Below are 57,671 nucleotides of genomic sequence, written 5' to 3'. Positions count from 1 at the left end.
GGCTGGCTTCCATAACACTAAATCAGCAAGTTTCCCGACTTCAATCGAACCGATTTCATGGCTTAGACCATGGGTAATTGCTGGGTTAATCGTATATTTAGCAATGTAGCGTTTAACGCGATTGTTATCATGAAATTCATTGTCACCCTCTAAAGGACCACGTTGAATTTTCATTTTATGGGCAGTTTGCCAAGTACGTAAAATCACTTCACCTACGCGCCCCATCGCCTGAGAGTCAGAAGACATCATGGCAATTGCACCTAAATCTTGCAGAATATCTTCAGCGGCAATGGTTTCACGGCGAATACGGCTTTCTGCAAAAGCAATATCTTCAGCAATTGCAGGGTCTAAATGATGGCAAACCATGAGCATATCTAAATGCTCATCAATGGTATTAATCGTATAAGGTCGCGTTGGATTAGTTGAAGATGGCAATACGTTACTTTGCCCAATCGCTTTTAAAATGTCAGGTGCATGCCCCCCACCCGCACCTTCGGTATGGTAGGTATGAATCGTACGATTTTTAAATGCAGCTAGAGTTTCTTCTAAAAAACCGCTTTCATTTAAAGTATCTGTATGAATCGCTACCTGCACATCAAACTCGTCCGCAACACTCAAGCAGTTATCAATAGCTGCCGGTGTTGAACCCCAATCTTCATGCAGCTTTAAGCCAATTACTCCAGCTTTAATTTGCTCACGAATTGGGTCAGGTAAACTCAAATTCCCTTTGCCTAATAGACCAATATTCATAGGCAAATCATCAATCGTCTGTAACATGGTCGCAATATGCCAAGGACCGGGAGTCACTGTCGTTGCAGAAGTTCCGGCTGCAGGCCCTGTACCACCACCGACCATGGTTGTTGTACCAGACATTAGCGCAGTTTCAACTTGTTGAGGACAAATCCAGTGAATGTGGGTATCAATACCGCCTGCTGTTAAAATTTGTCCTTCACCCGCAATCACTTCTGTTGCAGCCCCTAAAGGAATCGTAATGTCTGGTTGAATATCTGGATTTCCAGCTTTTCCTATTTTCCAGATTCGGCCATTTTTTAAGCCCACGTCAGCTTTAACAATTCCCCACCAATCCACGATTAAAGCATTGGTAATGACTGTATCAGCAACTTCATCAGCTAAAAGCTGTGATTGCCCCATTCCGTCACGAATAACTTTTCCGCCACCAAATTTAACTTCTTCACCATAAGTCGTTAAGTCTTGCTCAACTTCAATAAAGAGCTCTGTATCTGCCAAACGAATACGATCACCAACCGTTGGACCAAACATCTCAGCATATGCACGACGTGACATTTTCATAACTTATTACTCATCTCTTTCATTATCGTTGTTATGTTTAATCCAACTTGCCCATGACGCGACCTGCGAAACCATAAACCTCTCGTTTACCGACCAAAGCAACAAGCTCCACTTCTCGAGTTTGTCCCGGTTCAAAACGAATTGCTGTACCAGCTGCAATATTCAGTCGAAAACCCTTCGCCATTTCGCGATCAAACTGTAATGCATCATTTGCTTCATAAAAATGAAAATGGGAACCCACCTGAATAGGTCGATCACCAATGTTGACAACTACAACTTTTAAAGTTTGTCGCCCAACATTCAGTTCAATATCAGCATCTGGAGTAATGATTTCACCGGGGATCATAAGCGTTCCTTTTATACGATTGGCTGGTGGACTGTGACTAATTTCGAACCATCTGGAAAAGTTGCCTCAACCTGAACCTCAGCAATCATTTCTGGCACCCCATCCATCACATCTTCGCGCTTTAATAAGGTAGTACCGTAATGCATCAAGTCACTGACCGTCATACCGTCTCGTGCACCTTCAAGTAAAGCTGCTGAAATAAAAGCAATAGCTTCTGGATAATTCAGTTTCAATCCACGCGCTTTACGACGCTCAGCCACTAAACCTGCAGTAAAAATGAGTAACTTATCTTTTTCTGTTGGATTGAGTTCCATTTCTCTTTCCTAAATTGCATTTATATTGTTTAAGCAAAATACGTGCTCAAAAGTAGCATACTTGTTTTGACTGTTTTTTAAATACGCAATTTAACGTAACTTAAGTTTTCCAAATTCTTGGAAATTCTTCATCTAAATCAAACCAATAATGTCTTAATCTTGCTCGTATAGCCGCAAAAGCATCATGACAATGTCGAACATCATTTCCCAGAAAACGAGCCGAAACTACATCATCCAATAATGTTAATGTGACAGGTGCTTGCATACGCATCATCAATTCTCGAATGAGTTCTAACTGCTGTTCTAAATAAAAAGCTGAGCGATACTTCTCGGGAGCGACTGCCCAAAAACTTCCCATTACAGCTTGATTATTCATACCTAAACATGAACTCAGCCAACGATCTTCTCCTTCAAAATACAATGTATCTGCAACCAATAATTTATGTTCTCGCCATAATTTAAACTGGTTGTGATAACCACCTTGAATAAAGCGCTCTGCACGTGCCTGTCGCCCAAGCACTAACATATCCCACCCAATAAAACTCGCAGCATTATCAAGGTGAATATGAGTTTCTGAATGTGCTAAAGCTCCATCAAACAGCATCGTTTCTTGTGGAACCCACTCTAAAATGGACTGATCTTTCACATGCAAGTGAATATGTTGAAAAGCTTGCTTACCATTGGTTTTGTACCATTTCCCTGCGCCCGGAGTAGTTACTACCGCATGAGCTTGATCTTTGGTTTCAATTTCAAACGTCAGATGATCTCCTCCTGCAATTCCTGCTGGAGGATGAACAATAATGGCATGACATACACCCGTTCTTTCAGGCCAGAGCATTTTTTGCACCCTAACAGGGCCATGGTGCTTCCTGTGACTCATTATGGTGCGTGAATTTTCAAAACAAAATCCGAGCTCTAATTGCGCATACCAAAATGGTGCTAAAGAGTTTTTTGAAAACGTTTGTACCTGATTCATTCTGGTTCATATGTTCAAAATAAGTGCTTAAAGTTATAAGCAAAATACGCACCAAATATGAAAATAAGCCCACTGATAAAATTAGATACAATTTTTCGATTTTAATGAGTTAAAAAATCATCAATGTCTAACATAAAACCACAGTAACTTATGGAATTGTTTATACAATAGCGCCCACCGTTGCTTCCATACTTGCTCTCCATGAAACTTTTTTTCGTGTTAACCCCACTTGTCTTTTTAACTGGGTGTATTTTTGGCCAATCTAGTGAGGTCAAACGTGCAGAAAAGATCCTGCACAATTTCGAATGTAAAAATGTAGAGACAAGCCAGCTTGCAACAAGCTCGATTAATTCTTATTACCAGCAATCTTTAGCGGTAAGCAAAGAAAAAGCAACTTCATACGTAGAGAGCTACAAAAATGGTGAAGAATTATTCGACATGCCGCTAGATGAAGTTTTAAAGCAACAATACCAACTCTATAAATCAGCATGTGACTCTCTAGGTGGAGTTTCAGCGCAACCGTAATTTATAAGGTATTCATTAAATTGTTTTAGTGGATACCTGCTTTTTATTTTTGTTTTAATAATTATTCCAAAATTTACTCACTTTACCTTTTGTTAAAATTAAATTACATACTTAAACTTTTATTAAGCTCTCATATTTCATAGCCTGTTATTTGTTTTTTTATTTATTTTCCGAGGTTTAGATCATCATGAAAAAAACATTATTATCAGTTGCACTTGTAAGCGCCCTTCTTGTTGCTTGTAGCAAAAACGAAAATAAAGCCGATACAACAACACAAGCCTCTGCTCCAGCACAAACTACCGAAGCGAATAACAATGCAGTAGATACTGCTCATACAGCTGAAAACTCACTAGATTGGGATGGCACATATAAAGGCACTCTTCCATGTGCGGACTGCGAAGGCATCAAAACTGATTTAGAGTTAAAAGATGATAAAACTTATGAATTGACTGAAACTTATCTTGGCAAAGGTGATAAGAAACCATTTGAAACCCATGGTACATTTACTTTTGACAAAGATAATACTTCAGTCATTACATTAGATGATAAAGGACAAAACCGTAAATTCTTTATTGGTGAAAATACGGCAACTGCTTTAGATATGGAAGGTAAGAAAATTGAAGGCTCTTTAGCTGAGCATTATGTTTTGAAAAAATAATTATTTTTAATATAAAAAACCCGCTCATGTGAGCGGGTTTTCTTTTGAAATCAATTCTTAGTGAGCTGCGAATTGGTTCATTGTGTTTTTAGCATCATCATGTGCTTTAAGAGCGTTGTCACCAGAGAAGATTTCTTTGTGATCATCACCGATGTCAGAACCCGCCATTGCTTGGTGTTTAACACAAGCGATACCACCACGGATTTCTTTACGTTGTACGCCAGCAACATAAGCCAACATACCTTCAGAACCGAAGTAACCTTGTGCAAGCTCATGTGTAGAAAGAGCAGCAGTATGGTAAGTCGGAAGTGTGATCAAGTGATGGAACACACCCGCTTCACGAGAAGCATCTGCTTGGAATGTACGGATCTTAGCGTCTGCATCAGCAGCTAATTCAGTATTATCATATTCAGCGCTCATTAATTTAGCACGGTCATATGCAGAAACGTCTTTACCTTCAGCAACCCAACGGTCGTAAGCTTGTTGACGGAAGTTTAAAGTCCAGTTGAATGATGGGCTGTTGTTATAAACAAGCTTAGCATTTGGAACAACTTCTTTAACACGGTTAACCATGTGTGCAATTTCTTCTACGTTTGGAGTCGCAGTTTCGATCCAAAGAAGGTCAGCACCGTTTTGAAGGCTAGATACACAGTCAAGTACAACACGGTCAATTTGCGTGTCAGCACGGAACTGATATAAACCAGAAGCTAAACGCTTAGGACGATGTAGTTTACCATCACGCTTGATCAAGATTTCGTCTTCTTGAGCATCAGCAATATCAATTTCTTGAGTATCTAAATAGCTGATGTATTGAGAAGCGATGTCACCTGGCTCTTTAACCACTGGGATTTTTTGAGTCAAGTCAGCGCCTTCAGAGTCAGTACGCGCAACAATGATACCTTCTTCAAGACCCATTTCTAAGAATGCATATCGTAATGCATGGATTTTAGCGATGAAGTCTTCGTGTGGAACAGTTACTTTACCAGCTTGGTGACCACATTGTTTAGCATCAGATACTTGGTTTTCGATTTGAAGCGCACAAGCACCAGCTTCGATCATTTTCTTAGCAAGTAAGTAAGTCGCTTCTTCGTTACCGAAACCAGCATCGATGTCCGCAATAATTGGCACAACGTGAGTTTCAAAGTTGTCGATTTGAGCTGTGATTTCAGCTGCTTTAGCAGTATCACCAGCTTCGTTTGCTTTTTTAAGCGCACGGAATAAATCATTTAATTCTTTTGCGTCAGCTTGACGTAAGAAAGTATAGATTTCTTCGATCAATGCAGGAACAGAAGTTTTTTCGTGCATAGATTGGTCAGGAAGTGGACCAAATTCTGAACGAAGAGCAGCAACCATCCAACCAGAAAGGTAGATATAACGTTTGCTTGTAGTACCGAAATATTTTTTGTTCGCAATCATTTTTTGTTGTGCGATGAAACCATGCCAGCAACCTAATGATTGAGTATATTTGCTTGAGTCAGCATCGTATTCAGCCATATCACGACGCATAATCGCAGCTGTATACTTAGCAATATCCAAACCAGTTTTGAAACGGTTTTGAAGTTGCATACGAGCAGCATCTTCTGGGCTAATGTCTGCCCAAGTATTGCCGAATTTTGCTTTTAATTGACGTACTGCATCAATCGCTGTTTGATATGTAGTCATGATATTGTCCTGTATTCATTTTAGGATTTCATCGATTGAAGCCTAGAGTCACGTTACTTAAATTTCTTATGACACCAGCTGCTTCCTCATGAACACAGCTTAGACTTAGCCAATCAATTAATCCAATATCCTTTATTAATCTTCAGTATTTATTTAAAAAATATACCAATAAATCGATATTATAGATAAAACCCAAAAAACTAACACTTTGTTTATAAAAATAAAATTATTCTAAAGGAGTATAGAATTTTATTCTAAAAACCTAGTAAGTCTTATTTTTATACAATTTTTTAAGTTTTTCCATCCATTTTTAAGTTAAAAAGTCAATTGTAAATTAGGCTATTTTTGCCAATGTAAAAAGTCAATTTACATGCTAAAAAGTAGCTAGTTATATATAAATATATTCTATTTATCTCCTTCATACTTAAAAACGTAGCAAAGACAATAAAATCGAGCCTTTGAAGTACCTCTCACCCCTACTTAATTCCTACAAAAAATGTCGTTTTTCTCATCATTTTTTCACACAATAGTTATTAGATATGGCATAATTTGAAACAATTTCAGGGTTTTATTTTCGGTATTTTTTTTATGAATCTGGAGCGAGTAGATCTTAATCTATTAATATATCTTGATGTACTTCTTCGTGAAAAAAATGTTACACGCGCAGCCGAACAGCTTGGGGTAACTCAGCCTGCAATGAGTAATATTTTACGTCGTTTGCGTAATTTATTTAATGACCCTCTTCTTATCCGCTCGTCCGAAGGCATGACTCCAACAGAACGTGCACTTGAATTACAGCCTCGTATTCGTGATGCCCTTTCTGATCTTTCCATGATTTTGGAACCCCGTACCGAATTCCGCCCTTATACAAGTAATCGCGTTTTCCGCATTATGACGTCTGACTATGCTGAGGCAACTTTAGTTCCTCGTCTTGTCAAAGCGCTCCGCTCTGAAGCTCCAAATGTTGTTCTTGATTTTCTTACACCGAGTGATGTGTCTTATAGAGATATGGAACAAGGTAAAGTTGATCTTGCAATTAATAGATTTAATGAAATACCGCAAAGTTTCCATCAGGTTTTAGTTTGGCGCGATAGTTTCAGTTGTATTCTGAACGACAAACACCCTGCTGTGACTCATTTAAATTTAAAAAGCTATTTAGATGCACAACATATCTGGGTTTCTAAAACAGGTATGGGTGTAGGTTTTGGTGTAAACCCCGACAAACAAGGTGGTTTAGGCTGGATTGATCAGGCATTAGAACGTATTGGTCAACGTCGTAAAATTTCTGTATTTACTCGCCACTACCAAATGCCTGCGTTACTTGCTCAAAATGTAGATCTTATTGCTACATTACCAACACGTATGGCACGTCTACAAACACAGAACCCTAAACTGGTTATAAAGGATCCTCCTTTTTATATTCCAGAGTTCGAACTTAAAATGGCTTGGTGTCCGTTGTTACATCATCACCCTGCTCATCGCTGGCTGCGCCAACTTATCTTATTTGTTGCTCGTCAAATGATTGAAGAAGAAAACCGTGAATTTCTAACTAATAATTCACAATTTTCTCACTATTAAATAAATTTTAATTTAATTGTCCTATCTTCAAGCGCTGAGCAATCAATCTGATTACCTCAGCGCTTTTTTATGTTAAAACATAGTCATAATAATGATGAACCTCAGGTGATTTGTGAGTCTCTTTCAAAATATCATTATCATCGTACTGCTTATCATCGGAGCAGGCTTTTTATCTTTAACTGAAATTGCACTAGCAGGTGCCCGAAAAGTTAAGCTAAAAATTCTAGCCGAAGCGGGTGAAGAACGCGCCCAACAAGTACTAGATTTACAAGAACAATCTGCTGACTTTTTTGCAGCCTCTCAAATTGGTCTAAATGCAGTTGCAATTTTAGGCGGTATTTTGGGTGAAGCTGCTTTTCGTCCTTATTTTGTCACTTTAGTGGACCGCTTTTACACAGGCCCTTGGACACAAACGATCGGTTTTGCCCTTTCCTTTACCCTAGTGACCTCACTCTTTATTTTATTTGCCGATCTAATGCCAAAACGTTTGGCTATGATTGCACCTGAAAAAATTGCAATTAGTGTTATTAACCCAATTCAGGTTTTTATTAAGATTTGCAAACCCTTAGCTTGGGGAATTAACGCAATTGCCAACCTGCTATTCCGTTTGTTTAAAGTGAATACAACGCGAGAAGACAACATTACTTTTGATGATATTTCAGCAGTAATGGATGCAGGTGCTCAAGCAGGCGTACTTCAAAAACAAGAACATCACTTTATCGAGAATGTTTTTGAATTAGAAGAACGTAACGTACCTTCGAGCATGACTACACGTGAAAATGTTGTTTATTTCACTTTAAATGAACATGAAGATAGCATTCGTCAAAAATTAGCAGAGTATCCGTATTCAAAATTTTTGGTATGTAATGAAAATATTGATCAAGTCATTGGTTACGTCGATGCAAAAGACTTTCTTGTTCGCATTTTAAACAACCAATCCCCAACTCAATTGAATGAATCAACCATTCGTACTGTCTTGATGATTCCTGACACCCTAACCCTCTCGGAATTACTGGATCGCTTCCGCTCTACAAAAGAAAAGTTTGCGGTTGTGATAAACGAATATGCGCTTGTCGTAGGTGTTATTACTTTAAGCGATATTATGATTACGGTTATGGGCGACTGGGTAACACCAATTGATGAAGAGCAACAAATCATTAAGCGTGATAATAACTCATGGTTAATTGATGGCAGCACACCAATTGATGACTTAAGACACGCACTTGAAATTGATGAAATGCCTGATGAAGAAAATTATGAAACTTTAGCAGGCTTCATGATGTACCGCCTACGCAAAATTCCACGTCCGGCAGATTTTGTAGAATTTGGTGGATACAAGTTTGAAGTAGTCGACGTCGATCATTTTAAAATTGACCAACTTCTTGTAACTCGAATTTTAGAACAAACTGAAGTACATTCATCAATTGATGACAACTAATTTATATTAATTTAAATACCTCACCATTTTATGTGGGGTATTTTTTAATCTAAATAAATTTTTCAAATATGTGTAATAATTATTTTAGATTCATAAATTCAAGTTGCTCTTTTAATCTAAAAGCAATATTATTTAAATCAGCACTTATATTAAATCTTAAATACTGAAAAACAATAGAATAATCCATATATCTCAATTACCACTAAGCAGTTAAGTCCCAATTTATCTTACCTCAGAACTTATGGAACTTAGCTCAGAGCAAGTCTTTAAATGGTTCTTCTTCTCATTTCCCCCATCAAACTATATATAATTTAAAAAAATATCATATAATTTCTATTTTTATAAAACCTTTATAATCTATTATAATGAATTACATTTATTATAAGCTTACTATAATCTTAATATATATGTTCAGTATTTCGCCTAAATATACCCCTCCAACTGAATATATATTAACCAAATAAACTAAATATATTATTTGTCTTTTTAATAAAAATTAATAAGAATAACCAAGGTCAGAGTTTTGAATAAACTTGTTCAGTAAAACTATAGGCAAAGGATTGATTGTATGCTGACATTACTTGGTGTTGGCATGATTTTGTGCTTCATGTACTTAATCATGTCCAAACGTTTAAGCCCTATTATTGCTTTAATTCTCATCCCATTTATTTTTTCTCTTGTTGCCTGGGGCCTAGGTCACTACTTTGAAAGTTTAAGTCACATTGAACTCAAAGGTCTCAGTGAGATGATGCTGGATGGCATCAAAAAATTAGCGCCAACTGGCGTAATGCTTTTATTCGCAATTTTGTATTTTGCCTTAATGATCGATGCAGGTCTTTTCGATCCACCGGTTAAATGGATTTTAAAAAAGGTTAAAGGTGATCCTCTAAAAATCACACTAGGAACTGTGTTCTTAACCACAATGGTTTCTTTAGATGGTGATGGTTCAACAACCTATATGATTTGTGTAGCTGCAATGCTGCCACTTTATCAACGCTTAGGAATGAATACACTCATCATGACTGCACTTATGCTGTTATGTAGTGGTGTAATGAACCTAACACCATGGGGCGGCCCTACAGCTCGTGCTGCAAGTGCCCTGCAAATTGACCCAAGCCACATTTTCGTACCAATGATTATACCTATGGTCATTAGTATTGGTTGGTTATTCTTCTTGGCATACTTATATGGTCGTTACGAGCAAAAACGTTTAGGCGTTATTGAACTTGAAACTCACCATGGTGATAACATTACCGTATCGAAAGATCCTGAAGCGACTCGTCCACATTTACGTAAAGTAAATATGGTGCTCACAATCCTTCTTATGATTGCTTTGATCAAAGGCATTCTGCCTATGTCTGTGTTGTTCATGATAGCATTCTGTATTGCAATGCTCATTAACTACCCAGATGTTGATATGCAGAAAAAACGCATTGCAATGCATGCGGACAGTGTCTTAGCTGTTGTGGGCTTAATTTTTGCAGCGGGTATTTTCACAGGTATTTTATCTGGCACAGGTATGGTTGAGGCGATGTCTAAAGAATTCGTCGCAATGATTCCTCCAAGCATGGGTCCATACCTTGCACCGATCACAGCTTTAGTAAGTATGCCTTTGACATTCTTTATGTCAAATGATGCTTTCTTCTATGGCGTTTTACCTATTCTTGCTGAAGCTGCTTCACATTATGGTATTAGTGCAGAAGCGATTGCTCGCGCTTCGATTGTAGGTCAACCTGTACACTTACTATCACCTCTTGTCCCATCAACCTATTTGTTATGTGGTCTTGCTAAAGTCGATTTTGCTGACCATCAAAAGTTCACTTTAAAGTGGGCGTTCATAACTTGTATGGTATTAATGGGTACTGCTTTAGTGATTGGTGTTTTCCCACTATTTAGCACGCTTTAATTATTCATATGCAATAAAAAAGCCCCAATCGGGGCTTTTTTTATTTCTGTACATATTCAATTAAGTGATCTAACACAATTTGAAAATGCAATGTAATGTCTTCTTCTAAAATTTTATAAGCATTATCAAACTGAACCATTGGCCAACCTTCTTTCCAAAATGGAAAAATATTGTGTAGACCTTCAGTCACGATCGCGTCTTCACGACTAATCGCTTGAGCAACTTGAGCTAAAACCTGAGCGGTTTCTGCACCATCAATAGCTAAATAATCAATACCACGTGCTTTAAAAATACGGATACGGTCTTTTTTATAACGAATCTTTTTCGCCTGACCTGAATTCAAGCCTAATGCCAGCGTAGCAGCTTCTACAAACTTTTCTTCAAAGTTTGCATTCAACGCAACTAAAGCCTGTTTATGTGCTTCTTGACGCCCAGCTTTCCCCCCATTACGGATAATCTCATTTGCTTCCGTATCCAGCTTATCTTTTTTCATAGACTGTAAAATGTCTAAAATTTCGATATCGCTTAAAGATTCAGGAGATTGCTCAATCATGGGAGTCCTAATACACAAAAATAAAAAAACATTGTCTCATAAAAGCACTATTAAAGCCGAATAAAATTTTAAATAGCCTATTATCTTGACTATTTTTATAGTCCTAACTTCATAAACTACCCTCATAAAATCAAATAATTCTTTGGTTATCATTTTAATTATTTGCCAAATTAATTTTACCCTGATAATATTATTTTACCCAGATAAAAATATACGGCTAAAATGAATACTAAAATCACCTATACTGCTTTCACTGGAAGCACGCGTATTGCGAGCGACTCCCTCGTTGAAATTGCAAAAAAACTTAAAGATCTTCCGAAAACAACGGAAAATATTCTGATTTTTAATGATCAAACAGGTCAACAAATTGATCTTGATCTTTCTGGTTCGGAACAAGAATTTCAACAACGTTATGCTGAACCAGAAGAAATTAAAAAAGTTGGACGACCTAAACTCGGAGTAATTTCTCGTGAAATCACTTTACAGAAAAAACATTGGGATTGGTTAGATCAACAAAGTGCGAGTGCATCAGCAATAATTCGTAAGTTAATTGATAAAGAGTTAAATAACCCAAATTCTGAAGGTAATATTATGCTCGCTAAACAAGCCATCGACCGTTTTATGTCTGCGATGTTGGGTAATATGCCAAATTATGAAGAAGCAACACGCGCCTTATATCAAGGCGATCGAGATCTATTTTTAAAGATGATTCAGAGCTATCCTAAAGATTTAAGGGAATATTTAACTTTAAAAACTCAAAATATTTTCTAAACCCAATAAAAAAAACCCGCTTACGCGGGTTTTTTCAAAATTAATTCAGTCTATTAAAGACGAACTAATTCCACAACTTTTTCAACTGCTTCTTCAACGGTTTCAGCAGTAACTTCTGTATCTGCGCCATCCACAGCTGTAGTGATAACCACAACACCTGTCTCACGCAATAAAGTAATTTGCTCAGCAGTTAAGTTGGCTTTTGCAATCGCAACTACACCTTGTTGGATCAATAAACTTTCTAAAACTTGAGCTTTCTCGATTAACTGTGCAGAAACCCCAATCACCGCAGGTTTTTGACCTAAACGTGCAGCACGATCTTCAGCAGTAACAGGATTGCTATGTGCAGTCCACTCTACCGCAGACTCAACCATACCCGCACCAACCGTTACATTACTTAAACGATCAATGAAAATAAATGAACCTGTGTATCGTGAATCTTGATATTGGTCAAATACGACTGGTGCATCAAACTCAACAACAACATCTGCAATTGCATTTAATTCAAGCTCTTCAACCTGAGTATGCTCAAGCGTATTCACATTCACACGATAGTGAATATTAGTTACTTTGGCAGGGACAGTTTGTGTACCAATCTTAACGTTGTACAGCTTGCCTTTCACCAATGGATGTTCATTCATCCATACTACTGAAGCACGAACACTGCGAGAAATTAATGGTTGTTCGCCTGCACGTACTAAAACGTTACCACGGCTAATATCAATTTCATCATTCAACGTTAATGTAACCGCTTGACCTGCAACAGCTTGCTCAAGGTTACCGTCAAAAGTAACAATTTCTTTAACTGTAGAACGCTTACCAGAAGGTAACGCTACAATTTCATCACCAACATTAATTTCACCTAAAGCGACAGTACCAGCGAAACCACGGAAATCGAGGTTTGGACGGTTCACATATTGAACAGGGAAACGGAATTCGTGCTTGTTTGATTCACGACTAATTTCCACAGATTCAAGAATGCTCATCAAGGTTTGACCCTTGTACCAAGCTGTATGCTCAGAAGCATTTACTACGTTATCGCCATTTAAAGCAGAAATCGGTACAAACTGAATATTGGCTGGACGACGGTCACCCAATTGGCTTACGAAAGCATCATATTCAATCTGAATTTCAGTGAAGCGTTCAGAAGAGTACTCAACCAAGTCCATTTTATTGATAGCAACAACGATATTTTTAATACCAAGTAAACTAGCAATAAACGTATGACGACGAGTTTGAGTTTGCACACCATAACGCGCATCGATCAAGATAATTGCAAGGTCAGCTGTTGATGCACCTGTTGCCATGTTACGTGTGTATTGCTCATGTCCTGGGGTATCAGCAATAATAAACTTACGTTTTTCAGTTGAGAAATAGCGGTAAGCCACATCAATGGTAATACCTTGCTCACGCTCAGCTTGTAAACCATCTACAAGTAATGCCAAGTCTGGTGCATCACCTGTGGTTCCTACTTTTTTACTGTCACGCGTTACTGCTTGCAATTGATCTTCATAAATCAATTTTGAATCGTAGAGTAAACGTCCAATAAGTGTACTTTTACCATCATCTACGTTACCGCAAGTCAAAAAACGCAGAAGGTCTTTTTGTTCATGTTGCTTTAAATAGGCCAAGATATCTTGACTGATTAATTCTGATTGATGAGACATTGCTCAAACTCCACAAATTTAGAAATTGTCTTAGAAATAGCCTTCTTGCTTTTTCTTTTCCATTGAGCCCGCTTCATCATGGTCAATCATACGACCTTGACGCTCAGAACTAGTGGCTAAAAGCATCTCTTGGATAATTTCAGGTAACGTATCTGCTTCAGACTCAACTGCACCAGTTAATGGATAACAGCCAAGCGTACGGAAACGTACAGACTTCATCTGTGGAACTTCACCTTCTTTTAAACGCATACGTTCATCATCAACCATGATTAATGTACCGCTACGCTCTACTACTGGACGAACAGCAGAGAAATAAAGAGGAACGATTTGAATATTTTCTAAATAGATATATTGCCAGATATCCAACTCAGTCCAGTTAGATAAAGGGAATACACGAATACTTTCACCTTTGTTCACTTTACCATTGTAAAGATTCCAAAGTTCAGGACGCTGGTTTTTAGGGTCCCAACGGTGTTTACTATCACGGAATGAGTAAACACGTTCTTTCGCGCGTGATTTTTCTTCATCACGACGTGCACCACCAAAAGCAGCATCAAATTGATATTTATCCAAAGCCTGTTTTAAAGCTTGGGTTTTCATAATATCTGTATATTTTGAACTACCATGATCGAATGGATTAATTCCAGCTTCACGACCTTCTTTGTTCTGATGAACGATTAAATCAAAACCATGCGTTTTTGCCATGTTATCGCGAAACGCGATCATGTCTTTAAACTTCCAACCTGTATCTACATGCAATAAAGGAAATGGAAGTTTCGCTGGATAAAATGCTTTTAATGCAAGGTGAAGCATTACCGCAGAGTCTTTACCAATTGAGTAAAGCATGACTGGATTTTCAAATTCAGCAGCAACTTCACGGATAATATGAATGCTTTCAGCTTCAAGCTGCTTGAGATGTGTGAGTCTTGATTCAGTCATGAACACGTCCTTCTCTATCCATTTTGCCCATAAAATCTAGAAGTAGTATTAAACCACCACCTAGAAGACCATGTGGAGGAACGAGTGCCATAACAACTCCAATTTTTCGTGATAGATAATCCAACCACAAGCCTTTATATGGCTTATAGCATTAGTTATGCATTATAGTGATTTAAAACCGATTCCTTTTGCTTGTTTTTTCATATTGATATTCGATTTCATCATATACATGTAATATGCTGATTCACTTGCGCAACTTTGCAATCGTAGCTTGTGTAGCCAACTTAAGCAAATCATGTTCTAGTCTTTAGATTTCTCTAAAAACCATAAAAAAAGAGAAGCTTTGATCGCTTCTCTTTTCTAAAACATGATCTATTCTTAGAAACCGAACATTTTACGTTCTAATGGAATTTCAATTCCAATAGACGCACCTGCGTCATTACCTTCTAGATCAGAATCACTTACCCAGCCATTAATTTTTAATGGAAGATCAGGTTTGATGTAATGCGTCCAAGTTAAATCAAGGGCTTTGATTTCATCGTCTTTAGGGAATGCCTTATTGATTGCCAAATTAGATTGATTAACTTTAACCACCATTGCACGACCACTTAAACGGTTCATGACATCAAAGCGGATATCACCACCCACTGAGTACATTTGTCCATCACCACCCATCGCGTGGCCTAATGGGTAACCATGTTGGTAATAGCCATCTTTATATGTTGCATTATGAGCATAAGAGATACCTCTTACATCACCATTAGTTCGTGTATCCGCCCATTCTGCATAAAGTTGATAAGGCAAGTTATTGTAGCTAGATGAATAGTCCACACCCGCTAAGTACATTTTCTTAGAAGGTAAGCCACCAGCCTCATCCTCACCTACATATTGTCCATATATGCTAACTGGAACTTGGAATAGCGGTTGTAATAATAAGCGACCATCAAAGCCAGCAATTTGGTTAGATGGATCTGGTTCCCCCGTTCCACCGTTATCTTTATTGCCGACAAATGCATCCCATAAAGAACTAAAACTTTCAGGACGTCCATCACCGCCCCATTGAATAGCACGCGATGCACCCAACTCAATATAGGGTAATGGTTGTGCAGTTACACGCAATCCAATTAACTTTGCGTCTGGGACTGCTTTGTAGTCATCTAATTGACCAGCAAAAGCTTGGTATTGCCAAGGTCCAATCCAAGATAACCATTTTGTATCAAAAGCATTTTGCACAGCACGTTGTGCTGTTACACCATAAACTGGGCGGCTAGCATCACCACGAATTAAGCTACCATCATGGCCAGGACCCCACCATGTTGGAATTTGACCCGCAACTATCCACTGATTCCAAAGTTTACCAGCAACATATGAGCCTTCAACATTCACATCTTGCCCATTATCAATTTGTGGATCTTTTTCTGCATTTACTCGGATTTTTGCATCCCAGTTTTCACCACCAGCATTAAACTCTAAAGAACCTTGATATTGAGCTTTTTGGTTATCACCGAATGCTTGCGGAATATTTTTGCTATCGGTCTCAGCAAAAGCGCCCACTTTAACCGTATCGTTATCTGCTTTTAATGCATCAAGAACTGAATTAATAACTTTTTGTTGAGCTGGATGCGTCACTTGCGCTTGAGAGAGGGCTCTCTGGATTTCATCACCACTTAACGGCCAAGTTGAGGTGCTAATCTTGATAACACCTTGTTGATTCAACCAATTTAAGTCTGTACGTAAGTCCTCATTATTTAGCACTAAACCTTGTGCAAAAATAGCGGATGAAGCAGTTGCCAATATTGCAATCGAAAGTGTTTTTCTTAGAAACATGCCAGCCAATTCTCAAAGTTATTTATGAGCAACACCTTAAATTTTTTATCACAACTTTGCAATTGTTAAACTGTGCAATTACATTTTTTAACGCTATTTTAAGATTAGTGTAGATAGGTAAGTTTTTGAGATATAAAAGTAATAAAAAAAGGCAGTATAAATACTGCCTTTTTTGCCTTTAGAAGATTAACCTTCTTTACGGCGCATATGAGGGAATAAAATTACATCACGAATACTTGGAGCATCGGCAAATAACATCACCAAACGGTCAATACCGATACCTTCACCTGCTGTAGGTGGTAAACCATACTCAAGCGCTTCAACGAATTCTGCATCGTAATGCATTGCTTCATCATCACCAGCATCTTTTTCAGCAACCTGAGCTTGGAAACGTTCAGCTTGATCAATTGGATCATTTAACTCGCTGAAACCATTTGCCAATTCACGGCCACCAATGAAAAACTCAAAACGATCAGTAATATGTGCATTGTCATCATTACGACGAGCGAGCGGAGAAGTTTCAGCTGGATATTCAGTAATAAATGTAGGCTGACGAAGTTTAGTCTCAACAGTTTCTTCAAATACAATCGTTTGAAGCTTACCTAAACCAAAACCAGGCTTAACTTGTTCTTTTAATTCTTCACGAATAAATTGAGCAAGGAACTCACGGTCACCAACATTTTCAGGCGTAAATTGTGGATTATTCTCTAAAATCGCATCAAACATAGAGATTTTCTTGAATGGCCCTTTGAAGCTAAACACTTCACCTTGGTACGGCACATCAGTTGTACCCAAAATATCCAAAGCCAACTTTTCAAGCATGTTTTCAGTTAATTGCATCAAGTCTTTATAATCAGCATAAGCTTGATAAAATTCGATCATCGTAAATTCAGGATTGTGACGCGTTGATACCCCTTCATTACGGAAGTTACGGTTAATTTCAAACACACGTTCGAAACCACCAACAACCAAACGTTTTAAATAAAGCTCAGGTGCAATACGTAAGAATAAAGGCATATCCAAAGCATTGTGATGTGTTTCAAACGGACGCGCAGACGCACCACCCGGAATCACATGCATCATTGGCGTTTCAACTTCCATGAAACGTTCATTGTTTAAGAATGCTCGAATACCTGCAACAACTTTGGCACGGATTTCAAAAGTTTTACGTGTTTCTTCATTCACAATTAAGTCAAGGTAACGTTTACGGTACTTAACTTCTGTGTCATTTAAGCCATGGAATTTATCTGGTAACGGACGAAGAGATTTTGTAAGAAGTTCAAAACCTTCAAGATGAACATATAAGTCACCTTTTCCTGAACGTCCGATATAACCTTCAGCAGCAATAATGTCACCAAGGTCTAAACCTTTAATGGTCTCAAGAATATCTTTTGGTAAACCTTTACGGTCAACATATAGCTGAATACGACCAGTCATATCTTGAATAACCATGAAAGAACCACGGTTTAACATGACACGGCCAGCCACTTTTACATAGACATGCTCAGCGCTTTCAATTTGTTCTTTCGACTGATCTTTAAATTGTTCTTGTAGATCAGCTGCGTAGTGTTCACGCTTAAACGTATTCGGCCAAGGACTTTTTCCAGTTTCCTTCGCAACATCTTGGATTTGCTTTAATTTGGCATGACGCTGTGCAATTAAATCGTTTTCGGAAATAGTTGGTTCAGAAGTCGATTGAGCGTTTTGTTGCGTCATCTCTGCCTCGATTAAGTAAAAATTAAGTGCTATATCCTAACAGATTGCGGGAGTTTTTCGAATGATTTCAATCAAACAAAAATGAAAAAAGACAATTTTATAGAACAAAACACCACTTTTTAAAGGCAAAGTGACTTAGACCAATCGCTAAGATCATTTTTTAAAGCATTTAGTAAAATATAAAAAAATCCAAATAACCTCGATATTCAAAAGGCCCGATTTGCCTTTTATTTTATCAATGAGATTGTGTCGTAAATAATGAAAATTCTATTTTTACATGGCTTGGATTCTTCCCGGGAATCGACAAAGTTCCATGCCATTTTACATCCTGAAAAATTTTGTATTGACGTCGATTATCGTAACTTAAGTTATGCATCTGTTGAGTACTTTTACCATCAGGCTATTCAGACGATCAAACCAGATTTATTGGTGGGTCATAGCATTGGAGGCTATTGGGCTCTAAAAACTGCTGCTCAACATAAACTAGCAGTGATTGTGGCGAATCCAAGTCTTACCCCTAATTTTCGGGCAGACTACCCTCAACTTTCTGAAGATGAACTCATGCTCTCTAATCCTAAAATGGCCTATTTAGAATTAGGAGATGAGCAACTTGATATGTATCAGGTTCAAGAAAAACTTGCACCCTACATGAATATTGAAACATTTGAAGGTGGACATCATCGCTTAGCCTATCCTTCTCGAATTAATGATCTGATTATAAAAATTTATAAAAAATATTTGGCCTAGATTTATATCTTTTGATTATAAAAAACTGGTTTATATGTGATTTAAAGAAGCTTTATTTCGCTTCCGCCATTTTTTTAACCACATCAAAACCTTGAACGAAGCCACTTTTCAACATGCCCATATATTCGGGTAAAGTGGCCAATTCAACCTTTAAAGTGGTTATATTATCTTTTTGGTTTAGAAAATATTTTTCTAGAGAACCACTCCAACTTTTAACTTCTTCACTTTCTAAATCTTCTTTACCCTCCTTAATCATTCCTAAATGTTTAAAAATCAATATTTCCGGTTTTTGCATTTGTTCAATTGTAGAAACCATCCCATTTCCTTCGCCATCAAGAAAATAAGTTTTTCCACCTACTTGCCAGTCAGTACGCATTGAGGAATCTGGTGCAAAAAATTTCGTCCAAGCGTTATATGTTTCGCTATTCCAAAGTATGTCCCACACTTTTTCTATAGAAGCATCAATTTCCACTTCATATACTAAATTTTCCATATTTCACTTCCTTGATTTATACCGTCTTAATTACAGCAAATTTTAATTTTCGGTTTTAATAATGACATTCTGTAGCATCCTAGTTTGTTGTTATTTAGCTTTCATATGAGATGAATTTTTTAAATGATTCGGCACTCTTTATTTCATGATATTTTCACAAATAAAATTAACTGTAAGAATGCATTAATTATTATTAGTTTATGGCGAAGTTTTGCCTAAATAACCACTTATTTGTCCTAACCTGCCATTCATCTTTGCTTACGAATGATTAAACTCGGTTATTTACTTTACTTTGAATGTAGAACTGCGTAAAAATTTGATATCCGATCAAAGGCACATTGGTTATTATTGACCGGATCGTAGTTACATTATTAATAGATGGAATAGTTTTACTGAAAGGCAGCTTTGAGCAAACTTATCAGTGCGGAGAGTCTCATGAAAAAATATCAATGTATCGTTTGTGGATGGATTTATGACGAAGCGGAAGGTTGGCCACAAGACGGCATTGCAGCTGGAACAAAATGGGAAGATATTCCTGATGACTGGACTTGCCCTGATTGCGGCGTTTCAAAAGCTGACTTCGAAATGATCGAAATCTAAGAGCGTAAAGTAAAAGGCCATGATTGACATGGTCTTTTTTACGAATATTACCAATCACCGTATTAAATAAATAATTCTAACTCTGGAGAAAAAAATGCATCCTATCGTCATTATCGGATCAGGCATGGCGGGTTATACCTTGGCACGTGAGTTCCGTAAGCTTAGCCCAGAGCAAGAACTTGTGATGATTTGTGCGGATGATGCAGTGAACTATGCAAAGCCAACATTATCAAATGCATTTGCAGGTAAAAAAGCACCAGAACAAATTCCTTTAGGTGATGCGGCTAAAATGGGTACTCAACTCAATATGCGTATTGAGCCTTTTACTTTTGTAAAAGAGATTTTAGCTGAAGAGCATGAACTTGTTCTAGAAAGGGATGGTGTAACGTCAAAGCAACCCTATTCAAAACTGATTTTAGCCGTAGGTGCTAACCCAATTCGCCTTGCAATTGCAGGTGATGGTAGCGATGACATTCATGTCGTGAACTCATTGATTGATTACCGCGCTTTCCGTGAAAATCTGGCTCAGCGTAAAGATAAACGTGTTGTTATTTTAGGTGCTGGTTTAATTGGTTGTGAATTTGCCAACGACTTACTGCATAGTGAATATGACATCACTGTGATTGATTTGGCTCCTCAACCATTAGGCCGTTTACTTCCAGGACATATTGCTTCTGCTTTCCAGCAAAATCTTGAGGAAGCTGGAGTAAAATTTGCACTTGGAACCACGGTTGAAAAAGTAAGTAAAATTAATAATGGCGAAGACTATGCGATAACACTCGCAAACGGACAAACATTGGTTGCGGACCTTGTTCTTTCTGCGATTGGTTTACAGCCAAATATTTCACTTGCTAAAAGTGCAGATATTCAAACGAGCCGTGGAATTATTACCAATGGCTTACTGGAAACAAATCAAGCAGACATCTACGCAATTGGGGATTGCGCAGAGGTAAACGGTACTTTACTTCCATATGTAATGCCGATTATGCAACAGGCTCGTGCTCTCGCTAAAACACTCAGCGGACAACAAACTGCTGTGCACTACCCTGCTATGCCAGTGGCAGTAAAAACACCAGCCGCTCCACTTACAGTTTTGCCAGCTCCGGTTGATGTAGAAGTGAACTGGGAAACAGAAGAGTTCGACGATGGTATGCTTGCCAAAGCAATTGACAATGAAGGAACATTGCGTGGTTTTGTATTGTTAGGTGCAACCGCAGGTAAACAACGCTTAACTTTAACAAAGCTTGTTCCAGATCTTATTCCAGCCCAAGCATAAGGTTTGTATCAGGAATACTCGTTAGAGAGTATTCCTTTAAGGAATGAATAACATGAATAGCGCCTTACAGTTTAACATTTCACCGTATACATCTTTCATGCAAGAAACCAAAGTCAACTTAGGCAATGGAATTGAGTTGCATGTAGAAGTCGGTGGAAAGCCAGAGCATCCAACCATTTTGCTGATTATGGGTCTTGGCGCCCAAATGCTTTTTTGGCCAGATTTTTTCTGTAAATCGCTGATTGATCAAGGATTTCGTGTTATTCGTTTTGATAACCGTGATATTGGCCTTTCTTCAAAAGTACGTCACGAAGGTAAACGCTTAAATACTGTCAAATTGATGGGCCGCTTTGCACTTGGACTCGCTAATCAGGGTGCACCTTATACGCTGCATGATATGGCAGATGATGTATCGATGCTGATTGATCGTTTAGGCGTGAACAAAGCGCATGTAATTGGTGCATCAATGGGTGGGATGATTGCTCAAATTCTTGCAGCAAAATATCCAGAAAAGGTTGAGAAGTTAGGGCTTATGTTTACAAGCAATAACCAGCCTTTTCTACCACCTCCTTTTCCGAAACAACTTTTGAGTTTAATTGGTAAACCCGAGACACGTGACGAAGAAGGTATTGTTAATCATAGTTTAAAACTATTTCAATTGATTGGTTCACCTGGTTATATCAACCAGATTGAAGCAATACAAACAGCGCGTAAGCTTTATCAACGTAGCTACTATCCTGCTGGTGTACTTCAACAGTTTTTAGCAATATTATGTACAGGCTCTTTACTACAACTCGACCGTGAAATTAAGCAACCCGCTTTAGTCCTACATGGCTCTCGCGATCGCTTACTTCCGCCTAGCCACGGTAAGGCTGTAGCAAAAGCAATTTCCGGTGCTAAGTTTGAATTAATTGATGGAATGGGGCATGATATCCCTGCACATTTTATTCCACAGCTTAGCGGTTTATTTGCGCATCATTTTAAATCATCAGACTAGGACACTATGGCTGCATTACCCTCATTAAGACAGCTATCATATTTAGTTACGTTGTCGGAAACTTTGCATTTTACTGAAGCAGCACGCCGCTCTTTTGTCACTCAATCGACTTTATCAGGCGGCATCATGGAGCTTGAACGGTTATTAGGTGGCGTTTTGGTAGAACGTGATCGCCAGAATGTGCGTTTAACACCTTTAGGTGAACAAGTCGTTGCTCGCGCCCGTGTACTACTAGCAGATGCTCAAGATTTAATGCGTTTGAGCCGTGAAATGAGTGAGCCGTTAACGGGTGATTTGCATTTGGGTGTTATTCCAACAATTGCACCTTTTATCCTGACACGGTTACTTGATGAAGTGCATCAGCAGTTGCCTAAAATTCAGCTGCATTTGCATGAAGCACAAAGTGAAAAAATTGTAGAGCGTTTAGAACACGGTAATCTAGACATGATCGTTCTTGCTCTACCGTTTGACACTAGAGGCCTAAAAGTCGCTGAAATTTCGAAAGAAAATTTGTACCTTGTATGTAGTAAACAAGATACAAATGCTCTTCAAGCAAACTCTCTAGATGATCTTGATTTATCAAGATTAATTTTGCTTGAAGAAGGTCACTGTTTACGTGACCACGTTTTAAGTGCATGCCCTATCGGTGAGCGTAAAAACGACAACCGTTTAAAAGCAAGTTCTTTACCAACGTTAGTTGAAATGGTTTCTTCTGATTTAGGCTTTACGCTTTTACCAGAAATTGCAATTGAAAATAGTATGATCAAGTTTAATGATCAGATTACTGCAAAACCAATTGAAGATGCTCCGAGCCGTACTTTAGCTTTAGTGACTCGTAAAAGTACACCATTGCAAAGTGAGTTCGATGTATTACTGCAAATTATGCAGAAAATCACGACAAGAATACATGAATAAAAAAAAGGAGTCTTCGGACTCCTTTTTATTTTATTGCGGCGTTAAGGATGCCCACTTAAACACCCAAGCAGATGGCATATTCAAACTATTATCAGCAATAATTTTTTCTCTAATAATTTGTGCAATGGCATAGTCATTTGCAGGGTCTACCATGACCCGTATGCCTTTAGTCGTTGCACTGGTTACAACCTTGTACCCTTTTGCTTCTAATTGAGACTGAACCGTATTTGCCTTATTTTGATTAGATGCTAGCGCAACTTGTACCATCCATTTCTTTTCACCATTTTCCAAGATTTCTTTAGCGACAGCTGCATCAAGTTGCTTTTTACTGTCATAATTTTTCTTTTCTTCTACTTTCTTGGTGTGGACATCTTCAACTTTCTTTTGGGTTAAAAACTCATCTTGTTTTGGTTTTCTCTTTTGGATGATTATTTTTTTATTTTTCTCTCCACTTTTGTTAGCTTTATCATTAGAAGGATTTACAAAATAAGGATATATCGCTTGATCATCAAATCTTTGAAAGACGATGATATCTCCATAACACTTCTGATCTGCGTAAGCGGTCACTGGTATTATCCCCAAAAGTATTTTAATAAGTAAACTTCTAATAAAGCATTGCATCTTATTCATTTACCAAAGTTAAGTATATTTAATGCGGCGTATTAAAGTAGATTTCTCGTGATTTGTATATTTTTAAAATTCAATGTTTTATGTAAAAAATCACATATTTTCAAAACATATTGCAGTGCTTCAAATTATTATCGTTTATCCAGCAACCATTTAGAAAAACTAACTAAATTACTTTGAATTTCAGTCAATTAAAAAAGCCGACAAAATGTCGGCTTTTATTTAGTCTTGAAAGTTCATTATTTAATGATTTCCAATAATGCCCTTTGAGCATTATGCAATTTTTCACCCTCTGCTGGCTCAGCACGAATCCAAGTACCATCCCCTTGTAGCAGCCAAGCCTGTTGATTATCTTGTAAGTAATTTACCAAACCTTGTTGATAGATACGTTTTTTCAATGCAGGGTCTTCAACAGGGAAACACGCTTCAACACGATTAAATAAATTACGGTCCATCCAGTCTGCACTTGAACAGTAAATACGTGCATCGCCATTATTACTGAAGTAATAAACACGAGTATGTTCAAGGAAACGTCCTACAATTGAACGCACTCGAATATTCTCTGACAGGTTCGGCAAACCAGGCCGTAAGCAGCAAATCGAACGGATAATCAGGTCAATTTGAACACCCGCCTGAGAAGCTTCATACAATTTATTGATTAACTGGACTTCGGTTAATGCATTTACTTTAACAATGATCTGAGCTTTACGGCCTGCTTTAGCATTGGCAATTTCTTCATCAATAAAGTTAATGAGCTGAGCATGTAGGGTAAACGGTGCATGTAATAGCTTTTTCAATTTCGCCATTTTGCCCATGCCAGTCAACTCTTGGAATATACGGTGTACGTCTTCACACAGATCCTTATCTGTGGTCATGAGACCATAATCGGTATAAATTCGGGCATTCATCGCATGGTAGTTACCCGTTCCTAAATGAACGTAACGCACCAATTTATTATTTTCACGGCGCACGACCATAATCATTTTGGCGTGAGTTTTATAACCTACAATACCGTAAACAACGACTGCTCCAGCTTCTTGTAAAACGTTTGCTACTTCAATATTTGATTCTTCATCAAAGCGAGCACGTAATTCAATAACGGCAATGACTTCTTTTCCATTACGCGCCGCTTCTGCCAAAATTTGCACAATCTCAGAATCAGCACCACTACGATATAACGTCTGCTTAATTGCTAATACTTGCGGATCGCGAGCAGCTTCGCGAAGTAGCTGAATTACAGGAGCAAAAGATTCAAACGGATGATGCAGTAAAATATCTTGCTTCTGCATTGCCGAGAAAATACTCTCGGTCTTTTTAAACACTTTAGGCACAACTGGCGTATGCGAATCATAACGCAAATGAGGACGTTTAAAGTTTGAAACCAGACGAGCTAAATTTACCGGACCATCAACTTTATATAATTGCTCATCGGTTAAATCGAACTCTTCAAGTAAGTACTCATAAATATGCTGTGGGCAGTTATGGGTTACTTCCAAGCGAACTGCACGACCAAAACGTCGAGAACTTAATTCACCTTTTAATGCTTTAGCTAAGTCTTCAACATCTTCATTCAGTGCCAAATCTGCATTACGTGTAACACGGAATTGGTAACAACCAGTTGCTGTCATTCCAGGGAATAAATCAGACACATGTTCATGGATAATTGCAGATAACATCACATGATGTTCTTTACCACCTGTTAATTCGTCTGGTAGGCGTACAACGCGTGGTAATGAACGTGGTGCAGGCACAACAGCCAAATCAATTTGACGACCAAAAGCATCTTTACCTTCAAGCGTAATAATGAAGTTCAAGCTTTTATTAACAAGTCGAGGAAACGGATGTGCTGGATCTAGACTAATTGGGGTTAATACAGGTGCAACTTGTTCCTGAAAATATTTTTTCACCCAAGCAGATTGAGCTGGAGTTAACTCACCACGACGTAGGAAGCAAATGTCTTCTTCACGTAGTTTAGGTAAGATTTCCTCATTTAAAATTCGATATTGACGCTCAATCGCAGCATGAGCAGTTTCAGAGATTTTTTGTAAAACCTGCCTTGGGGTAAGACCATCAGGGCTACGACTTTCATTGCCTAGAGAAAATTGTTCCATCACTCCCGCAACTCGAATTTCAAAGAACTCATCGAGATTACGCGAAAAAATGAGCAAGAAATTCATTCGCTCAAGTAATGGATGTAAAGGGTCTACCGCTTGCTCCAATACACGCAAATGGAAGTCAAGAATAGACAATTCACGATTTATATAACGGTCATTATAACTGTATTCTATGGGGTTCGTTGTTGCTGTAATCGCTGTATTCATGTCTAACTCTATTCTCTATCCAGCCAAAATCTCTATAAACCAGTATGCTGCAAAAATATGACAATTTGGTAAAAACTAAAAAATTTACACATCTTTAAAACAGCTTTATTCAGGAATCTGGGTGCTATTCATATAACGTAAAATAACGCGTTTTCTATATTGTAGTTTATGATCGTTACGGTGATCTTGATAATATTTCGGATCAGGCAATAATGCGGCTAAGAAAGCGGCTTGTTCACGCGTTAAGCTTTTAGCACTTTTACCATAATAATGATGAGCGGCTGCTTCAACACCGTACAAATTTTTTCCAAATTCAACTGAGTTCATATACACCTCAAGAATTCGGCGTTTTGACCACATCCGCTCCATCATCCAAGTCGCGACCGTTTCTTGTCCCTTACGAATAAATGAACGTTTGTTGTATAAAAACAAGTTCTTTGCAAGCTGTTGAGACACGGTAGAACCACCCGCAACTACTTCACCCTCTTCATTATTTCGCTCAAGGGCAAAACGGATACCTTGCCAGTCAAAACCATGATGATGGATAAATTTTGCGTCTTCGCCCGCTAAAATTGCATGTTTAAAATTATCGCTAATATCATCATAGTCAAGCCACTGATGGACAATTGGCTCTGATGTATCAGACCAATAATCAATTCGCATGAACATGGTCGTATCCACTTCATGTGTCCGCCACCAGACTAAACTCGAAAAAATCCAAAGTTGAATAAGGAGAATCGCCCCAATAAAAATTAACAACACGCGAACAATAAAAGCTTTCATGTTCGTCCTGATCTCCTGTATTCAACTTTTTTCATGTTAAGCTGTAAAGCATGTTCATATATAACAAAAGCATAGCATGACTCAATATCAGCCTCCGCACATTAATCGTAAACTCAATGTACAAACTTGGTGGCTGACCGCCCTGCTCATCGCAATCAATGTAGGTTTGTTTGTCTGGCAAATTCTATCTGGTGTCGATATTAGTGACCCAGCCATGAAAGATGCCATTCATTGGGGAGCTGATTTTACACCACTTACTTTTTCTGGGCAGCCTGAACGTCTATTTACCAGCATGTTTTTTCATTTTGGTTTAGTCCATCTCATGCTCAATATGTGGGCCTTATATATTTTCGGTAATGTTGCCGAGTCACTATTTGGTCGCTTCTATTTTATAGGCATGTATTTACTTGCTGGTTTATTCGGTAGTCTTTTAAGTAGTTATATGACCATTCAAAATGGACATGAATTACTGCAACATTTTGACCAGAGCTTACTTCCTCATGTCAGTGCAGGTGCTTCAGGCGCCGTAATGGGATTAGGTGCTGCGTTAACAGTACTTTCCTTATTTCCACCACTTCCGCATCAAGCCTACATACTCGATAAAAAAGCATTATTAATGATTATGGCAATCAACCTTATTTTTGGTTTTGTCGCAACTGGTATTAATAATGCCGCACATATTGGCGGCATGGTTATTGGGGCATTTCTTGCACTGATGTGGTACTTAAGCTACGTCAGTAAGTTTAAAAGTGTGCTCAAGATTTTAGGCTTGTTAGGCGCAGTAATCATTACGGGTGGTTTTTATATGTACTGTGTACAACTCAACTCACCTTTACTTCCGCTATGGCATGAAATCATCATCCAAAATCCTGGAATTATCCCTTAAGTTAAAGCTGATTTAATTCTCTTAAGCTTTGTAAAGGTGGTAAGTTGCAAAGATAACCGAGTCGATAACGACCAATCAATGCACAAAGCAGCATCATGCCAAGAGGTAAAATCAGCCATATTTCAAAATGCCACTGTATTGCCATATTCATTTTATAACTAGCAATCGCACTAATCACCTCCGCAAAACAGCAGGCAACTATGCCTGCTAACAGACCAAGGAATCCAATCTCAAAACTGAGCATTTGCTTCATTTTATTTTTAGATAAACCAAATGAGCGTAGTAAAGCAACCTCACGGCGTCGCTCGTCCATTAATAGGTTTAAACATGCAATCAGTACCAATACGCCTGAAAAACCGACCAACGCTGCCAGTACAGTCACTATTTTGACCAAGACATTCATTAAGCGTTTTACTTCATCTAAAATTCGATCAACATCAATAAATACTGTATTTGAGAACTGCTGAATAATATTGATCATTTTAGGTTGATCTTGCTTAGGTACATAGAAACTACCTAAATAACTTCCAGCATTTTCATCTAAGGTTTTAGGGGAAAAAATAAAGAAAAAGTTAGGGCTAAAGCTTTCCCACTCTACACTCCGGAAATTCACAACTTTGGCTTGTAATGTACCTTCAGGCAAGCTAAAGGTCAGCTTGTCTCTAATTTGGATTCCTAAACTTTCGGCAGTTTTACTTTCAACTGAAACTTGCCCAATGCCATTAAACTGAGCTTGTCCTTTTGTAATTGCGTTGTCATTCGGTAATTGATTTGATTGCGTTAAATTCAATTCACGGCGCAAAGAGTTATTTTGTTTTATGGCTTCTTCTGAAAAAGGTACATCATTTTTTGCTACTAGTCGGCCTCGGATATTTGGATAGAGCGGCGTGCTTTGCCAACCATGTAGCTTTAATTGCTGCTCAAAAGGTTTTAAATCGAATGGAGGTAAACCATATACAAATTGATTCGGGGTTCCTTCAGGAAGCTGTTGCTGCCAACGCTGTAATAAATCTGTTCTTAATACGCTTAATACAGTAATGAGGCTTAAGCCTAACGCTAATGCGGTAATTTGTAAGGCACTTTGCGAGGGCGAACGAATATAAAAAGACAAACGATTTTTCATCTTTTTTAAACTACGAAGTAAAAGCCAAACAACGGTATACAGCAAAATACAAAGAACAATAATCGCAGCCAAAACCACAATGCTGAGCATCAAGTTTTCACTCAACACCAAACTAAAAACAATCAGACTGCTAATGCCAGCAAAAAACATAAAGAATAAAGATTTACGAGATTTGGCTTCTTCGCGAATCACCCGAATTGGAGGTGTATTTAAAAGCTCCCAAATGCTTGGCAAAATAAAACCGAGCAGCACAATCACACTCGTAAAAATAGCGATTGGTAAAGGCCCAAGTAAAAGTGGTATTAGCGAAAAATTTAACTCTAATTGAGGAATCAATTGCAGCATAAGTTGCAGCAGGCCATACCCCATGACTAAACCTAATAGGCTTCCCATCACAATTGAAATCGCACTGACAATACAAAGCAATCCAATATAGGCCCATAAAATTTGGAACTTACTGGCTCCTAAGCATCTGAGAAGTGCAATATGATCTTGGTTTTGCTGAACATATCTTTGACTCGTTAAAGCGATGGCAATCCCACACAACAAAATCGTTAAAATATTGGCTAATTGCAAAAAGGTATCTAGGTTTTCAAGCGGGCGTAATAACCGACTATTTGATTCACTCGCATCACGTAAACGTAGACCCGCCGCTTCATCTGCTTCTTTAGAAGGTTGATGCTGTTGCTTAAATTGCTTACTAAACCTCTGAATTTGTTCAGGTTGACCAGACATTAACAGTCGATAATCGATTCTACTGCCAGTTTGAATTGCATGAGTTTTAGCAATATCGGCTTGATGAATAATCACGGTAGGTGAAAAGCCTGAAAAACCGAGCTCTTGATTTGAATCACGCACAATCACGCCGCTAAAACGGAAGGTACCGTCAGCAATAGAAACAATATCTCCTCTTTTTACTTTTAATAAATCCGCTGCTCTTTGGCTTAGCCAGACTTCACCAGATTGAATCGCTTGAGTTTTTGGCGCAATTTCAAGCTGTCCTCTGAGTGGAAATGCAGGTTCTATCGCTTTTACATTGACCATGACAAACTGATCTTGTGTATGAGCCATAGAACTAAATAGAGTGACATTGGTTTGCTTTAAACCAAGCTGCTCTGCTCTTTGTTTCCACGGCTGTTCGATAGGCTCGTTATTCGACAGAACTAAATCTGCACCCAGCATTTGCGAAGCTTGCAGACTGACTGCATTTTTAACTTGGTCATTACTAAATTTCAGGGCTGTGGTTGCACTAATCGCAAGCGATAGAGCAATAATGAGTAGATATAATCCACCCGTACGAAAACTTTGTAGCAAAAGTGGTTTTAGAAGATTACGCATAATTTAACCACCCTGTACTATCTTTAGTCGGCCATCATCTAACTCAACATGACGCTGACAAAGAGCGGCCAAATTACGATCATGAGTCACTAAGATCAGAGTCGTACCTAACTCTCGGTTTAAATCAAAGAGCAAACTTTCAATTTCTTGTGCTGTCTGGCCATCTAAGTTTCCTGTCGGTTCATCTGCAAAAATAATTTGTGGTTCTGCAATAAGAGCTCGTGCAATCGCTACACGTTGTTGCTCCCCTCCAGATAAGACTTTAGGTGTTTGTTCAACTTGACGACTAAGACCTACTCGATGCAACCAATCTAAAGCTTTTTTCTCTGCGGTTTTATAATCAAAATCTTTACGTAACCGTAAAGGTAACATCACATTTTCAAGCGCACTCAACTGAGGTAAAAGTTGAAAAGACTGAAATACGAAACCAATATGCTGCATTCTGATTTGGGCGCGTTGCTCCTCTGTTAGCTGATGAACAGCTTGACCGCACAACCAGACTTCACCTTCAGATGGTTGATCTAAAGTTGCCAAAATTCCCAATAATGTTGATTTACCTGAGCCAGAACGCCCAGTAATTGCCACCTGCTCCCCTTCAAAAATCTCTAAATCGATATCTTTTAAAATCGTAAACTGATTTTGGTTAATCTGAATAGTTTGTGTAACTTGATGGGCAGCAATGATGGGTTGTGGCATGATGTAAAAAGTCCTATGTATTCAGAATCAGGGTCGAAGTACAAATGTATAAATCTTTTTTGATTGGTTCTAAAAGCATCATGCTCATCTCATTAAGTATGCTGCCTATGCTTGTATCGGCGAAAACTATTTTAATTTTAGGAGATAGTATTAGTGCCGGTTACGGAATTGATCCCAAACAAGGTTGGGTACAATTACTGCAAAAACGCTTAGACCAACAGTATCCCAAACAACACAAAGTGGTCAATGCAAGTGTTAGTGGAGAAACAACCAGCGGCGCTTTAGCCCGACTACCTAAGCTATTACAAACTTATAAGCCAAATGTGGTCGTGATTGAATTAGGTGGAAATGATGGCTTACGTGGTCAATCACCTCAAATGATTCAAAAAAATCTGGATCAGCTCATTCAATTAAGTCAGAAACAAAAAGCCCAAGTTATTCTTTTTGGCATGAAAATTCCGCCAAATTATGGGACTGCATATAGCAAAGCTTTTGAAAATAACTATAAAGTTGTCAGCCAAAAATATCAGGTGAAATTACTACCGTTTTTTCTTGATGGAGTCGCAGGTCAAAAACAGCTTATGCAAAATGACTTGATTCATCCCAATGCTCAAGCACAGTCAAAATTACTTAATTTAGCTTATCCATATATAAAAGGTGCCCTGTAGGCACCTTTTATCTTTAAGCATTATTTTTAATATAATCAGAAATCAAAAAAGGTTACTTCACCAGTTTCTAGCGAATATTCTGCACCAACAACAATCAACTCACCTTTCGCAATCAGGCTCTCCAATACAGCCGAACCATGACGTAATTGATTTACCGAAGCAAAAACGTTTGAACGTACCGCATGACATGAAAGTTTTTTCAAATCATTTTTTAAATCAGTCTGCATTAAAATTTCAACTGACGGACGAACACGGTTCACAATCGACATTAAGTTAGATGATGGCGGGTGATCAGGATTCATTAACGTATCAATTGTCGCCTGAATAGCGCCACAATGACTATGTCCTAATACAACAACAACTGGACAGTCATAGCGTTCTGCCGCGAACTCAACACTACCGACTTGTGAAGGAGCAACCACATTACCAGCAACACGGATTACGAATAAGTCACCAAGACCTTGATCAAATACCATTTCTGCTGGAACACGTGAATCTGAACAACCTAATACAATCGCAAACGGATTTTGATCCTTTGCCATTTCAGCGCGTTCATGATGCGATAAGGTTTTTGCAAGGGAACTATTTCCATTTACAAATCGTTGATTACCAGCTTTCAGACGATCTAAAACTTCTTGCGCGGTAGGCATTTTATATTTCCATTGTTTTTTCAAGGTTGGAAATCATTTTAATGTGTCAAAATTTGAATGTCACTGACAAAAAATTAAATCATTTCCCATGAAAAAATTTAAAAATACGATCTCTATTTGAATGTAATTTTTATCGCAAATTCCTTACTGTTTAGCGAAAAAATAGACATACTTTGGTTCTCGGATTGACTATAATTTTTCTCCTTTTGATCATTTGGCAAATGACTCATTGGCAAAGTTTTTCAATAATTTTCAAACTCGCTTATGCCTCAAGGATGAAATCTTATGACGACGCTGTTTGTATCAACCAAAACAACCATAAAGAAAACAGCTATGGCACTTGCCTTGGCTTGTAGTCTTACAACAATAACAGGTGTTTTTCAGACGCAAGCAGCTGATACCATAGATATAAACTTTCAGAATATTTTACAGCAAGAGCGCAGTTGGGCAGGTTTACAAAGTAAAAGTTTAAAAGTTGGCGAGGTGACATGGTCATATAGTGAAGGTGGTTCTACGGCTAAACCGACATTGCTTCTTATTCATGGATTAGGAGGGAGTCGTGATAACTGGAACCGAGTTGCGCGTTATCTCACAGCAAATTATCACGTTATTATTCCGGACTTACCGGGTAGTGGTGAAACCATAGTTGCACAGGATTTCGACTACTCAGTACCCAATCTTGCCGAAAAGTTACGTCGATTTGTTGAAGCTGCCAATTTAAAAGGCCCAATTCATATTGCCGGCCACTCACTTGGTGGTTCGATTGCCCTACTCTATGCTGGACAATATCCATTTGAAACTAAAAGTCTATTCTTGGTTGATAGTGGCGGTATTTTCCGTTCTGCAAATACAATTTACCTAAAAGATCCAGCTTACTTAAAACAACTTTTAGTATCTAAAAAAGGTGACTTTAATTATTTGTTAAAGCAAACCATGTTTAATCCTCCATTTATTCCTAAAGAGTTCCTTCAAGCTCAAGAAAAGCTGATGATTAATCAGGCGCCTCAAACGCAAAAACTGGTTGATCAGCTTATTGCACTCAATAAAGTCTACACGCCAGATTCATTTGCAGTTCTTACCAAGACAATCGATGCACCAACACTGATTTTATGGGGTAAGCAAGATAAGATTATTAACGTAGAAGTAGCAAGTGAACTAAAACGACTTTTAAAGAATGCCCAACCTCCGGTTATTTTAGAGAATGTCGGCCATATGCCAATATTGGAAGCCGAGCAGCTAGTTATTCAACAATATGTACCGTTTTTACTTAAAGTAGAAACAAATCAGTCTGCAAAAATGACTACACCTTAAATAAAACTTCGGACTTGTGAGACCTTATGTCTACCCAACCGCTTATAGAAAAACTCATTGAAGCTCATCTTGATTTTTTAGATGAGGAATTTGCTCAGCCCCAAATCATTCAACAAGAATTTGAGCAATTTTATCATTGGTTGGGTAGTCGGCAACTACAACACCTCTGGACCTTTGAACAAATTCAGCAGCTGATTCAAAAGCAGATTTTAGAAACTCCTGCTTCTGATTTTCTGCTTGAACAAATTGCAGAACATATTCGCTTTGCACTTATTCATCCAGCCAATGAAAATACAACAATTGAAGATGTTATTCCTGTTTTAACAATTGATGGAATTGCACAATACGTTGCAAGTAAAGAAGAGCATCGTAAAAAAATCATTAAAACGATTGTGAATAATCCTGCATTTTCAGCACTCTTGACTCAACTGATTCAACAAACAATGCATGATTACTTAGATGAATCTATGTCAAAGCGTGTGCCGGGTGTAGGCCGTTTTATGAAAATGGGGAAATCTGTTCTAGAAACAGTGACTGATTCAAATCTAGACGATACGATTAATCATTATTTGCAAAAGAATATTTTAAAACTAAGTCAAATGAGTGAGCGCGTTTTAAACCAACATTTTGACAATGACAAGCTCTATCATTTTCAGGCAAATGTTTGGCATAAAGTTAAATCTATGCCACTTTCTGTTTTGAAAAACTATGTAGAAGTTCAAGATTTATCAAAGACTGTAGGTTTAGGACACGAGATTTGGGATCACATTCGTCAAACTGATTACCTGAAACAACAAGTCCATGATGGTATTTACACGTGGTATGTTCGAAATCAGGAACGTAATTTTGACTTGCTACTGCGTGATCTCAATATTAATGAAAGTTTGATACAACATGAACTGACTCAGTTGCTTGTGCCTGTATTACAGCAATTAGTTATAACGGGACATTTAAGACGTCGTGCTCGCGTGTATCTAGAGAAATTTTATTATTCTGAAAAAGCATTAGATATTTTAAATAATAAAGGCGCTTAAAGCGCCTTTATTATTTGTCTTGATTAGAAAGAATATTTTAAAGAAGCGTAATAAGCTCGACCTGGCTCATTGTAGGTTTGGCTGATCGAATTACTGTCTCTTAAAATTTGTTTATCAAACAAGTTACTTACGCCAACACGCGTACTTATATTATCTGAAATTTTATAACCAACATTAATACCAGCGGTGCTATAGCTTTTTACAGTACTTGGCTTAATTGCAGAATTTGTTCCACCTGAACCAATGCCCGATTCGAGTCTATTTTCAGCAAACTGGCGAGATTTTTGACGGCCATATTGAGTGAATACAAAATTCACATCTAACTGATCTGTAATGTCGTAATCAAAAATTGAGTTAATCGTATAATTTGGAACTAAAGATAATGGGTTACCCGTTTGCTTATCTTTCGAGTCCATCATATAAGTAAAGTTATTGGTCCAACGAATATCGCCAAAGTCTAACCCCAAACTTCCTTCAAAACCTTGAATTAATGCTTTAGGCGTATTTTCCCAGCGTAAGATATTCCACTTGGTATTGGTCACAGCTCCTGTATTTGCATTGGTGCTTGAACCATCAACTGTTCCGACAACATTTGTACCGGCCACAATCTTATCTTTATAGTCGTTACGGAACCAAGTTAAGCTCGCATTCACGATATCTTTTTGGAACTGGATACCGAGCTCTTTGTTTACCGAAGTTTCTGGTTTTAAATCACCATTACCTTGCAACAAGCAACGTGATTCAATATTAGCCGGACAACCATTGCCGTTCGTACTGAGTAAGTATCCTTCGGCATTTTGATACATGTTTGGCGCTTTATACGCTTTTGCTACCCCACCTTTTAAAGTGAAATAATCATTGAGTCTTTGAGTAATGTTTAAGCTTGGGCTCCAGTTAGAACCAGATTTGCTGTGATCATCGAAACGCAAACCTATTACGGCATCGGTGCTGTCGGTAAGTTTTAAGTTATCTTCGATATATGCAGAAGCAATACGTGATTCCATTTTACTGCGATTGCCTTTAGCTAATTGATCGCCGTAACCTGAACCGCTGCTGTCTGCTCCCTGATTTGTCGAAATATTATCTTTAAATCTGTCTTCAACCCATTCAGTACCGAGTGTTAATACGTGTGGTACATAATATTCAAAAGGAATATTGGCTTCACCATTTAACCGAAGAGTTTCTAAGCGTGAAGTGGCTTTGTCATCCAGATTATTAATTTTTCCTTCTGTGCTGCCGCCCAGACCTTCAGGAAGACGTTTATTGTGAGTTTTATCATATTGAGCAACTAACTTGCTTTTACCCCAAGACCAATCCCCTTCATGCGTTAATGCATAACTATCGCGGTACATGGTATTGGTTTCTTTACCAATAAGTTCCGAAAGAATCGCATCCGCTTCAGCATTTGCATTTAACTGAGAGTCACCAGAATAAATATTACCTTGTTTGCTAGAAGAGACATCAAGTAAGACAGTTTGTTGATCTGTTGCCTGCCAAGCTAAACGGCCTGAAATATCTTTATTTTTAACGCCTTCACGGCCAGCTGCGGTACTGCCTATTGATTTATTAATATCGACATCGTCAGCTTCTGTTTTATTGTAATTACCATATAAACGATAAGACAAAACGTCTTTAATCAATGGCCCACTTACGTTAAAGCCAACACGATTTGATGCACCTTCTTTAGAATCTTCGGGTTGTGAAGTATAAAACTCTACTGAGCCATGAGTTTCATTCGTCACTTTTTTAGTAATGATGTTAACCACACCACCTGCTGCACCCGAACCATAACGAGCTGCGGCTGGTCCGCGTAAAACTTCAATCGATTCGATTGCTTCTGCTGGAACCCAGTTTGAATCACCTCGTGTATCACGCTCTCCTTTCCAGCCATAACGAACTGAATTACGAGAGTTAATTGGTTTTCCATCCACTAAAATGAGCGTGTTTTCAGGCCCCATTCCACGAATATCAATTTGTCTATTATTACCACGCTGCCCCGTTGCACTATTGCCTGTTAAATTAACACCCGGCATACGGCGTACATAGTCAGAAATATCATTACGAACTGGTAGTTTTTCTAAATCTTCTTTGGTAATAACCGACACACCGAGCGATTGCTTCACTTGCTCTTCAGCAGTTACAAAAATTGTTTCCAATTTCACAGGTTCAGCAGGCTTTTCTAATGCTTGTTCAGCTTGTTCTTGCTCATTTTGTGCAGCATAAGCCATAGACATCATACTTGCCAGTACTGAAACAGAAAGCACTGACTGGATAATACGCTTCGACATAAGTATTCCCAATATATTGATTTATTAAACATCTCTCATTTTAAGTTCGGCATTGTAACAAATCTAAATAAAATTACAAATGATATTGATAATAATTATCATTATTTATATTGAATAATAAAAAAACCTCATTGCGAGGCTTTTTTATGTCACTTTTCAAATAATTTAATTATTTGAAATAAGCACCTTCTGCTTGCGTATGGTCAGTTTGGTCAACCACACGTTGGAGCTCAGGAATCTGCTCTTTTAAAGTAGTTTCAACGCCCTGTTTCAAGGTAACGTCAATTGCAGAACAACCTTGGCAACCACCACCAAATTTCAATACAGCAGTTAAACCATGTTCTGGGTCATCTTGTACTTCTACCAAGCTACAATTTCCGCCATGCCCTGCAAGGCCTGGGTTAATTTCTGCTTGAAGAATGTAAGTAATACGTTCTTCAATTGATGCATCTGGACCAACACGTGGAACCTTAGAATTTGGTGCACGGAAAGTGAGCTGACCACCAAAACGGTCCTTGTTGTAATCGATTACAGCATCTAAAAGATATGGAATAGATGGTGCATCAATATACGCAGGAAAATCAGGATAGTCCTGTTTATAATCTGTTGGGATCACTTCTTCTGGCGCACTATATGCCATACAGCATTCTGCACGTGGCGTACCCGGATGCTCAACAAAAATTCGAACGCCAATTCCCGGAGTATTTTGCTTCGTTAATAAATCGTGCAAATACTCTTGTGCAGATGGTGTAATCAAAAGGTTTGGAATTTCTTCTGCAACAGCAGTGTTGGTGTTCTCAGTCGACATAACAATATTCCTCAAGCTGATGCCTTTATATTAACCGAAGATGAGGTGGATTTAAAAAAAATCAACTAAATTTGTCGGATTTATACACAACAGGGTTTCAACTTAAGTTTTTAATGGCATTATTGAGCCAGTATTGATCATTTTTTAAATATTTCTTATGTTGCATTTGCCATTTAACCATACAGTTACTCTTATTATTATTACGGTCATTATCTCTTTAATTGCTTTTAGCAACCAAAACGTGATGAACCGGCTGATTTTTTGGCCGCCTGCAATGCAACGTGGACAGATTGATCGCTTCATTACCCATGGCTTTATCCATGCCGATGGAACACATCTACTTTTCAACATGATTACCCTGTTCTTCTTTGGCAGTATTATTGAAAGTTTTTATCGCCAATATTTCTACGACATGGGTTTTGTGTTGTTCTATTTAGGTGGCTTAATCTTCGCGATTTTACCAAGCTATTTACAGCATAAAAATGATGCGAATTGGGCCAGCCTAGGCGCCTCAGGTGCTGTTTCGGCAGTGTTATTTGCTTATATTCTATTTCAGCCGTGGAAGCTGATTTTCGTATTTTTTATTCCTGTGCCCGCTATTATTTTTGCAATTTTATATGTGGCATACAGTATTTGGGCTGGTAAGCGCGGTAATAGCCATATTAACCATAGTGCTCATTTATGGGGTGCGGCTTACGGAATCATCGTAACAATTTTACTTGAACCAAAAGTTATTCCGCATTTCTTAGACCAACTGACTCGCCTTCCTTTCTAAACAAAATAAATTAAAGAAAGGCCCTTTGTGGGCTTTTCTTTTTTTCTCATTAATTTATCACTATAAATTCTCAGTCTTTTTTCTGATTATCTTTGATCATTTCTTTGTTTTGATTGCAAAAACCATCTGATTAAACTCGTGCCAATTCTTTTAATAATTCAGATGATACAATGACGTACAAAGCAATTTTATCTAGCCTTTCCATTGCTTTATTTAGCTTATCTTTAGCTGGATGTAATGACAACGATAATCAAGAAAATGTAGCAACCACACCTAAGCAACCGAATATCTTATTTATTATGGCTGATGACTTAGGCTATTCAGATTTAGGCGCTTTTGGTGGTGAAATTCACACCCCTAATATTGATAGTTTGGCTCAAGAAGGTCGCCTTTTAACGGATTATCATACTGCCCCGACCTGTTCTCCAACACGCTCTCAACTCATTTCTGGTACTGATCACCATTTAGCTGGTATTGGGGCAATGGCTGAACTGACACCAGAACATTTGAAAGGACAGCCAGGCTACGAGGGATATTTAAATGAACGTTCTCTATCGATTGCACAAGTACTTAAAGATAATGGTTACCGCACGTACATCAGTGGTAAATGGCATTTAGGGCTAACCCCTGAAACCAATGCACATGCAAAAGGTTTTGATCATTCATTTACTTTATTACAAGGTTTAGATCACCACTTTAAGCAAGCGCCAAGTGCGTTTAAACGAAATTCAACTTATACAGAAGATGGCCAAGTTATTCCTGTTTCAGCTTTGCCTGATGACTTTTTCTCGACAAATTATTTTACCGATAAATTACTGAGCTACTTAGACTCAGGCAAAAATAGTGGCAAACCGTTCTTTGCTTATGCTGCCTATACGGCGCCTCACTGGCCAATTCAAGCACCTGCTGAATACCGTGAAAAATATCGCGGTGTTTATAATGTTGGTTACGATGCTATTCGTAACGCACGTATTGCTAAGCAAAAACAGCTTGGAATTATCCCTGCAAACTTTGAGGCAGCAGAACCAATTGCAACTCAAAATGCCCCACAAAAATATGGAAAATGGGATGAGTTAACAGCCGAACAAAAGGCATTAGAAGCCCGTAAAATGGAAATCTATGCAGGCATGGTAGAAAACCTCGATGCTAACGTCGGCCGTATTATTCAATACCTCAAACAAAATAATCTTTATGACAATACCTTAATTTTCTTTGTTTCCGATAACGGTGCTGAAGGTTTTGTACGTGGCGGATATGGTAGTGAATCTGGTTTTGATAACTCTGTAGCAAATGTGGGTACACCAACTTCATATCACTATATTGGACCACGTTGGGCCGAGGTCAGCGCGGCACCATTTCATTTATGGAAAGATACAGCTGGTGAAGGTGCAACCACTGCCCCTGCTATTGTGAAATTACCAAATCAGAAAAAAGCAGAAGAAACCAATAATAGCTTTGCATCTGTACTCGATGTTTTCCCAACCCTATTAGAATATGCTCATATTCCAGTACCTCAAGGCCAATACAATGGTCGTACCATTAATACGCCATCAGGAGTTTCATGGAAGCCTTTACTTGAAAATAAAACTACTACCATTCGCCCTGCAAATTTTAGTTTTGCCGATGAATTACATGGCAGTAAATATGCAAAACAAGGTGAATGGAAAATTGCAGTTCAAGGGCGCCCTGAGTTAGGCACTGGGACTTGGGAGTTGTACAACATTGCCACTGATCGTGGAGAAAAGCACAATGTTGCACAACTTTACCCAGCAAAAGTGCAAGAGTTGTTATCGGTTTATCAAAAATATACTGAGAAAAATGGTGTGCAGGAATATAACGCCAAATGAGATTAAAACTATTTTTAGTTACCGCAATCAGCCTGTCTTTTATGACAGGCTGTAGCCAATCTTCACAAGTTTCTGAATCAGCACCCTCGCCTCAACAGCTAACGTCTTTAGCTGACCTTGGTTCTATTGAAAAGTGTAAAAACTACTCTGGACTACCTCAAGGTTGGCTCAAACAGCCTACAGCTGGCATGGTGTTAATTGCCGATGGGCATTTTAATTTTGGTTCTGAGAAAGCCTATCCCGATGAACTTAATTTTGGAAAAAAACAAAGAGAAGTCAAAGGATTCTGGGTTGATCAGACTGAAGTTACCGTTGCTCAGTTTGCAAGCTTCGTAAAAGCAACGGGCTATATTACCGATGCCGAAAAACAAAAGCAGGCTGCTGTTTTCTCACCAGATCCTCATCATCCACAGCAATGGTGGCAGCTAAAATCAGGATATACATGGAAAACTCCAAATGGCAGTAATGGTGCTGTAGCTAATCCGAATGAGCCTGTGCGATATGTGAGTAAAAACGATGCTGAACATTATGCAGTCTGGCTCGGACATGATTTACCAACAGAACTAGAATGGGAATATGCAGCTAAAGCCAACTCAAAAACTGATACGCCCTTACATCAAGCGCCTACCGATGAACATCAACATCCACAAGCAAATTACTGGCAAGGTGAATTCCCTTTTCAAAACCTAAATCAAGATCACTTTAAAGATGTAGCACCCGTTGGATGTTTTGCGGCAAATAATTTCAAACTATTTGATACGATTGGAAATGTATGGGAATGGACATCCTCTCCTTATCAAGGTGCTCATGACCAACATATGGGAAATTATTCTGATTTAAGACAACAACAAATTGCGAGTACACAATATGTAATTAAAGGCGGATCTTTTCTATGTGCTCAAAATTATTGTTCGCGTTATCGAAACAGTAGTCGTTATCCGCAAGACTTTGATTTAGCAGCAACCCACGTTGGCTTTCGAACAATTTTAAGATCTGATTAGTTTCTTTTGATTAGAATTAGTAAATATATTTTTAACGAAAAGTAGGTCGAAAAATAATCAATATATTTCTATAGTACAAAGGAGAATGATAAAAAAGTGAGAACATGATGAAAGCATTATTTCTTTGTGTAGCAGCAATTTTCACAATGTCATTATCAGCCTGTGCAGTTCATACACGGGAAGGTAGTATTGTGATTGATCCAGATTCACCTTATCACAATCATCCCGGAGACTTTTGCCCACCAGGACAAGCTAAAAAAGGACGCTGTTAGAAACACTCATTCTTAAAGTAATTTTGAAGTTACGTTAAAGAAATAGAGTTTAATTGAATGATAAGCTGAGTACAAAAATAGTGGGTTCCAACCCAAAAATAGATGGGATGAAACTAGAAAATTATGGTGTAAAAAAATCACCATATCCCCAAGATTTTTAAAAGACAATCTTACGTTGTCTTCTATCTAGTTTCACCCCAATTCTTTTTTATTCCGTCTGACTTCTCTTATCCTTTAAGAAAAAAGTCTAGTTTTTAATCATTTCTGCATCTGTATTATTGATACATTTTGAACATTTTACCTTCAGGTTAAAACTGATGTATTTGCTTCATACAAAATAATCATTTATGTAACGTAAGTCTATAAAAATGTTCTAAAAATGTGAAAAAAATTAAGGTCAAAATGAGATGGATTTATCATAAAAAATTGCTCTTTCAAGTTTCATCACATAAATATTCAATATTATTTTGTCAGTTATTGCCACTCGTTTCCTTTCATTGGCATAGATAATGTATACATCTGTATATTAACCCAGTCTTATAACGAGATATTTTATGTCCAGCACAAGTCAAGTCGAAGGTCTACAATTTCCAGTACACGCCTCAACAAAAAAACAAAGCACATCTCTTACAGGCCAAGAGATTTTGTCAGAGGCTTTATCTGTTGTAGATAATAAAACCGCGCAACAAGTGTTGAATGAAAAAAACTGGCGAAAAAACTACCCTATTTATTTTAAAGCGCTTGTTAAGCAAGGCATCTCAAATAGTAGCAACCCAATTACTATTGCTAAGCAGGGCTTGCATAAAGCTCACCACCTTTTTGACTACTATCGTGATAGTAAGCATTACCTTTTAAAAGATGCGGTTCATATTGCTTCATCTACACCCCTTCATACAGTAAAACTTAAAGGTGAAAGTGATGCAGCCCCAGAGTGGTATGTTCCTTACAAAGGGCAAAAGCTCAGTGGACAAAGCTTACTAGACCAAATTCAACGTTGGGAAGAGGCTGGTATTATTGAACCAAGCCATGCAAAAGCTTTGCGTGAAGCTACTGCTCATCCAGAATGGTTTGATTTATCTGACCGTACCATGGTGTTGTTTGGTGCGGCTTCAGAAGCTGGTCCTCTACCTTGGTTAGCCAAATGGAAAGCGAATATTATTGCTGTCGACTTACCAAACCCACGTGTCTGGGGCAAAATTTTAAATACGATTCAACAAGGAAACGCAACACTCATTGCTCCAAGCGTTGAACAAATTGCTTCCTCAGCAAAAGCTTCTGAACTAAAGGATAAATTGGGTGCAAATTTATTGACTCAATTACCAGAAATTGCACAGTGGCTAGTGCAGTTTCCACAAAAGTTAGATTTGGCCGCAATCGCCTATTTAGATGGTGAAAAGCATGTTCGCGTGTCGATGGCAATGGATAGCATCATGCAATTTGTGAGCGAGCATAAGTCTGATACGAGCCTTATGTTTATGTGTACGCCAACCGATGTTTATGCTGTTCCTAAAGAAGTAGCAAAAGCTGCTCAACAAAAATTTAAATCACGCACAAAACTACAAAAAATGGCGGTGAAAGGTGTTTCTACACTTTCCTTAAATCGTTTTTTCCAAGCGCCTTATCAAGACCTGATTGATTGTGAAAATGGAAAAACTTATGGTATTGCCGACTGTCTAGTGGTTGAACAAGGCCCAAACTATGCTTTGGCAAAACGCATTCAACAATGGCGTGCTATTTTGGCCCGTCATCAAGGACAACACGTCAGTATTAATATTGCTCCATCTACAACGACTCACTCTGTGACTAAAAATCCATTATTGAAAGCAGCTTTTAATGGTGCAGAGCTTTTTGATGTAGAAGCGTTTAGTCCTGAAACGACCAATGCTATTATGGCGGCACTCTGGATTCATGACTTAAGAAATGAGTCTTCTGTGGCAAATCCTGAAACTGAACTGGACCATCCGCTTGAACTCATGATGGAAGGTGCTAACCACGGCGGATTATGGCGTGTTGCTTATTTAGCAAGAACTGCCCTACCTTTTGCTGCAATCTATGGATTTGCAACCGAAAAACTACCTTTTGGAAAATCATCTAAAAAATAGTTTAATTAAAGCCCAATTCTAGAATTGGGCTTTTTTCTGAGTTTTTCTATTTATTTTGAAAGTGTGATAGATATTTTTGCATTTCATCAGGTGGCACCATACCGCCTCCGGTCGCCCATACCACATGATTTGCCTGCTGCAACTGTTCAGCTGATAGTTGATGTAAAGCCAAATAATCAGAACTCGTCTGAACATAATATGGACCCATCATTCCTGCCACTGCTGAAGGCTCAAGCTGAATATTTTCAGTTTGATTTAGAAGTGCTATTAGTTCATACAAACGTTCATCGTTAATTGTGTAATAGCCATCAATTAGCTGTTGCATAGCACGTCCAACAAAACCTGAAGCACGCCCTACTGCAAGTCCATCTGCGGCTGTAACGTTATCGATACCAATGTCATTTACTGAAATCTGATCATGCAAGCCTGTGTGCACACCAAGCAACATGCAAGGCGAATGGGTTGGTTCAGCAAAAAAACAATGTACGTGCTCACCAAAAGCCAGTTTCAACCCAAAACTCACGCCACCTGGGCCACCACCGACGCCACACGGCAAATAAACAAATAATGGGTGTTCAGCATCAACTTTAATCTGTTTTTGCTCAAATTGCTGTTTTAAGCGTATTCCAGCAACGGCATAACCTAAAAATAATGTTCTCGAGTTTTCATCATCAATAAAAAAGCAGTGTGGATCTTGTTCTGCGGCTTTTCGTCCCTCTTCAACAGCTACACCATAGTCACTGGCATATTCCACAACATTGACACCTAGTGAACGCAGTTTGTCTTTCTTCCACTGTCTAGCATCGGCAGACATATGGACTGTGACTCTAAAACCCAGTTTAGCGCTCATAATACCGATAGAAAGCCCAAGGTTGCCTGTAGAACCTACTGCAATTTGATACTTAGAAAAAAACGTTCGAAATGCGTCTTGGTCGAGTTTAGTGTAATCGTCTTCCAACTTGAGAAGCCCTGCCTCAATTGCCAATTTTTCAGCGTGAGCCAAGACTTCATAAATACCACCACGGGCTTTAATTGAACCTGAAATAGGGAGATGACTATCTTTTTTCAGCCAGAATGCTCCTCTCAGTAGCACTTGTTCTGTTGAAGAAAGTGCTTGCTGCATTTTCGGAATTTCAACAATATCTGATTCAATTTTTCCATGTTGTGCTTGAGTTTCAGGAAATACTTTTGCCAAATAAGGTGCAAAACGCGCTAGCCTTGCTTCCGCTTCACTTACATCGTCTACTGTGAGTCCAACTTTTTCTAAAGCTTCTGTTAAAGGATAGCGATGAGGTGTAAACCAAAATGTCTCTTTATAGGCTTGCAATGTCTCAATAAGTGGAAATTGTTGTTTTAGCTGATCTATTTGAACCGCATCCATAATCTATCCTGATATCAAAGTTTAAGCCCAGCTTTTAAAGCTGCTTGATGCTCTATAACGACTTGTTAATTTATAATTGAATGTACATGAAAATAGACTGAACTTTAAAAAGAAACAAATAAAAAAGCCACTGTTCACAGTGGCTTTAATGTTTTAAATGCTTTTATACAAACTGCAAGAATAACCAGTACAAACCGCCTGATAAACAGATTGTTGCAGGAAGTGTAAATACCCATGCAGATAAAATTGTTTTAACTGTATTGAAGTTTAAGCCTGATTTATTCGCAACCATGGTACCCGCAACAGCACTGTTTAAAACGTGTGTTGTTGAAACAGGCATACCTAAACCGTCAGCAGCTGCAATTGTACTCATTGCTACAAGCTCAGCAGACATCCCCTGACCATAAGTCATATGATGCTTACCAATACGCTCACCTACAGTCACAACAATACGTTTCCAGCCAACCATGGTGCCTAAGCCAAGTGCCAAAGCAACTGCTACTTTCACCCAAGTTGGAATGTATTGTAAGAATGAATCTAAGCTACTACGGTATTCTTTCACAAGTTTTTCTTGTGACTGATCCATTTTTGGTAATGCATTTGCTTTATCCAAACGCTTAAACGAAGTGGTACTTAAATACATGTCATTACGAATTTCGCTAATTGCAGCTTCTGGAATATCTTTTAAGTTGCTATAGCTAGAAACACGCTCACCCAAGTGGTCAGTCATGCTTGCCAATGCAGGCACTACTTCTGGAGTTTGCTGTTTAGTTTGAATGTATTTAGTCAGAATAACACGTGCTTTTTCATCAGTTAATTCTGGCTGATTTTGATTCAAAAATACGGCAGTTTGAGAAGAAAGCTGATGGAATGATTGAACTTGTTGTGTATCAAGGTTTTTATTTAATGAATAAGCCAACGGCACCAGACCAACCAAAATCAGCATGATGAGACCCATACCTTTTTGACCGTCATTAGAACCATGTGCAAAACTTACACCTGTACAGGTAAAGATTAAAATTGCACGAATGATTGCTGGTGGTGGTTTATTACCTTCTGGCGGCTGGAATAATTCTAATTGGCGTTTAAAAACAGTTTTAACCAACAAGAATACAATCGCTGCAAAAGCAAAACCAATTAAAGGCGAAAATAATAAGGCCTTACCGACTTTAATCACCTGATCCATATCAACACCGCTGGTCGTTACGCCAGTCGATGCACTCAACAGATGGTTCATAATGCCCACACCCAAGATTGAACCAATCAAAGTATGAGAACTAGAAGCAGGAATACCCAAGAACCAAGTACCTAAGTTCCAGAGAATTGCAGCAATTAGAAGCGCAAAAACCATTGCGAAACCTGCACCGCTACCCATGTTCATAATCAGTTCAACAGGCAACAATGCAATAATGCCGTAAGCGACTGCGCCGCTTGCAACCATTACCCCAAGAAAATTACAAAAACCTGCCCACATGACTGCAACTGGTGCAGGTAAAGCATTGGTGTAAATTACTGTTGCTACTGCATTTGCAGTATCGTGGAAGCCATTTACAAACTCAAAGCCTAAAGCAATCAAGAGTGCAGTAGATAAAAGGATAACCGAATAAAGACTCAAAGGTGGTACATGTGCTAAATCAGCACTCACCTGAAATCCAATATAAATAAGTGTTGCAACAATAATCGTCAGAAACACCGGCATAAAAAACTTGGGTGTCGGGACATGTACATTCGTCGATTTGACTTGCAGGTTTGCCGCAAGTTTTGAATCCGAAACAGGGGGTAGATTAGAATTCATGCAGACGGTAAGAGGATAAAAAAATCCTCTGTATTCTTAAATTAAATTATGACAATTATATGACAAAGCGGCGCCTGATGAAGTCAATTTTTCATATTTTGACCTCATTTGATGCACCTTTCCTCTATGAAATTTATTTTTTTATTAAAATACAATAATTTAAATCAATTTATATCTTCCTTATTTATGACTATTTTTAAAGCAAAAATATATAAAAAATTACCCGAATGCTTGTTTTTTAAACAGCATAATTGTCATAAAACGGAATATTGGCGATGAAATATTTCAATATCATGATCATTTTATGAATATTTGATGAAAAAACAGTCTCTATTTGTCATAAAAGCCTTTTTTTAATGAATCTATTACAAGTGAATGGTGGGTCGTTATAGCTCATCAATTGCGCAACTATTCTGTTACAATAGCGCCGCATTTTTAAATTTGTAAAATATCGGGGTTTTCTATGTCTACGCTTGCCACCCTAAAAGCGCTTCTTGCCAAACGCATTCTGATTATTGATGGTGCGATGGGTACCATGATTCAACGCCATAAATTAGAAGAAGCCGACTACCGTGGTGAGCGTTTTGCCGATTGGGCACATGACCTAAAAGGTAATAATGACCTTCTTGTGCTAACTCAACCCGAAATCATTCAAGGTATTCATGAAGCTTATCTTGATGCAGGCGCAGACATTATTGAAACCAACAGCTTTAACGGTACGCGTGTTTCAATGTCTGACTACCACATGGAAGATCTTGTTCCAGAGATTAACCGTGAAGCAGCACGTTTAGCTAAAGCAGCTTGTGAAAAGTATTCGACTCCAGATAAACCGCGTTTTGTAGCAGGTGTACTCGGTCCAACATCGCGTACCTGTTCAATTTCGCCTAATGTAAATGACCCTGCCTTTCGTAACATCACTTTTGATGAGCTAAAAGAAAACTATATTGAGGCAACTCATGCGCTTATTGAAGGCGGTGCAGATATCATTTTGATTGAAACCGTTTTTGATACATTAAACTGTAAAGCTGCAATTTTTGCGGTGAAAGAAGTCTTTAAGCAACTTGGTCATGAATTACCACTCATGATTTCAGGGACCATTACCGATGCTTCAGGTCGTACTTTAACAGGTCAAACTGCTGAAGCGTTCTGGAACTCTGTACGCCATGGTGACTTACTCTCAATTGGTTTCAACTGTGCCCTTGGTGCAGATGCTATGCGTCCTCACGTTAAAACCGTGTCTGATGTTGCTGATACGTTCATTTCTGCTCATCCAAATGCTGGCTTACCAAACGCTTTTGGTGAATATGATGAAACACCAGAACAAACTGCTGCCTTCTTAAAAGAATTTGCAGAAAGTGGTTTGATCAATATTACCGGTGGTTGCTGTGGTACAACGCCTGACCATATTCGTGCGATTGCCAATGCTGTAAAAGACATTGCACCACGTCAAATTCCTGAAACGAAGCCAGCTTGCCGCTTAAGCGGTTTAGAACCATTTAATATTTATGATGACTCATTGTTCGTTAACGTCGGTGAACGTACCAACGTTACTGGTTCAAAAAAATTCTTACGCTTAATTCGTGAAGAAAACTTTGCCGAAGCTTTAGAAGTTGCACAGCAACAAGTGGAAGCTGGCGCACAGATTATCGACATTAACATGGATGAAGGGATGCTCGATTCGCAAAATGCGATGGTACATTTCTTAAATCTTGTAGCATCTGAACCAGATATTTCACGTGTGCCAATCATGATTGACTCATCAAAATGGGAAATCATTGAAGCAGGCTTAAAATGCGTACAAGGTAAACCTGTTGTTAACTCGATTTCGTTAAAAGAAGGTTATGACGAGTTTGTCGAAAAAGCTCGCCTGTGCCGTCAATATGGTGCTGCAATTATTGTGATGGCCTTTGATGAAACTGGTCAGGCCGATACTGCTGAACGTAAACGCGAAATCTGTAAACGTTCTTATGACATTTTAGTTAACGATGTGGGCTTCCCTGCTGAAGATATTATTTTTGACCCGAACGTGTTCGCAGTAGCAACAGGTATTGAAGAACACAATAACTATGGCGTCGATTTTATTGAAGCCACAGGTTGGATTAAACAGAACTTACCACATGCCATGATTTCTGGCGGTGTATCGAACGTTTCGTTCTCGTTCCGTGGAAATGAGCCTGTTCGTGAAGCGATTCACTCCGTGTTCTTGTACCATGCCATTAAACAAGGCATGACCATGGGTATTGTAAATGCCGGTCAAATGGCCATTTATGACGATATTCCTAAAGAACTCAAAGATGCAGTTGAAGATGTTGTTTTAAACCAGAACCAAGGTGAATCTGGTCAACTTGCTACTGAAAAACTACTTGAAGTTGCTGAAAAATTCCGTGGTCATAGTGGTGCCCAGCGCGAAGCAGAAAACCTTGAATGGCGTAACGAACCTGTAGAAAAACGTCTTGAATATGCATTGGTTAAAGGTATTACCACCTACATTGACGAAGACACAGAAGAAGCTCGCCTAAAAGCCAAACGTCCTTTAGATGTAATCGAAGGCGCTTTGATGGACGGCATGAATGTGGTCGGTGACTTGTTCGGTTCAGGCAAAATGTTCTTACCTCAGGTTGTGAAATCTGCACGTGTTATGAAGCAAGCTGTGGCTTGGCTCAACCCATACATTGAAGCTGAGAAAACAGGTAGCCAATCTAAAGGTAAAGTCCTGATGGCAACTGTTAAGGGCGACGTACACGATATTGGTAAAAATATTGTAGGCGTTGTACTGGGCTGTAATGGTTACGATATTGTTGACCTTGGCGTGATGGTGCCTTGCGAGAAAATCTTGCAAACTGCAATTGATGAAAAATGTGACATCATTGGATTATCAGGTCTGATTACGCCATCTTTAGATGAAATGGTATTTGTTGCGAAAGAAATGCAGCGTAAAGGCTTTAACATTCCTTTATTGATTGGTGGCGCGACTACGTCTAAAGCACACACAGCAGTAAAAATTGATCCTCAATATCAAAATGATGCTGTGATTTATGTTGCCGATGCTTCACGTGCTGTGGGTGTCGCAACTACCCTGCTTTCAAAAGAAATGCGTGGAAACTTTATTGCAGAGCACCGTGCTGAATATGTCAAAATTCGTGAGCGCTTAGCTAACAAACAGCCTAAAGCTGCCAAGCTAACTTATGCAGAGTCGGTTGAGAATGGCTTTAAAATTGATGAGAGTTATGTTCCTGCAAAACCAAATCTTTTGGGAACACAGGTCTTAACCAATTACCCACTTGCAACACTTGTAGAATATTTTGACTGGACACCATTCTTCATTTCTTGGAGCTTGGCAGGTAAGTTTCCGAAAATTTTAGAAGATGAAGTGGTTGGTGAAGCTGCAACAGATTTGTACAACCAAGCTCAAGCAATGTTGAAAGATATTATCGACAACAACCTTTTTGATGCACGTGCTGTATTTGGTATGTTCCCCGCTCAGCGCACCGATGCTGACACCGTCAGCGTATTTGATGAAGCGGGTCAAAATGTTACGCATACTTTTGAGCACTTACGTCAACAATCTGACAAAGTAACAGGTAAACCAAACTTGTCTTTGGCAGATTACATTCGCGCTGACCGTGAGCAACAGGATTACTTAGGCGGATTCACTGTATCGATTTTTGGTGCAGAAGAATTGGCAAATGAGTACAAAGCCAAAGGTGATGACTACTCTGCAATTTTAGTTCAATCACTAGCTGACCGCTTTGCTGAAGCCTTTGCAGAACACTTGCATGAACGCATTCGTAAAGAGTTCTGGGGTTATAAAGCTGATGAACAGCTTAGCAATGAAGAGCTGATTAAAGAAAAATATGTCGGTATTCGCCCTGCACCGGGTTACCCAGCTTGTCCAGAGCACTCTGAAAAAGCAGTGTTGTTTGACTGGTTAGGTTCTACCGACAAGATCGGTACTAAACTGACTGAACACTTTGCAATGATGCCACCATCTTCAGTAAGTGGTTTCTATTATTCTCATCCACAAAGTGAATATTTTAACGTGGGCAAAATCTCTCAAGACCAACTTGAAGATTATGCAAAACGTAAAGGTTGGACACTTGATGAGGCAAAACGCTGGTTAGGGCCGAATTTAGATGATTCGATTAGTTGATTAATAAAAATTTCAAGGTTATAAATATCATAAAATTTAATTATTTATTGATAATTTATGACCTTGGAAAATTTAATTACTGCTCTAAATAGTAAGACTTCTGACTTAGAAATAAAAATTAATAGCCTCATTAATTTTTACTACAAATCTTATTCACAAGAGCACGCTCTTTCTATAGCTAACCTACATGATAATCATCAAATAGATCTATTACATCTAGCAAAAAAAATAATTGAATGTAAAACTCCTAAGCAATTAAAAAATATCGATCAATTTGAACATGTTTTTTTTAATATTATCACTCAAGCAAATAATATAAATTTTATTGACCTCACCACTATTACTTTTCAATTTGATGAAATATTTGACAAAGATCCCTTGAGATTTCACTACCTTAAAAAGGTAGGACAAAAAAATAGCAGTTATGCACAGTATTTATTTAGTTTAATAACTAATAATCTAGAAAAACATTATGATCAATTAGGCTTAGCAATTGCATGCTTAACCAATTTTGAGCCAAATCAAACTCAAGAATTCATTTTAAAACACTTTGATTTAAAAGAAAAAAATATAAATTTATTCTTGGATGCAATCAAATATATGATTTATCCTTTGCCTTCTGATGCAACTCAAATATTAGATAAAATTTTAAATTTAATAGATCATAATAATTTAAATGGAAATCAATTTTCTAAAATTTTAGAAATTATAACTTATATGTATCTTCAACATAAGGAACTCGAAGAAGATATAATCAATACTATAAAAATTATTAAAAGCAATCCTGATCTAGTAGAAATTCCAATTCAATCTTCAACTTTACTGCTTAGCGAGGGAAATAAATTTTCTAAAAAGATCAGAGAGAGTTTTTATAAAATTATACTTAACTCCCATAATATACCCCCTCAAGTTTGTAATTCATTAAGCCTCTGCATTAACAACATAACAAATGAAAATGATATTAAAAGACTAATTGAGATTATTGAACATCTATTAATTAATCATGAAAATATTTCTATTAAGAATTTCCATACTTACTATATATGTAAAAAAACTGAATTAATTAATAAAATCATTACACGATGGCTACTTACCAAACAAAAAAAATTATGGGAGTCTGTGTCAACTATAATATTAACTCATCAAATTAAATCATTAGAAGTAGATGTTTCTTGGGTTACGAGTTTCAAAGAGTCGGATTATACTTTTTTAACTAAAAAATCTATTGGATGGTTTGATATATATGAGAATCTCATTTTAATTTTTATTACTAGTATCTTAAACAAAATGCAATCCTCTCAATTAATTAAACAAGTCCTCAATCTGACTTTCCAACATGTCATTATTAATTATGAGCCTCAATATATTGGCTTTTTCTTCAATGAAAAAAATTATATGAACTTAGAAATAAAAGAAAAAATTCAAGATCTTAAAATTAAACATGAAAAATTCTATAGCGATCTAGATAGAGCAAAAAATTTGAAAGAATTAGCATGCCCTTTAGAGCACTCGAGGTTACTACAATATAAAAGGCATTATGAAAATGAAAAAATTAGCAAATTAGCTGATGCTCAATCAGTATTTTCTGATATTTTTTCAAAAAACATCATGTTATATGGTGAAACTTATATTCATCTTACAAATATCGAGAACAATGAAATCTCTATTCAAGAAAATGAACTTAGTTCTTTTTCTTACACTATGACTTTGCCTCTAAAATACTTCACCGATCCAGTTTTACTAGAATATCAAAGACAAATAATGAAGTATGAAGGAATGGAATCATGAAATTAATATTAAAAGAATATTTGAGATCCTTAAAAGAACGTAATGAACTAGATGCTCTACTACCTGACCTCTTAACAGAAATGGGAATGATTGTAACCTCCCTTCCTCAAAGAGGCACACGCCAAAATGGGGTTGATATTATGGCGGTGGGTAAAAACTCAAATCAAGACGATACTGTTTTTTTGTTTTCAGTAAAAGATGGCGATTTAAACCGTACACATTGGAATGGAGAAAGTGATCAAGCATTGAGACCTTCTATTGAAGAAATCTTTGATGTATATATTCCTAACAGAATTCCAGAGGAACACAAAAATAAAAAAATTGTAATATGTTTATGTTTTGGTGGAAATATTTTAGAACAGGTTAGAGAAAATGTGTCTAGTTATATTGCTCAGAAAACAACTGATCGTATTTCATTTGAAGAATGGAATGGTGATAAAGTTGCAGAGTTAATTATTCAACATTTACTCAAAGAATCCTTACTTCCAATTGGTTTTCGTGAAGAACTTCGACGCTCTATTGCAATGATTGAAGAGCCTGAATCATCGGTACAATATTTTCACTCACTACTTAAACTTATAGAACAATCAGGGCTAAAAACTGTACGAAAAATTCGCCTAATAAACCTTAGTTTATGGGTTTTATATTCATGGGCAAGAAATTTAGATAATTTAGAAAGTATCTATCAATCATGTGAAAAATCGATATTTACATCTTGGATCATTATCAAAGATATTTACACACAAACAAATAAAGAAGCAAAAGAAATAAAATCTACTTTTGACAATGTACTAAGAACTTATAGAAAGATAAGTGAAAACTATATAGATAAACTTAAACCATTTTGTCATACAAAATATACTATTTCTGCTAATTCTCACTATGGTAACCATATAAATACCAATTTAAAATTGTTTGATATTCTAAGTAGATTTTCAGTTTACGCTTTTTGGCTACACTTTGATATACAAAATGAAAGTGATGAAAATATTAAAAAAGATTTAACTGATAAAATGTGCAATCACCTTGATACACTACAGGCCTTAATATCAAACAATGGAATACTTTTCACACCGATTAAAGACTCCCAAATCATTGAAATTTCATTTTTTATTATCGCATTCAATCTAAGCAATGAAGAGGGACATATTGAATTTATTAAGTTTTATTTGACCAATTTAACTAATGCCTTAAAAAATTCGTATAATATAAATTATTTATATCCAGTTATATATGAAGATTTTGAAAAATTATTAAATCATTCATCAAAAAATGATGAAAGTTATTTTAAGGAAGCTACAGCAGGGAGCTTGATGCTACCAAGTTTAGCACTAATTTCCTCAATTTTAAACGATGAGGTATCTTTTAAAACAATTCAGGAAATACAGAGAGAAAAACTTTCTCATTGCAACTTTCAATTTTGGTTCCCACGGGTAAAATCGGAAAATATGATCTTAAAATCACCTGATCGTTTCCATGGCGCTTGCTGGTCAAATGTCCCTATTCAGAAAGAGATGACTGGATTTATTAAAGAATTTAAAATAATGTTATCTCAAAATAATGATTTAGAGAGTTTTTCACTTCTCAAAAATGATTTATATCCTATTTTACTTGTTGCATGTAGACACTATCGACAACCTATTCCATTGAATTTTTTAATTTAATGTTAAATCATGTTTAAAAAAGAGGGCGTGAAGGAAATTCCATCACGCCCTCTTCAATTTAAATATTTAAGATTTCTACTTCAAATGTGACTTAATCTTCTCTTTAACTGCTTCAGTTGAAATACCATATCGATCATGCAAGGTTGGTAATGCTCCTGCATCTAAAAATGCATCTGGCAAACCGATCATGTCAAAACGAGGATGTTGTCCATTTCTTAGGAGTAAGGACCCGACAGCTTCGCCTAAGCCGCCAATGACTGAATGATTTTCAGCAGTTAAAACAGGACGGCCACCTTTTGCGACTTCATCCAAAATAGTTTGTTCATCTAAAGGTTTAATTGTTGGCACATGTAACACTGAAACCTCAATGCCCTCTTTTTCAAGCTCTTCCGCTGCCTCAAGCGCACGCATGGTCAATAAACCAGTGGAAATGATGAGTAAGTCTTTACCCGGTTTAATCACCTGTGCCTTACCTAATTTAAACTGGTAATTGTATTTATCGAGCACTAATGGAACCTGTCCACGCAATAAACGCATATATACAGGGCCATTATGAGCAGCAATCTGAGGAATCGCTTGTTCGATTTCTAAGGCATCACATGGGTCAATGATCATGAGGTTTGGCATTGCACGAAAAATCGCAATATCGTCAGTCGCCTGATGGCTTGGGCCGTAGCCTGTGGTTAAGCCCGGAAGTGCCGCCACAATTTTGACATTCAGATTATCTTCCGCAATCGCCATACAAATAAAGTCATAGGCACGCCGTGATGCAAACACAGCATAGGTGGTCGCAAAGGGAACAAATCCTTCACGAGCAAGTCCTGCTGCTGCGCTCATCAAAAGTTGTTCTGCCATGCCCATTTGGAAAAACTTGTCTGGATTTTCTTTAGCAAAAATATGTAGGTCTGTATATTTTGATAAATCTGCTGATAACCCCACAATATCATCACGCTCTTTTGCCAAGGCATTTAGTGCATGTCCAAATGGAGCTGGTTTGGTCGGTTGGCCCTCGGCAGCAATAGAAGCAATCATTGCCGAAGTGGTTAGTTTTTTCTTAGGTGGATTGGCTAACTGGCTCATGGTGTATTCCTTACTGTCCGTAGTGCGTCAAAATATTTAAAGCGTCATCCCATTCATGTTCATCAACACGAATGAAGTGAGTTTTTTCGCGGCTTTCCAGGAATGACACGCCCTTACCCATTTTGGTGTCACAAATAATGACGCGTGGGCATGTTCCCTCATGGTTTCGTGCTTGGTCGAATGCCGTAAGTAAAGCTTCCACGTCATTGCCATCTACGCGTTGGGTGTACCAACCAAATGACTGCCAACGGTCTACAATGGGTTCAAACGCTAAAATTTCGCTGGAGTGCCCATCTGCCTGCTGATTATTCACATCAATAATGGCAATCAAGTTATCTAATTTCCAATGAGAAGCAGACATCACTGCCTCCCATGTTGAGCCTTCATTTAGCTCTCCATCGGACAGTAAGTTATAGATAAAAGCATCCGACTTTTTTTGTTTCAGCCCTAGACATGCACCGACTGCAATTCCAAGACCATGCCCCAATGAACCACCTGTAATTTCCATGCCCGGTGTATATGAAGCCATGCCCGACATCGGTAGACGACTATCATCTGCACCGTAGGTTTCAAGTTCTTCAAGTGGGATAATTTTTGCTTCAATTAAAGCTGCATAGAGTGCAATTGCATAGTGCCCAATAGAGAGATAAAAACGGTCTCGACCTTCCCATTCGGGGTTTTCTGGCTGATATTTCATGGCATGGAAATAAGATACTGCGAGCAAATCTGCTGCACCCAAGGCTTGTCCAACATAGCCTTGGCCTTGTACTTGCCCCATACGTAAAGCATGTTGGCGAATGTGGTAGGCACGTTGTTGCAACTCGGCAATTTGGCCTGCGTTATTAACATTTAACATTGTCATTTACTATTCCTTATTAACGATTGACCAGTTTTGCTGGAACACGCAGAACCAAACTGGCACCGAAAATTAATACTGCTGTGATTAAGAACATGCCAATTGCATTTGAACCTGTGTTGGTGGTGACCCAACCGATTAAATAAGGTGAGCAAAATCCAGCAAGGTTGGCAAAGCTATTGACTGCTGCAATACCTGCTGCTGCGGAAACACCACCCAAAAAGTTGGTTGGTAACATCCAGAATAAAGAAGATGCAGTGAGCACACCTGAGGCTGCAATGCAGAGGAAAATTAAAGAAAGTGTCAGATTTGAGGCGAGCAAAGTCGCAAGTGTAAGTGCAACCGCACCCGCACACATTGGGATAATTAAGTGCCAACGGCGTTCTTGGAAATGGTCACCACTACGCCCTGCCAAAAGCATAACTACAATGGCGCACATATAAGGAAGACTCGTAAGTAGCCCAATATGCCAGTTATCACTGATGCCTGAGTTACGAATGAGAGTAGGTAGCCAAAAGGTAATGGCGTATTGACCCATCACCACACAGAAGTAAATACCTGCAAGTAACCATAAACGTTTATCAGCGACAAACTCTTTAACGCTCCCATGACCTTCTTTGTGCTGGTTATCTTGAGCAAGCTCTTGCTTCACCAAGTTTTTCTCGTCTTGAGTTAGCCAGTTGGCGTCTTGAACGGAATCTTTTAAAACAGCGAGTACGAGTAAACCGACGACAACCGTAGGAATCGCTTCAATTAAAAACATCCACTGCCAGCCAAACCAGCCATGCACACCGCTCATTCGGTCCATGATTAGACCCGAAAGTGGCCCACCAATCATTCCCGAGATTGGAATCGCGATAAACCAAAGTACGGTCATGCGTGCACGGCGGTAAGACGGAAACCAGTACGTGAGGTAAAGCAATAAGCCCGGGGCTAAACCAGCTTCGGCAACACCCAGTAAAAAACGTAAGGTGTAAAATTGCCATTCGGTTTGAACAAAGGCAAAACAGCCTGACAAAATGCCCCATGTAATCATGATACGGGCAATCCAACGTCTTGCTCCTACTTTGTGGAGTACGATGTTACTTGGCACTTCACATAGGAAATAACCAATAAAGAAAATGCCTGCGCCTAGCCCATATACAGCTTCACTAAACTGTAAATCGCTCATCATCTGGAGCTTGGCAAAACCAACATTTACTCGATCTAAAT

At 38.1% G+C, this 57,671-nt stretch carries 49 protein-coding genes (2 of these 49 only partly in view); 24 read left to right on the top strand and 25 right to left on the bottom strand.

Going from position 1 to position 57,671, the window contains the following annotated elements:
- The 4 genes from ureC to AC1PJP_RS13645 all read right to left on the bottom strand — a co-directional run.
- Positions 1-1,311, bottom strand: partial view of an urease subunit alpha gene (gene ureC / locus AC1PJP_RS13660; protein ID WP_479767277.1) — the 5' portion only. 390 nt of this gene lie to the left of the window's left edge; 1,311 of the gene's 1,701 nt are visible here — the first part of the coding sequence; its start codon is at positions 1,309-1,311; the stop codon falls past the left edge of the window.
- A gap of 37 nt (positions 1,312-1,348) precedes the next feature.
- Complete coding sequence (locus tag AC1PJP_RS13655) at positions 1,349-1,657, bottom strand: urease subunit beta (RefSeq protein ID WP_479767275.1); 309 nt, start codon at positions 1,655-1,657, stop codon at positions 1,349-1,351.
- A gap of 11 nt (positions 1,658-1,668) precedes the next feature.
- On the bottom strand, positions 1,669-1,971 hold the full coding sequence (gene ureA, locus AC1PJP_RS13650) for an urease subunit gamma (RefSeq protein WP_002117495.1): 303 nt from the start codon (positions 1,969-1,971) through the stop codon (positions 1,669-1,671).
- A 100-nt stretch (positions 1,972-2,071) separates the two neighbouring features.
- Entirely contained in the window at positions 2,072-2,947 is an 876-nt protein-coding gene (locus AC1PJP_RS13645; RefSeq protein ID WP_479767272.1) for an urease accessory protein UreD, read from the bottom strand.
- 201 nt (positions 2,948-3,148) lie between these two features.
- Between AC1PJP_RS13645 and AC1PJP_RS13640 the strand changes: the two genes are divergently transcribed.
- Both AC1PJP_RS13640 and AC1PJP_RS13635 read left to right on the top strand, forming a co-directional pair.
- Positions 3,149-3,472 (top strand): hypothetical protein, encoded by a 324-nt coding sequence (locus tag AC1PJP_RS13640; protein ID WP_005042208.1) that lies wholly within the window; start codon positions 3,149-3,151, stop codon positions 3,470-3,472.
- Positions 3,473-3,659: 187 nt separating this feature from the next.
- The gene (locus AC1PJP_RS13635; protein ID WP_416685338.1) at positions 3,660-4,130 is read left to right on the top strand and encodes a copper resistance protein NlpE; all 471 of its coding nucleotides are present in this window, start codon (positions 3,660-3,662) and stop codon (positions 4,128-4,130) included.
- A 57-nt stretch (positions 4,131-4,187) separates the two neighbouring features.
- Here AC1PJP_RS13635 and AC1PJP_RS13630 read toward each other — a convergent pair whose 3' ends face one another.
- The gene (locus AC1PJP_RS13630; protein WP_151828376.1) at positions 4,188-5,792 is read right to left on the bottom strand and encodes an isocitrate lyase; all 1,605 of its coding nucleotides are present in this window, start codon (positions 5,790-5,792) and stop codon (positions 4,188-4,190) included.
- A 588-nt stretch (positions 5,793-6,380) separates the two neighbouring features.
- Between AC1PJP_RS13630 and AC1PJP_RS13625 the strand changes: the two genes are divergently transcribed.
- From AC1PJP_RS13625 to AC1PJP_RS13615, 3 genes are all read left to right on the top strand, one after another.
- Positions 6,381-7,370 (top strand): LysR family transcriptional regulator, encoded by a 990-nt coding sequence (locus tag AC1PJP_RS13625; protein ID WP_004703082.1) that lies wholly within the window; start codon positions 6,381-6,383, stop codon positions 7,368-7,370.
- A gap of 112 nt (positions 7,371-7,482) precedes the next feature.
- The gene (gene paeA, locus AC1PJP_RS13620; RefSeq protein WP_004793961.1) at positions 7,483-8,808 is read left to right on the top strand and encodes a polyamine export protein PaeA; all 1,326 of its coding nucleotides are present in this window, start codon (positions 7,483-7,485) and stop codon (positions 8,806-8,808) included.
- Between the two features lie 568 nt (positions 8,809-9,376).
- Complete coding sequence (locus AC1PJP_RS13615) at positions 9,377-10,714, top strand: CitMHS family transporter (RefSeq protein ID WP_416704359.1); 1,338 nt, start codon at positions 9,377-9,379, stop codon at positions 10,712-10,714.
- 40 nt (positions 10,715-10,754) lie between these two features.
- Here AC1PJP_RS13615 and AC1PJP_RS13610 read toward each other — a convergent pair whose 3' ends face one another.
- Positions 10,755-11,267: a hypothetical protein gene (locus tag AC1PJP_RS13610; RefSeq protein WP_004793963.1), complete on the bottom strand. Its 513-nt coding sequence runs from the start codon at positions 11,265-11,267 to the stop codon at positions 10,755-10,757.
- Positions 11,268-11,489: 222 nt separating this feature from the next.
- Here AC1PJP_RS13610 and AC1PJP_RS13605 point away from each other — a divergent pair, with 222 nt between their 5' ends.
- Positions 11,490-12,038, top strand: a complete 549-nt coding sequence (locus tag AC1PJP_RS13605; protein ID WP_479767269.1) for a DUF2239 family protein — start codon at positions 11,490-11,492, stop codon at positions 12,036-12,038.
- Between the two features lie 53 nt (positions 12,039-12,091).
- On the opposite strand, the gene cysN is transcribed toward AC1PJP_RS13605, so the two are convergent.
- The 5 genes from cysN to lysS form a co-directional block, all read right to left on the bottom strand.
- Positions 12,092-13,705, bottom strand: coding sequence for a sulfate adenylyltransferase subunit CysN (gene cysN, locus AC1PJP_RS13600; protein WP_479767267.1), 1,614 nt, complete (start codon positions 13,703-13,705; stop codon positions 12,092-12,094).
- A gap of 30 nt (positions 13,706-13,735) precedes the next feature.
- Complete coding sequence (gene cysD / locus AC1PJP_RS13595) at positions 13,736-14,644, bottom strand: sulfate adenylyltransferase subunit CysD (RefSeq protein ID WP_000140408.1); 909 nt, start codon at positions 14,642-14,644, stop codon at positions 13,736-13,738.
- The gene (locus tag AC1PJP_RS13590) at positions 14,637-14,768 is read right to left on the bottom strand and encodes a hypothetical protein (protein WP_002117520.1); all 132 of its coding nucleotides are present in this window, start codon (positions 14,766-14,768) and stop codon (positions 14,637-14,639) included. Before AC1PJP_RS13590 ends, cysD begins: the two co-directional genes overlap by 8 nt.
- 254 nt (positions 14,769-15,022) lie before the next feature.
- Complete coding sequence (locus tag AC1PJP_RS13585; RefSeq protein WP_151987209.1) at positions 15,023-16,471, bottom strand: capsule assembly Wzi family protein; 1,449 nt, start codon at positions 16,469-16,471, stop codon at positions 15,023-15,025.
- Between the two features lie 186 nt (positions 16,472-16,657).
- Positions 16,658-18,187, bottom strand: a complete 1,530-nt coding sequence (gene lysS / locus AC1PJP_RS13580) for a lysine--tRNA ligase (RefSeq protein ID WP_004793971.1) — start codon at positions 18,185-18,187, stop codon at positions 16,658-16,660.
- A 258-nt stretch (positions 18,188-18,445) separates the two neighbouring features.
- On the opposite strand from lysS, the gene AC1PJP_RS13575 reads away from it, so the two are divergent.
- The gene (locus tag AC1PJP_RS13575; protein ID WP_004793973.1) at positions 18,446-18,934 is read left to right on the top strand and encodes a YqiA/YcfP family alpha/beta fold hydrolase; all 489 of its coding nucleotides are present in this window, start codon (positions 18,446-18,448) and stop codon (positions 18,932-18,934) included.
- A 52-nt stretch (positions 18,935-18,986) separates the two neighbouring features.
- Here the strand turns inward: AC1PJP_RS13575 and AC1PJP_RS13570 are convergent, their stop codons facing one another.
- Positions 18,987-19,427: an SRPBCC family protein gene (locus AC1PJP_RS13570; protein ID WP_479767263.1), complete on the bottom strand. Its 441-nt coding sequence runs from the start codon at positions 19,425-19,427 to the stop codon at positions 18,987-18,989.
- A gap of 435 nt (positions 19,428-19,862) precedes the next feature.
- Between AC1PJP_RS13570 and rubA the strand changes: the two genes are divergently transcribed.
- The 4 genes from rubA (at position 19,863) to oxyR (ending at position 23,215) form a co-directional block, all read left to right on the top strand.
- Positions 19,863-20,027 carry a rubredoxin RubA gene (gene rubA / locus AC1PJP_RS13565; RefSeq protein WP_000760495.1) on the top strand — a complete coding sequence of 55 codons (165 nt, stop codon included), beginning with the start codon at positions 19,863-19,865 and terminating at the stop codon, positions 20,025-20,027.
- Between the two features lie 94 nt (positions 20,028-20,121).
- Complete coding sequence (gene rubB, locus AC1PJP_RS13560; RefSeq protein WP_447501046.1) at positions 20,122-21,303, top strand: rubredoxin reductase RubB; 1,182 nt, start codon at positions 20,122-20,124, stop codon at positions 21,301-21,303.
- A gap of 52 nt (positions 21,304-21,355) precedes the next feature.
- Positions 21,356-22,300, top strand: a complete 945-nt coding sequence (gene estB, locus AC1PJP_RS13555) for an esterase EstB (RefSeq protein WP_005303349.1) — start codon at positions 21,356-21,358, stop codon at positions 22,298-22,300.
- Between the two features lie 6 nt (positions 22,301-22,306).
- A complete protein-coding gene (gene oxyR / locus AC1PJP_RS13550) occupies positions 22,307-23,215 on the top strand; it encodes a LysR family transcriptional regulator OxyR (protein ID WP_004793979.1) in 909 nt (302 codons plus the stop codon).
- Between the two features lie 30 nt (positions 23,216-23,245).
- Here oxyR and AC1PJP_RS13545 read toward each other — a convergent pair whose 3' ends face one another.
- Positions 23,246-23,836, bottom strand: coding sequence for an SPOR domain-containing protein (locus AC1PJP_RS13545; protein ID WP_250375791.1), 591 nt, complete (start codon positions 23,834-23,836; stop codon positions 23,246-23,248).
- Positions 23,837-23,893: 57 nt separating this feature from the next.
- On the opposite strand from AC1PJP_RS13545, the gene AC1PJP_RS13540 reads away from it, so the two are divergent.
- A complete protein-coding gene (locus tag AC1PJP_RS13540; protein ID WP_081399186.1) occupies positions 23,894-24,022 on the top strand; it encodes a hypothetical protein in 129 nt (42 codons plus the stop codon).
- Positions 24,023-24,081: 59 nt separating this feature from the next.
- On the opposite strand, the gene ppk1 is transcribed toward AC1PJP_RS13540, so the two are convergent.
- Together ppk1 and mtgA are read right to left on the bottom strand one after the other, a co-directional pair.
- Positions 24,082-26,163: a polyphosphate kinase 1 gene (gene ppk1 / locus AC1PJP_RS13535; protein WP_005303345.1), complete on the bottom strand. Its 2,082-nt coding sequence runs from the start codon at positions 26,161-26,163 to the stop codon at positions 24,082-24,084.
- A gap of 105 nt (positions 26,164-26,268) precedes the next feature.
- The gene (gene mtgA, locus AC1PJP_RS13530) at positions 26,269-26,946 is read right to left on the bottom strand and encodes a monofunctional biosynthetic peptidoglycan transglycosylase (protein ID WP_004793982.1); all 678 of its coding nucleotides are present in this window, start codon (positions 26,944-26,946) and stop codon (positions 26,269-26,271) included.
- A gap of 76 nt (positions 26,947-27,022) precedes the next feature.
- Between mtgA and AC1PJP_RS13525 the strand changes: the two genes are divergently transcribed.
- Positions 27,023-27,832, top strand: a complete 810-nt coding sequence (locus tag AC1PJP_RS13525) for a rhomboid family intramembrane serine protease (protein WP_107881116.1) — start codon at positions 27,023-27,025, stop codon at positions 27,830-27,832.
- Between the two features lies 1 nt (position 27,833).
- On the opposite strand, the gene AC1PJP_RS13520 is transcribed toward AC1PJP_RS13525, so the two are convergent.
- The gene (locus AC1PJP_RS13520) at positions 27,834-30,293 is read right to left on the bottom strand and encodes an ABC transporter permease (protein WP_479767260.1); all 2,460 of its coding nucleotides are present in this window, start codon (positions 30,291-30,293) and stop codon (positions 27,834-27,836) included.
- Positions 30,294-30,296: 3 nt separating this feature from the next.
- A complete protein-coding gene (locus AC1PJP_RS13515) occupies positions 30,297-30,989 on the bottom strand; it encodes an ABC transporter ATP-binding protein (RefSeq protein WP_151766855.1) in 693 nt (230 codons plus the stop codon).
- Between the two features lie 44 nt (positions 30,990-31,033).
- Between AC1PJP_RS13515 and AC1PJP_RS13510 the strand changes: the two genes are divergently transcribed.
- Entirely contained in the window at positions 31,034-31,657 is a 624-nt protein-coding gene (locus tag AC1PJP_RS13510; protein ID WP_479767258.1) for an arylesterase, read from the top strand.
- A gap of 35 nt (positions 31,658-31,692) precedes the next feature.
- Here AC1PJP_RS13510 and AC1PJP_RS13505 read toward each other — a convergent pair whose 3' ends face one another.
- A complete protein-coding gene (locus AC1PJP_RS13505; protein ID WP_004793989.1) occupies positions 31,693-32,307 on the bottom strand; it encodes a carbonic anhydrase in 615 nt (204 codons plus the stop codon).
- Positions 32,308-32,592: 285 nt separating this feature from the next.
- Between AC1PJP_RS13505 and AC1PJP_RS13500 the strand changes: the two genes are divergently transcribed.
- Positions 32,593-33,618, top strand: coding sequence for an alpha/beta fold hydrolase (locus tag AC1PJP_RS13500; protein WP_479767256.1), 1,026 nt, complete (start codon positions 32,593-32,595; stop codon positions 33,616-33,618).
- Between the two features lie 26 nt (positions 33,619-33,644).
- Positions 33,645-34,652 (top strand): hypothetical protein, encoded by a 1,008-nt coding sequence (locus AC1PJP_RS13495; RefSeq protein ID WP_440206865.1) that lies wholly within the window; start codon positions 33,645-33,647, stop codon positions 34,650-34,652.
- A gap of 23 nt (positions 34,653-34,675) precedes the next feature.
- On the opposite strand, the gene AC1PJP_RS13490 is transcribed toward AC1PJP_RS13495, so the two are convergent.
- A complete protein-coding gene (locus tag AC1PJP_RS13490; RefSeq protein ID WP_174746255.1) occupies positions 34,676-36,940 on the bottom strand; it encodes a TonB-dependent siderophore receptor in 2,265 nt (754 codons plus the stop codon).
- A 169-nt stretch (positions 36,941-37,109) separates the two neighbouring features.
- Positions 37,110-37,748 carry a Fe-S biogenesis protein NfuA gene (gene nfuA, locus AC1PJP_RS13485; protein WP_005303330.1) on the bottom strand — a complete coding sequence of 213 codons (639 nt, stop codon included), beginning with the start codon at positions 37,746-37,748 and terminating at the stop codon, positions 37,110-37,112.
- Positions 37,749-37,905: 157 nt separating this feature from the next.
- Here nfuA and AC1PJP_RS13480 point away from each other — a divergent pair, with 157 nt between their 5' ends.
- The 5 genes from AC1PJP_RS13480 (at position 37,906) to AC1PJP_RS13460 (ending at position 43,745) form a co-directional block, all read left to right on the top strand.
- Entirely contained in the window at positions 37,906-38,523 is a 618-nt protein-coding gene (locus tag AC1PJP_RS13480; RefSeq protein ID WP_013198625.1) for a rhomboid family intramembrane serine protease, read from the top strand.
- Positions 38,524-38,693: 170 nt separating this feature from the next.
- On the top strand, positions 38,694-40,370 hold the full coding sequence (locus AC1PJP_RS13475; protein ID WP_416661761.1) for an arylsulfatase: 1,677 nt from the start codon (positions 38,694-38,696) through the stop codon (positions 40,368-40,370).
- Positions 40,367-41,371, top strand: coding sequence for an SUMF1/EgtB/PvdO family nonheme iron enzyme (locus tag AC1PJP_RS13470; protein WP_416661762.1), 1,005 nt, complete (start codon positions 40,367-40,369; stop codon positions 41,369-41,371). The genes AC1PJP_RS13475 and AC1PJP_RS13470 overlap by 4 nt, the downstream gene beginning before the upstream one ends.
- Positions 41,372-41,478: 107 nt before the next feature.
- Positions 41,479-41,643, top strand: coding sequence for a hypothetical protein (locus tag AC1PJP_RS13465; protein WP_016138934.1), 165 nt, complete (start codon positions 41,479-41,481; stop codon positions 41,641-41,643).
- Positions 41,644-42,197: 554 nt separating this feature from the next.
- A complete protein-coding gene (locus AC1PJP_RS13460) occupies positions 42,198-43,745 on the top strand; it encodes a hypothetical protein (protein ID WP_151827420.1) in 1,548 nt (515 codons plus the stop codon).
- Between the two features lie 46 nt (positions 43,746-43,791).
- Here AC1PJP_RS13460 and AC1PJP_RS13455 read toward each other — a convergent pair whose 3' ends face one another.
- Both AC1PJP_RS13455 and AC1PJP_RS13450 read right to left on the bottom strand, forming a co-directional pair.
- Complete coding sequence (locus AC1PJP_RS13455; protein WP_416661763.1) at positions 43,792-45,126, bottom strand: D-serine ammonia-lyase; 1,335 nt, start codon at positions 45,124-45,126, stop codon at positions 43,792-43,794.
- Positions 45,127-45,289: 163 nt separating this feature from the next.
- Positions 45,290-46,921 carry an inorganic phosphate transporter gene (locus tag AC1PJP_RS13450; RefSeq protein ID WP_151822240.1) on the bottom strand — a complete coding sequence of 544 codons (1,632 nt, stop codon included), beginning with the start codon at positions 46,919-46,921 and terminating at the stop codon, positions 45,290-45,292.
- 463 nt (positions 46,922-47,384) lie between these two features.
- Here AC1PJP_RS13450 and metH point away from each other — a divergent pair, with 463 nt between their 5' ends.
- The 3 genes from metH to AC1PJP_RS13435 are packed head-to-tail and all read left to right on the top strand — an operon-like array spanning position 47,385 to position 54,523.
- Positions 47,385-51,071: a methionine synthase gene (gene metH, locus AC1PJP_RS13445; RefSeq protein ID WP_479767252.1), complete on the top strand. Its 3,687-nt coding sequence runs from the start codon at positions 47,385-47,387 to the stop codon at positions 51,069-51,071.
- Between the two features lie 57 nt (positions 51,072-51,128).
- Positions 51,129-52,859, top strand: coding sequence for a hypothetical protein (locus AC1PJP_RS13440; RefSeq protein ID WP_479767250.1), 1,731 nt, complete (start codon positions 51,129-51,131; stop codon positions 52,857-52,859).
- A complete protein-coding gene (locus AC1PJP_RS13435; RefSeq protein ID WP_479767249.1) occupies positions 52,856-54,523 on the top strand; it encodes a hypothetical protein in 1,668 nt (555 codons plus the stop codon). The genes AC1PJP_RS13440 and AC1PJP_RS13435 overlap by 4 nt, the downstream gene beginning before the upstream one ends.
- Before the next feature lie 75 nt (positions 54,524-54,598).
- Here AC1PJP_RS13435 and AC1PJP_RS13430 read toward each other — a convergent pair whose 3' ends face one another.
- The 3 genes in view from AC1PJP_RS13430 to AC1PJP_RS13420 are tightly spaced (at most 19 nt apart) and all read right to left on the bottom strand, a layout consistent with a single transcriptional unit that may run on beyond the window.
- Positions 54,599-55,603: a transketolase family protein gene (locus AC1PJP_RS13430; protein ID WP_151743961.1), complete on the bottom strand. Its 1,005-nt coding sequence runs from the start codon at positions 55,601-55,603 to the stop codon at positions 54,599-54,601.
- Positions 55,604-55,613: 10 nt separating this feature from the next.
- Positions 55,614-56,459 (bottom strand): transketolase, encoded by an 846-nt coding sequence (locus AC1PJP_RS13425; RefSeq protein ID WP_479767325.1) that lies wholly within the window; start codon positions 56,457-56,459, stop codon positions 55,614-55,616.
- Between the two features lie 19 nt (positions 56,460-56,478).
- Positions 56,479-57,671 carry the 3' portion of an MFS transporter gene (locus AC1PJP_RS13420; protein WP_479755315.1) on the bottom strand. It continues 109 nt past the right edge of the window, so the window shows 1,193 of its 1,302 coding nt (coding positions 110-1,302); its start codon lies beyond the right edge, outside the window; its stop codon occupies positions 56,479-56,481.

This window comes from Acinetobacter sp. V116_7 (genome assembly GCF_056735735.1).
This window is presented reverse-complemented; position numbering and strand designations above follow the sequence as displayed.

Excerpts from the sequence above, each read along its gene's own strand:
- AC1PJP_RS13655 (WP_479767275.1), bottom strand. The coding sequence starts at position 1,657 with ATGATCCCCGGTGAAATCATTACTCCAGATGCTGATATTGAACTGAAT.
- ureA (WP_002117495.1), bottom strand. The coding sequence starts at position 1,971 with ATGGAACTCAATCCAACAGAAAAAGATAAGTTACTCATTTTTACTGCA.
- AC1PJP_RS13645 (WP_479767272.1), bottom strand. The coding sequence starts at position 2,947 with ATGAATCAGGTACAAACGTTTTCAAAAAACTCTTTAGCACCATTTTGG.
- AC1PJP_RS13640 (WP_005042208.1), top strand. The coding sequence starts at position 3,149 with ATGAAACTTTTTTTCGTGTTAACCCCACTTGTCTTTTTAACTGGGTGT.
- AC1PJP_RS13635 (WP_416685338.1), top strand. The coding sequence starts at position 3,660 with ATGAAAAAAACATTATTATCAGTTGCACTTGTAAGCGCCCTTCTTGTT.
- AC1PJP_RS13630 (WP_151828376.1), bottom strand. The coding sequence starts at position 5,792 with ATGACTACATATCAAACAGCGATTGATGCAGTACGTCAATTAAAAGCA.
- AC1PJP_RS13625 (WP_004703082.1), top strand. The coding sequence starts at position 6,381 with ATGAATCTGGAGCGAGTAGATCTTAATCTATTAATATATCTTGATGTA.
- AC1PJP_RS13615 (WP_416704359.1), top strand. The coding sequence starts at position 9,377 with ATGCTGACATTACTTGGTGTTGGCATGATTTTGTGCTTCATGTACTTA.
- AC1PJP_RS13610 (WP_004793963.1), bottom strand. The coding sequence starts at position 11,267 with ATGATTGAGCAATCTCCTGAATCTTTAAGCGATATCGAAATTTTAGAC.
- AC1PJP_RS13605 (WP_479767269.1), top strand. The coding sequence starts at position 11,490 with ATGAATACTAAAATCACCTATACTGCTTTCACTGGAAGCACGCGTATT.
- cysN (WP_479767267.1), bottom strand. The coding sequence starts at position 13,705 with ATGTCTCATCAATCAGAATTAATCAGTCAAGATATCTTGGCCTATTTA.
- cysD (WP_000140408.1), bottom strand. The coding sequence starts at position 14,644 with ATGACTGAATCAAGACTCACACATCTCAAGCAGCTTGAAGCTGAAAGC.
- AC1PJP_RS13585 (WP_151987209.1), bottom strand. The coding sequence starts at position 16,471 with ATGTTTCTAAGAAAAACACTTTCGATTGCAATATTGGCAACTGCTTCA.
- lysS (WP_004793971.1), bottom strand. The coding sequence starts at position 18,187 with ATGACGCAACAAAACGCTCAATCGACTTCTGAACCAACTATTTCCGAA.
- AC1PJP_RS13575 (WP_004793973.1), top strand. The coding sequence starts at position 18,446 with ATGAAAATTCTATTTTTACATGGCTTGGATTCTTCCCGGGAATCGACA.
- AC1PJP_RS13570 (WP_479767263.1), bottom strand. The coding sequence starts at position 19,427 with ATGGAAAATTTAGTATATGAAGTGGAAATTGATGCTTCTATAGAAAAA.
- rubA (WP_000760495.1), top strand. The coding sequence starts at position 19,863 with ATGAAAAAATATCAATGTATCGTTTGTGGATGGATTTATGACGAAGCG.
- rubB (WP_447501046.1), top strand. The coding sequence starts at position 20,122 with ATGCATCCTATCGTCATTATCGGATCAGGCATGGCGGGTTATACCTTG.
- estB (WP_005303349.1), top strand. The coding sequence starts at position 21,356 with ATGAATAGCGCCTTACAGTTTAACATTTCACCGTATACATCTTTCATG.
- oxyR (WP_004793979.1), top strand. The coding sequence starts at position 22,307 with ATGGCTGCATTACCCTCATTAAGACAGCTATCATATTTAGTTACGTTG.
- AC1PJP_RS13545 (WP_250375791.1), bottom strand. The coding sequence starts at position 23,836 with ATGCAATGCTTTATTAGAAGTTTACTTATTAAAATACTTTTGGGGATA.
- ppk1 (WP_005303345.1), bottom strand. The coding sequence starts at position 26,163 with ATGAATACAGCGATTACAGCAACAACGAACCCCATAGAATACAGTTAT.
- mtgA (WP_004793982.1), bottom strand. The coding sequence starts at position 26,946 with ATGAAAGCTTTTATTGTTCGCGTGTTGTTAATTTTTATTGGGGCGATT.
- AC1PJP_RS13525 (WP_107881116.1), top strand. The coding sequence starts at position 27,023 with ATGACTCAATATCAGCCTCCGCACATTAATCGTAAACTCAATGTACAA.
- AC1PJP_RS13520 (WP_479767260.1), bottom strand. The coding sequence starts at position 30,293 with ATGCGTAATCTTCTAAAACCACTTTTGCTACAAAGTTTTCGTACGGGT.
- AC1PJP_RS13515 (WP_151766855.1), bottom strand. The coding sequence starts at position 30,989 with ATGCCACAACCCATCATTGCTGCCCATCAAGTTACACAAACTATTCAG.
- AC1PJP_RS13510 (WP_479767258.1), top strand. The coding sequence starts at position 31,034 with ATGTATAAATCTTTTTTGATTGGTTCTAAAAGCATCATGCTCATCTCA.
- AC1PJP_RS13505 (WP_004793989.1), bottom strand. The coding sequence starts at position 32,307 with ATGCCTACCGCGCAAGAAGTTTTAGATCGTCTGAAAGCTGGTAATCAA.
- AC1PJP_RS13500 (WP_479767256.1), top strand. The coding sequence starts at position 32,593 with ATGACGACGCTGTTTGTATCAACCAAAACAACCATAAAGAAAACAGCT.
- AC1PJP_RS13495 (WP_440206865.1), top strand. The coding sequence starts at position 33,645 with ATGTCTACCCAACCGCTTATAGAAAAACTCATTGAAGCTCATCTTGAT.
- AC1PJP_RS13490 (WP_174746255.1), bottom strand. The coding sequence starts at position 36,940 with ATGTCGAAGCGTATTATCCAGTCAGTGCTTTCTGTTTCAGTACTGGCA.
- nfuA (WP_005303330.1), bottom strand. The coding sequence starts at position 37,748 with ATGTCGACTGAGAACACCAACACTGCTGTTGCAGAAGAAATTCCAAAC.
- AC1PJP_RS13480 (WP_013198625.1), top strand. The coding sequence starts at position 37,906 with ATGTTGCATTTGCCATTTAACCATACAGTTACTCTTATTATTATTACG.
- AC1PJP_RS13475 (WP_416661761.1), top strand. The coding sequence starts at position 38,694 with ATGACGTACAAAGCAATTTTATCTAGCCTTTCCATTGCTTTATTTAGC.
- AC1PJP_RS13470 (WP_416661762.1), top strand. The coding sequence starts at position 40,367 with ATGAGATTAAAACTATTTTTAGTTACCGCAATCAGCCTGTCTTTTATG.
- AC1PJP_RS13465 (WP_016138934.1), top strand. The coding sequence starts at position 41,479 with ATGAAAGCATTATTTCTTTGTGTAGCAGCAATTTTCACAATGTCATTA.
- AC1PJP_RS13460 (WP_151827420.1), top strand. The coding sequence starts at position 42,198 with ATGTCCAGCACAAGTCAAGTCGAAGGTCTACAATTTCCAGTACACGCC.
- AC1PJP_RS13455 (WP_416661763.1), bottom strand. The coding sequence starts at position 45,126 with ATGGATGCGGTTCAAATAGATCAGCTAAAACAACAATTTCCACTTATT.
- AC1PJP_RS13450 (WP_151822240.1), bottom strand. The coding sequence starts at position 46,921 with ATGAATTCTAATCTACCCCCTGTTTCGGATTCAAAACTTGCGGCAAAC.
- metH (WP_479767252.1), top strand. The coding sequence starts at position 47,385 with ATGTCTACGCTTGCCACCCTAAAAGCGCTTCTTGCCAAACGCATTCTG.
- AC1PJP_RS13440 (WP_479767250.1), top strand. The coding sequence starts at position 51,129 with ATGACCTTGGAAAATTTAATTACTGCTCTAAATAGTAAGACTTCTGAC.
- AC1PJP_RS13435 (WP_479767249.1), top strand. The coding sequence starts at position 52,856 with ATGAAATTAATATTAAAAGAATATTTGAGATCCTTAAAAGAACGTAAT.
- AC1PJP_RS13430 (WP_151743961.1), bottom strand. The coding sequence starts at position 55,603 with ATGAGCCAGTTAGCCAATCCACCTAAGAAAAAACTAACCACTTCGGCA.
- AC1PJP_RS13425 (WP_479767325.1), bottom strand. The coding sequence starts at position 56,459 with ATGTTAAATGTTAATAACGCAGGCCAAATTGCCGAGTTGCAACAACGT.